At 68.2% G+C, this 57,199-nt stretch carries 54 protein-coding genes, 1 tRNA gene and 1 rRNA gene (1 of these 56 cut by a window edge); 27 read left to right on the forward strand and 29 right to left on the reverse strand.

Annotation, left to right across the window (positions count from 1 at the left end; translation table 11 throughout):
- From AB0F51_RS35500 to rpmG, 3 genes are all read right to left on the reverse strand, one after another.
- Positions 1-79, reverse strand: a 16S ribosomal RNA gene (locus tag AB0F51_RS35500); the annotation flags it as partial.
- A 561-nt stretch (positions 80-640) separates the two neighbouring features.
- Complete coding sequence (rpsN, locus tag AB0F51_RS35505) at positions 641-946, reverse strand: 30S ribosomal protein S14 (protein ID WP_360287422.1); 306 nt, start codon at positions 944-946, stop codon at positions 641-643.
- Positions 947-950: 4 nt separating this feature from the next.
- Positions 951-1,118 (reverse strand): 50S ribosomal protein L33, encoded by a 168-nt coding sequence (gene rpmG / locus AB0F51_RS35510; protein WP_360287424.1) that lies wholly within the window; start codon positions 1,116-1,118, stop codon positions 951-953.
- Between the two features lie 132 nt (positions 1,119-1,250).
- Between rpmG and AB0F51_RS35515 the strand changes: the two genes are divergently transcribed.
- From AB0F51_RS35515 to AB0F51_RS35525, 3 genes are all read left to right on the forward strand, one after another.
- Positions 1,251-2,384, forward strand: coding sequence for a GTP-binding protein (locus AB0F51_RS35515; RefSeq protein ID WP_360287427.1), 1,134 nt, complete (start codon positions 1,251-1,253; stop codon positions 2,382-2,384).
- A complete protein-coding gene (locus tag AB0F51_RS35520; RefSeq protein ID WP_360287430.1) occupies positions 2,381-2,626 on the forward strand; it encodes a type B 50S ribosomal protein L31 in 246 nt (81 codons plus the stop codon). The genes AB0F51_RS35515 and AB0F51_RS35520 overlap by 4 nt, the downstream gene beginning before the upstream one ends.
- A gap of 136 nt (positions 2,627-2,762) precedes the next feature.
- Complete coding sequence (locus AB0F51_RS35525; RefSeq protein WP_360287432.1) at positions 2,763-4,184, forward strand: aromatic amino acid ammonia-lyase; 1,422 nt, start codon at positions 2,763-2,765, stop codon at positions 4,182-4,184.
- Here AB0F51_RS35525 and AB0F51_RS35530 read toward each other — a convergent pair.
- Entirely contained in the window at positions 4,181-5,155 is a 975-nt protein-coding gene (locus tag AB0F51_RS35530; RefSeq protein WP_360287435.1) for an NADP-dependent oxidoreductase, read from the reverse strand. The two genes, AB0F51_RS35525 and AB0F51_RS35530, sit on opposite strands and share 4 nt — an antisense overlap.
- Before the next feature lie 57 nt (positions 5,156-5,212).
- Between AB0F51_RS35530 and AB0F51_RS35535 the strand changes: the two genes are divergently transcribed.
- Positions 5,213-6,193, forward strand: a complete 981-nt coding sequence (locus tag AB0F51_RS35535; protein WP_360287437.1) for a DUF5937 family protein — start codon at positions 5,213-5,215, stop codon at positions 6,191-6,193.
- Here the strand turns inward: AB0F51_RS35535 and AB0F51_RS35540 are convergent.
- On the reverse strand, positions 6,169-7,071 hold the full coding sequence (locus AB0F51_RS35540) for a hypothetical protein (RefSeq protein ID WP_360287440.1): 903 nt from the start codon (positions 7,069-7,071) through the stop codon (positions 6,169-6,171). The genes AB0F51_RS35535 and AB0F51_RS35540 overlap by 25 nt on opposite strands.
- A gap of 20 nt (positions 7,072-7,091) precedes the next feature.
- Here AB0F51_RS35540 and AB0F51_RS35545 point away from each other — a divergent pair, with 20 nt between their 5' ends.
- Together AB0F51_RS35545 and AB0F51_RS35550 are read left to right on the forward strand one after the other, a co-directional pair.
- Positions 7,092-8,009, forward strand: a complete 918-nt coding sequence (locus tag AB0F51_RS35545) for an alpha/beta hydrolase (protein ID WP_360287443.1) — start codon at positions 7,092-7,094, stop codon at positions 8,007-8,009.
- Between the two features lie 129 nt (positions 8,010-8,138).
- The gene (locus tag AB0F51_RS35550; protein ID WP_360287446.1) at positions 8,139-8,774 is read left to right on the forward strand and encodes a hypothetical protein; all 636 of its coding nucleotides are present in this window, start codon (positions 8,139-8,141) and stop codon (positions 8,772-8,774) included.
- Positions 8,775-8,785: 11 nt separating this feature from the next.
- Here AB0F51_RS35550 and AB0F51_RS35555 read toward each other — a convergent pair whose 3' ends face one another.
- From AB0F51_RS35555 to AB0F51_RS35585, 7 genes are all read right to left on the reverse strand, one after another.
- Positions 8,786-9,598, reverse strand: a complete 813-nt coding sequence (locus tag AB0F51_RS35555) for a PhzF family phenazine biosynthesis protein (protein WP_360287449.1) — start codon at positions 9,596-9,598, stop codon at positions 8,786-8,788.
- A gap of 85 nt (positions 9,599-9,683) precedes the next feature.
- Complete coding sequence (locus tag AB0F51_RS35560) at positions 9,684-10,079, reverse strand: RidA family protein (protein ID WP_360287451.1); 396 nt, start codon at positions 10,077-10,079, stop codon at positions 9,684-9,686.
- A gap of 134 nt (positions 10,080-10,213) precedes the next feature.
- Positions 10,214-11,092 (reverse strand): MarR family winged helix-turn-helix transcriptional regulator, encoded by an 879-nt coding sequence (locus AB0F51_RS35565; RefSeq protein ID WP_360287454.1) that lies wholly within the window; start codon positions 11,090-11,092, stop codon positions 10,214-10,216.
- The gene (locus AB0F51_RS35570; protein ID WP_360287457.1) at positions 11,028-11,651 is read right to left on the reverse strand and encodes a hypothetical protein; all 624 of its coding nucleotides are present in this window, start codon (positions 11,649-11,651) and stop codon (positions 11,028-11,030) included. The genes AB0F51_RS35565 and AB0F51_RS35570 overlap by 65 nt, the downstream gene beginning before the upstream one ends.
- Positions 11,644-12,456 carry a class I SAM-dependent methyltransferase gene (locus AB0F51_RS35575; RefSeq protein ID WP_360287460.1) on the reverse strand — a complete coding sequence of 271 codons (813 nt, stop codon included), beginning with the start codon at positions 12,454-12,456 and terminating at the stop codon, positions 11,644-11,646. The genes AB0F51_RS35570 and AB0F51_RS35575 overlap by 8 nt, the downstream gene beginning before the upstream one ends.
- A 100-nt stretch (positions 12,457-12,556) precedes the next feature.
- Positions 12,557-13,120, reverse strand: coding sequence for a cysteine dioxygenase family protein (locus AB0F51_RS35580; protein ID WP_360287462.1), 564 nt, complete (start codon positions 13,118-13,120; stop codon positions 12,557-12,559).
- Complete coding sequence (locus AB0F51_RS35585; RefSeq protein WP_360287465.1) at positions 13,117-14,022, reverse strand: amidohydrolase family protein; 906 nt, start codon at positions 14,020-14,022, stop codon at positions 13,117-13,119. The genes AB0F51_RS35580 and AB0F51_RS35585 overlap by 4 nt, the downstream gene beginning before the upstream one ends.
- Before the next feature lie 149 nt (positions 14,023-14,171).
- Here AB0F51_RS35585 and AB0F51_RS35590 point away from each other — a divergent pair, with 149 nt between their 5' ends.
- Complete coding sequence (locus AB0F51_RS35590) at positions 14,172-15,185, forward strand: LacI family DNA-binding transcriptional regulator (RefSeq protein WP_360287467.1); 1,014 nt, start codon at positions 14,172-14,174, stop codon at positions 15,183-15,185.
- 107 nt (positions 15,186-15,292) lie between these two features.
- On the opposite strand, the gene AB0F51_RS35595 is transcribed toward AB0F51_RS35590, so the two are convergent.
- Positions 15,293-16,174, reverse strand: a complete 882-nt coding sequence (locus tag AB0F51_RS35595) for an NAD(P)H-binding protein (RefSeq protein ID WP_360287469.1) — start codon at positions 16,172-16,174, stop codon at positions 15,293-15,295.
- Between the two features lie 69 nt (positions 16,175-16,243).
- On the opposite strand from AB0F51_RS35595, the gene AB0F51_RS35600 reads away from it, so the two are divergent.
- A complete protein-coding gene (locus tag AB0F51_RS35600; protein WP_360287471.1) occupies positions 16,244-16,639 on the forward strand; it encodes a helix-turn-helix domain-containing protein in 396 nt (131 codons plus the stop codon).
- A 9-nt stretch (positions 16,640-16,648) separates the two neighbouring features.
- Here the strand turns inward: AB0F51_RS35600 and AB0F51_RS35605 are convergent, their stop codons facing one another.
- Positions 16,649-18,094: a GAF domain-containing protein gene (locus AB0F51_RS35605; protein WP_360287473.1), complete on the reverse strand. Its 1,446-nt coding sequence runs from the start codon at positions 18,092-18,094 to the stop codon at positions 16,649-16,651.
- A 110-nt stretch (positions 18,095-18,204) separates the two neighbouring features.
- On the opposite strand from AB0F51_RS35605, the gene adh reads away from it, so the two are divergent.
- The 5 genes from adh to AB0F51_RS35630 all read left to right on the forward strand — a co-directional run bounded on the left by adh (position 18,205) and on the right by AB0F51_RS35630 (position 25,752).
- A complete protein-coding gene (adh, locus tag AB0F51_RS35610; protein WP_360287476.1) occupies positions 18,205-19,728 on the forward strand; it encodes an aldehyde dehydrogenase in 1,524 nt (507 codons plus the stop codon).
- A 3-nt stretch (positions 19,729-19,731) separates the two neighbouring features.
- The gene (locus AB0F51_RS35615) at positions 19,732-20,109 is read left to right on the forward strand and encodes a DUF779 domain-containing protein (protein WP_360287479.1); all 378 of its coding nucleotides are present in this window, start codon (positions 19,732-19,734) and stop codon (positions 20,107-20,109) included.
- Positions 20,110-20,429: 320 nt separating this feature from the next.
- On the forward strand, positions 20,430-21,629 hold the full coding sequence (locus AB0F51_RS35620; RefSeq protein WP_360287481.1) for a S53 family peptidase: 1,200 nt from the start codon (positions 20,430-20,432) through the stop codon (positions 21,627-21,629).
- Positions 21,630-21,757: 128 nt separating this feature from the next.
- A complete protein-coding gene (locus AB0F51_RS35625; RefSeq protein WP_360287484.1) occupies positions 21,758-22,801 on the forward strand; it encodes a hypothetical protein in 1,044 nt (347 codons plus the stop codon).
- A gap of 125 nt (positions 22,802-22,926) precedes the next feature.
- Positions 22,927-25,752 (forward strand): M36 family metallopeptidase, encoded by a 2,826-nt coding sequence (locus AB0F51_RS35630; RefSeq protein WP_360287487.1) that lies wholly within the window; start codon positions 22,927-22,929, stop codon positions 25,750-25,752.
- Positions 25,753-25,984: 232 nt separating this feature from the next.
- Here the strand turns inward: AB0F51_RS35630 and AB0F51_RS35635 are convergent.
- Positions 25,985-26,058 (reverse strand) — tRNA-Gly (locus AB0F51_RS35635).
- Between the two features lie 236 nt (positions 26,059-26,294).
- Between AB0F51_RS35635 and AB0F51_RS35640 the strand changes: the two genes are divergently transcribed.
- A complete protein-coding gene (locus AB0F51_RS35640; RefSeq protein ID WP_360287489.1) occupies positions 26,295-26,735 on the forward strand; it encodes a MarR family transcriptional regulator in 441 nt (146 codons plus the stop codon).
- Positions 26,736-26,895: 160 nt separating this feature from the next.
- Entirely contained in the window at positions 26,896-27,471 is a 576-nt protein-coding gene (dcd, locus tag AB0F51_RS35645) for a dCTP deaminase (protein WP_360287491.1), read from the forward strand.
- A gap of 69 nt (positions 27,472-27,540) precedes the next feature.
- Here dcd and AB0F51_RS35650 read toward each other — a convergent pair whose 3' ends face one another.
- The 4 genes from AB0F51_RS35650 to AB0F51_RS35665 form a co-directional block, all read right to left on the reverse strand.
- Entirely contained in the window at positions 27,541-29,073 is a 1,533-nt protein-coding gene (locus AB0F51_RS35650; RefSeq protein ID WP_360287493.1) for a hypothetical protein, read from the reverse strand.
- A gap of 124 nt (positions 29,074-29,197) precedes the next feature.
- Positions 29,198-29,416 carry a hypothetical protein gene (locus AB0F51_RS35655; RefSeq protein WP_360287495.1) on the reverse strand — a complete coding sequence of 73 codons (219 nt, stop codon included), beginning with the start codon at positions 29,414-29,416 and terminating at the stop codon, positions 29,198-29,200.
- Between the two features lie 64 nt (positions 29,417-29,480).
- Positions 29,481-30,308 carry a DUF4097 family beta strand repeat-containing protein gene (locus AB0F51_RS35660; protein ID WP_360287497.1) on the reverse strand — a complete coding sequence of 276 codons (828 nt, stop codon included), beginning with the start codon at positions 30,306-30,308 and terminating at the stop codon, positions 29,481-29,483.
- A complete protein-coding gene (locus AB0F51_RS35665; protein WP_360287499.1) occupies positions 30,305-31,060 on the reverse strand; it encodes a hypothetical protein in 756 nt (251 codons plus the stop codon). Before AB0F51_RS35665 ends, AB0F51_RS35660 begins: the two co-directional genes overlap by 4 nt.
- A 111-nt stretch (positions 31,061-31,171) precedes the next feature.
- Between AB0F51_RS35665 and AB0F51_RS35670 the strand changes: the two genes are divergently transcribed.
- Complete coding sequence (locus AB0F51_RS35670; RefSeq protein WP_360287501.1) at positions 31,172-31,966, forward strand: SDR family oxidoreductase; 795 nt, start codon at positions 31,172-31,174, stop codon at positions 31,964-31,966.
- A gap of 65 nt (positions 31,967-32,031) precedes the next feature.
- On the opposite strand, the gene AB0F51_RS35675 is transcribed toward AB0F51_RS35670, so the two are convergent.
- Together AB0F51_RS35675 and AB0F51_RS35680 are read right to left on the reverse strand one after the other, a co-directional pair.
- The gene (locus tag AB0F51_RS35675) at positions 32,032-32,841 is read right to left on the reverse strand and encodes a hypothetical protein (RefSeq protein ID WP_360287503.1); all 810 of its coding nucleotides are present in this window, start codon (positions 32,839-32,841) and stop codon (positions 32,032-32,034) included.
- Positions 32,842-32,928: 87 nt separating this feature from the next.
- Positions 32,929-35,082 (reverse strand): (Fe-S)-binding protein, encoded by a 2,154-nt coding sequence (locus tag AB0F51_RS35680; protein WP_360287505.1) that lies wholly within the window; start codon positions 35,080-35,082, stop codon positions 32,929-32,931.
- 162 nt (positions 35,083-35,244) lie between these two features.
- On the opposite strand from AB0F51_RS35680, the gene AB0F51_RS35685 reads away from it, so the two are divergent.
- Complete coding sequence (locus AB0F51_RS35685) at positions 35,245-37,749, forward strand: polysaccharide lyase family 8 super-sandwich domain-containing protein (protein WP_360287507.1); 2,505 nt, start codon at positions 35,245-35,247, stop codon at positions 37,747-37,749.
- Here the strand turns inward: AB0F51_RS35685 and AB0F51_RS35690 are convergent.
- The 4 genes from AB0F51_RS35690 to AB0F51_RS35705 form a co-directional block, all read right to left on the reverse strand.
- Positions 37,746-39,416, reverse strand: a complete 1,671-nt coding sequence (locus AB0F51_RS35690) for a hypothetical protein (RefSeq protein ID WP_360287509.1) — start codon at positions 39,414-39,416, stop codon at positions 37,746-37,748. The two genes, AB0F51_RS35685 and AB0F51_RS35690, sit on opposite strands and share 4 nt — an antisense overlap.
- 149 nt (positions 39,417-39,565) lie before the next feature.
- Complete coding sequence (locus AB0F51_RS35695; protein WP_360287511.1) at positions 39,566-39,862, reverse strand: hypothetical protein; 297 nt, start codon at positions 39,860-39,862, stop codon at positions 39,566-39,568.
- Positions 39,863-39,931: 69 nt separating this feature from the next.
- Positions 39,932-41,119 (reverse strand): MFS transporter, encoded by a 1,188-nt coding sequence (locus tag AB0F51_RS35700; RefSeq protein WP_360287513.1) that lies wholly within the window; start codon positions 41,117-41,119, stop codon positions 39,932-39,934.
- A complete protein-coding gene (locus tag AB0F51_RS35705) occupies positions 41,116-42,162 on the reverse strand; it encodes a MerR family transcriptional regulator (RefSeq protein ID WP_360287515.1) in 1,047 nt (348 codons plus the stop codon). The genes AB0F51_RS35700 and AB0F51_RS35705 overlap by 4 nt, the downstream gene beginning before the upstream one ends.
- 87 nt (positions 42,163-42,249) lie before the next feature.
- Here AB0F51_RS35705 and AB0F51_RS35710 point away from each other — a divergent pair, with 87 nt between their 5' ends.
- Positions 42,250-42,723 (forward strand): AAA family ATPase, encoded by a 474-nt coding sequence (locus tag AB0F51_RS35710; protein ID WP_360287517.1) that lies wholly within the window; start codon positions 42,250-42,252, stop codon positions 42,721-42,723.
- An 18-nt stretch (positions 42,724-42,741) separates the two neighbouring features.
- On the opposite strand, the gene AB0F51_RS35715 is transcribed toward AB0F51_RS35710, so the two are convergent.
- Together AB0F51_RS35715 and AB0F51_RS35720 are read right to left on the reverse strand one after the other, a co-directional pair.
- Positions 42,742-43,908, reverse strand: a complete 1,167-nt coding sequence (locus AB0F51_RS35715; protein WP_360287519.1) for an anhydro-N-acetylmuramic acid kinase — start codon at positions 43,906-43,908, stop codon at positions 42,742-42,744.
- 1 nt (position 43,909) lies between these two features.
- Positions 43,910-45,208 (reverse strand): MFS transporter, encoded by a 1,299-nt coding sequence (locus AB0F51_RS35720; RefSeq protein WP_360287521.1) that lies wholly within the window; start codon positions 45,206-45,208, stop codon positions 43,910-43,912.
- Positions 45,209-45,359: 151 nt separating this feature from the next.
- Between AB0F51_RS35720 and AB0F51_RS35725 the strand changes: the two genes are divergently transcribed.
- The 9 genes from AB0F51_RS35725 to AB0F51_RS35765 all read left to right on the forward strand — a co-directional run bounded on the left by AB0F51_RS35725 (position 45,360) and on the right by AB0F51_RS35765 (position 55,031).
- Positions 45,360-45,860, forward strand: a complete 501-nt coding sequence (locus AB0F51_RS35725) for a SigE family RNA polymerase sigma factor (RefSeq protein ID WP_360287523.1) — start codon at positions 45,360-45,362, stop codon at positions 45,858-45,860.
- Positions 45,857-47,206 carry a hypothetical protein gene (locus AB0F51_RS35730; protein WP_360287525.1) on the forward strand — a complete coding sequence of 450 codons (1,350 nt, stop codon included), beginning with the start codon at positions 45,857-45,859 and terminating at the stop codon, positions 47,204-47,206. The genes AB0F51_RS35725 and AB0F51_RS35730 overlap by 4 nt, the downstream gene beginning before the upstream one ends.
- A gap of 173 nt (positions 47,207-47,379) precedes the next feature.
- The gene (locus AB0F51_RS35735; protein ID WP_360287526.1) at positions 47,380-48,297 is read left to right on the forward strand and encodes an endo-beta-N-acetylglucosaminidase H; all 918 of its coding nucleotides are present in this window, start codon (positions 47,380-47,382) and stop codon (positions 48,295-48,297) included.
- 114 nt (positions 48,298-48,411) lie between these two features.
- Positions 48,412-50,271 carry an acyl-CoA dehydrogenase gene (locus AB0F51_RS35740; RefSeq protein ID WP_360287528.1) on the forward strand — a complete coding sequence of 620 codons (1,860 nt, stop codon included), beginning with the start codon at positions 48,412-48,414 and terminating at the stop codon, positions 50,269-50,271.
- 255 nt (positions 50,272-50,526) lie between these two features.
- Entirely contained in the window at positions 50,527-51,840 is a 1,314-nt protein-coding gene (locus tag AB0F51_RS35745; RefSeq protein WP_360287530.1) for a hypothetical protein, read from the forward strand.
- Positions 51,837-52,502 (forward strand): hypothetical protein, encoded by a 666-nt coding sequence (locus AB0F51_RS35750; RefSeq protein ID WP_360287532.1) that lies wholly within the window; start codon positions 51,837-51,839, stop codon positions 52,500-52,502. The genes AB0F51_RS35745 and AB0F51_RS35750 overlap by 4 nt, the downstream gene beginning before the upstream one ends.
- Positions 52,499-53,719, forward strand: a complete 1,221-nt coding sequence (locus AB0F51_RS35755; RefSeq protein ID WP_360287534.1) for a hypothetical protein — start codon at positions 52,499-52,501, stop codon at positions 53,717-53,719. The genes AB0F51_RS35750 and AB0F51_RS35755 overlap by 4 nt, the downstream gene beginning before the upstream one ends.
- 142 nt (positions 53,720-53,861) lie before the next feature.
- Entirely contained in the window at positions 53,862-54,632 is a 771-nt protein-coding gene (locus AB0F51_RS35760; protein ID WP_360287536.1) for a DUF4097 family beta strand repeat-containing protein, read from the forward strand.
- A gap of 150 nt (positions 54,633-54,782) precedes the next feature.
- Positions 54,783-55,031, forward strand: coding sequence for a DUF6458 family protein (locus AB0F51_RS35765; protein WP_360287538.1), 249 nt, complete (start codon positions 54,783-54,785; stop codon positions 55,029-55,031).
- Positions 55,032-55,034: 3 nt separating this feature from the next.
- On the opposite strand, the gene AB0F51_RS35770 is transcribed toward AB0F51_RS35765, so the two are convergent.
- Both AB0F51_RS35770 and AB0F51_RS35775 read right to left on the reverse strand, forming a co-directional pair.
- A complete protein-coding gene (locus AB0F51_RS35770; protein WP_360287540.1) occupies positions 55,035-56,855 on the reverse strand; it encodes an NHL domain-containing thioredoxin family protein in 1,821 nt (606 codons plus the stop codon).
- A gap of 33 nt (positions 56,856-56,888) precedes the next feature.
- Positions 56,889-57,199 carry the end of a recombinase family protein gene (locus tag AB0F51_RS35775; protein WP_360287542.1) on the reverse strand. It continues 1,228 nt past the right edge of the window, so the window shows 311 of its 1,539 coding nt (coding positions 1,229-1,539); its start codon lies beyond the right edge, outside the window; the stop codon is at positions 56,889-56,891.

The following is a 57,199-nucleotide window of genomic DNA, read 5'->3' on the forward strand; positions in this document are numbered from 1 at the left end:
AGGGGCCTTACCGCTCGACTTGCATGTGTTAAGCACGCCGCCAGCGTTCGTCCTGAGCCAGGATCAAACTCTCCGTTGAATTCAATATGTCAACCGTCCAAAAACGGATAACAAACTACTTCGAGTGATCCTTTGATATCTCAGAAACAATCAAACTGACTTGAATCATTATTTCTCAAAGGAATCCGAACACGAACAACAGACAACCCAGCACCCAAAATCCAGGAAGGACCAGGGGTGGACAAGATCATCCAATGCCGTGAAACGGGTTAATGCTAAATTTCGGCATTGACTTTCGGCACGCTGTTGAGTTCTCAAGAATCGGACGCACACCGCGTCCGTAACCTTTCGGCCAGGACTCCGGGGCAACCCGCCAAACATTACTGTTCCGGCCGAAGCCAGTCAAATCGGCTTCTTTCATCCCAGTTTCCCGGCAAGACTCAGTGACCGAAGTCCGCACTAGGCGTGCTTCAGCTCCTGGATCCTTCAGGGAGTTCGCAGCGACCGGCCGCTTTCGCGTCCCGCACTCGCTCCGACAAAGAGAACAATACACGCTCCGGAGAGTGCTTCTGACCAGGGGTACCCAACGACGGCCCGGCCGGGACCACCTGCCCCCGGCCGGGCCGTCGTACGGGGTGGATCACCAAGACGATTTGGTGATTCCGGGGAGTTCCCCACGGTGGGCCATCGTGCGGAACCGGACTCGGGAGATGCCGGCCTTGCGGAGGAAGCCGCGAGGGCGGCCGTCGGCCACATCGCGGTTGCGCACCCGGATCGGGCTGGCGTCTCGGGGCATCTTCTGGAGCTTGAGCTGCGCGGTCTCCCGCTCCTCGTCACTCGAGGCCGGCGAAGCGATGATCCGCTTCAACTCCGTACGGCGCTCGGCGTACAGGGCGACGGTGCGCTTGCGCCACTCGTTCTTCGCGATCTTGCTGGTCTTCGCCATCGGTCTACCGCTCTTCGCGGAAGTCGACGTGCCGGCGGATCGTCGGGTCGTACTTGCGCATGACCAGCCGATCGGGGTCGTTGCGGCGGTTCTTCCGGGTCACGTAGGTGAACCCGGTCCCCGCGGTACTGCGCAGCTTCACGATCGGGCGGACGTCGTTGCGCTTGGCCATCGGACCTTCCCTCCGGGCGCCCTGCGGCGCCGTTGAACTGTGACGGGTGAACATCGGCCACCCGGGCTGACATTCCCGTGGCCCAGAGTGTAGGTTGTACTGGTAATCATTTTCAATAAGGCGGGAGACCTGATGCTACCGGTGACCTTGCTGACGGGTGTCGACGAGCAGTCCCGGGCCGCGGTGGCCGGCGACCTGCTGGCTGTCGCCGGCTCCACCGTCCTGGTCGAGTACGACCTCACTGGGCTGGTCGGCGGCTCCGTACTACGCATCGCCCGGACCGCGGGCGGAGTGATCGATCGCGAAGTGATCCGGATGGGTCATCCCTGCGTGTCCTGCGCGATGCGCGGCTCACTCGTCCCCTTGCTGGTCAGCATCGCGGCCACGGAGAAGTACGGCGCGGTGATCGTGTCGGTCCCCGGTGCCGGCGACACCCAGGCGCTCGCCGAGGAGATCGCCCGCGATGCCGGTGAGGAGCTCCGCGTCGACGCAGTACTGACCGTGCTCGACACCGCCCCCTTCGCCGACGACGTGAGTGGCGACGACCTGATCCACGACCGTGGCATCCCCACCGCGGCGGAAGACGGCCGGGCGATCGCCGAGGTGCTGATCCGGCAGGTCGAGTACGCGAACGCCGTCATCCTGAGCAACCCCGCGACCGCCCACCCCGACGACGAGCCCACCACTCGCGCGCTGGCGCAAGCACTGAACCCCCACGCGCTGGTCAAGACGACCGCGGCGGCGCGGGAGCTGTTCGGCGTACGGCTGCATGATCCGGATACGGCCGAGACGTGGGTGGAGCCGGGGTCGATCAGTGCTCCGCTGCAAACCGACGGGCCGGTGCGGACTCTCGTCTGGCAGTCGGACCGGCCGTTCCATCCCGAGCGCCTGTACGACGCCCTGGAGGAGCTGGTCGTGAAATCCGCGCGCGGCAAGGGAACGGTCTGGCTCGCCTCGCAGCCGCACGCGCGACTGGGCTGGGACAGCTTCGGCACCAACATCTCCATCGGCGTGCTCGGTCCGTGGCTCGCCGACCTGCCGGTCGAGCGCTGGTCGGAGGTCGGCCAGACCCATCAGGCCAGGTCGGCACTCGAGTGGCACCCCGAGCACGGCGACCGCGCCTCGTACCTGTCCATCACCGGAGTCGATCTGGACATCTGGGAATTAGAGCGGCTCCTGGATGGTTGTGTCCTTCGTACGGGTGAGTCGGCCACCCAGCTGACCGACCCGTTCGCCCCTTACCTGGAAGGAAGTACCGCTGCATGAAGCAAGACATCCACCCCGACTACCGCCGGGTCGTCTTCCGGGACAAGTCCGGCAACTTCAGCTTCCTGACCGGCTCGACGCGCACCAGCACCGAGACCATCGAGTGGCACGACGGGAACACCTACCCGGTCGTCGACGTCGAGATCTCGTCCGCCAGCCACCCGTTCTACACGGGTCAGCAGCGCGTGATGGACACCCAGGGCCGCGTCGAGAAGTTCAAGAAGCGCTACGGCAAGTCCTGACCCGAACCAGTCTTCCCAGCCCGCCGATCTCCGGATCGGCGGGCTGTTTGTTGCCCGGACCCCATTGTCTCGGATTTCAGACGGCTACCAGCCGACGGTACTTCGTGGGCCGGGCCGCAGGACTCACACTGGGCGAGTGGAGCCCGTGGAGTTGGTCGGGGCGGGATTGTCGCCTCTGGATGCGGTCGCGCTGGGGCAACGGCGGACGGCCGTGCGACTGGGGAACGCCGCGCGTGAACGGATGGCGCGATCCGCAGCGGCAGTCGCCGAGATCGCCTTGCATCGGCCGGTCTACGGCCGAACCACAGGCGTCGGCGCCAACCGTGATGTGCTCACCTCCGACCCGGAGCACGGTGCCCGGTTGCTCGCCTCGCACTCGACCACCGGTACGTCGTCGTACCCGAAGGACGTGGTTCGGCTCGGACTGCTGATCCGGGTCAACCAACTCGCGGCCGGAGGCTCCGGGCTGGCCCCCGAGGTGGCCGACGCGATCGTTGCCCTGCTCAACGATGACGAGTTGCCCGAACTGCATCGCGGCGGCGCGATCGGTACCGGTGACCTCGGCGCGCTGGCCGAGCTCGGTCTGGCCCTCGGTGACGTCATCGACGGGACCAGCGCGCTTCCACTGCTGTCGAGCAACGCGATCACGCTGGCCGAATGCTGCCTGGCCTACGTCGAGGCCGCCACCCTGATCAACGTCGTCCCGCTGGTCGGCGCGCTGTCTCATGTCGCGCTGCGCGGCAACGCCGAGGTGTACGACGAACGCGTCCAGGCGGCCCGCCCGCAACCCGGCCAGGTCCGGGTGGCCCGGCGCATGCGCGGCCTGCTCGACGAGCTGCCGATCCCGCCGGCCCGGATCCAGGATCCGTTCGGCCTGCGCGCCTTCGCCCAGGTGCTCGGTCCGGCCGTCGACCATGTCGATGCCCTGGGCAACGCACTGGCGATCGACATCAACGCCTCGGCGGAGAACCCGTTGGTGGCCGGCGACACCGTGCTGCACAACGGCAACTGGCACGCGATGCCGATCGCGCTCGGGCTCGACTCACTCCGGCTCAGCCTGCACTCGGTCGCGACCCTGTCCACCTCCCGGGTGGCGAACCTCGTCGATCCCGACTTCACCGGCCTGAGTCGCTTCCTGGCCAGCGGTTCGGAGGCGAGCTCCGGCGTGATGATGATCGAGTACGTCGCCCATGACGCACTCGCCTCGGTTCGCTCGTCGGCCCAACCGGCAACCCTGGGCACAGCGACCCTGTCTCGGGGCGCCGAGCACCACGCGAGTTTCGCGCCGCAGGCCGCAGTACAGACCGGGCAGTTGCTGGATGCGTTGCGGGACGTGCTGGCCTGCGAATTGGTGACCGCCGTGCGGGCCGTCCGCCTGGCCGGCCTGGAACCAGAGAAACTTGCGCCTGCCGCGGTCGGCGCGTGGCTGGCCGACGCGCTGGCCGCGCTGCCCGACGTACTGACGGACCGTTCCCTGCGCGACGACCTGGAGATCGCTCGCGGCCTGCTCACCCAATGGGGCGACCGCCAGGTCGAGCATCCGGCAGAGTCCGCCTAGAGCTCCACCAGCATCTTGCCGACGTTCTCACCGCGGAGCATGGCGAGGAACGCGTCGACCATCGAGCCGAATCCGGGCACGATCGTCTGGTCCGAAACGATCTCGCCGGACCGCAGATAGGGCGTCAGGAAGTCGTAGAGCTCAGGTCGAGCGTCCTGGTGTTCGCGGACGAGAAAGCCTTCCAGCCTGAGTTGCTTGCCGACGACCTCGTACAGGTTGCTCGGCGCGGCCGGAGCCTGATGGTCGTACGACGAAACGGCTCCGCACCACGCGATGCGACCGCGCGGGCGCAGTACGTCGATGGCGGCGGCCAAGTGCTCGCCACCCACGTTGTCCAGGCAGACGTCGACACCATCGGGAGCCGCGTCGGCCAGCAACTCGCCGATCGGCCCCGATCGGTAGGAGAAGGCCGCATCGAACCCGACTTCTTCGGTCAGGTACTTCGCTTTCGCGGTTGAGCCGGTGCTCCCGATGACTCGGCCCGCGCCGAGCAGCTTGGCGATCCGGCCGGCCGCAGTACCGACTCCACCGGCGGCGGCCGTGACGAAGAGCGTCTCGCCGGGCTGGAGCTTCGCGATTCTGGTCAGGCCGACGTACGCGCTGAGCCCGGTGCCGCCGAGGATGCCGAGATGCGCCGACAGCGGTACGCCCGGGAGGTCGTCGAGCTTGCGGACTTCCGCGGGAGTCACCAACGCGTGCGTGCGCCAGCCTTGGCGGTGGAAGACAAGGTCGCCGGGCCCGAGTTCCGGCGTACCGGACTCGATCACTCGGCCGATCGCGCGTCCCTCCAGGCTCGCGTTGAGTTCCCATTCGGCGTCCATGCACTCGCGCATGTAGGGGTCGACGGACAGCAGCAGGTTCTGCACCAGGGCCGTTCCCGGGCGAACCGTTGGGGGCTCGGTCTCGACGTAGGCGAACAGGTCGGCCGTCGGTGCGCCGGACGGACGTCTCACGAGTTGGATCTCGGTCATGCCCATGATGAGAACCTGAGGCGTCCCGGCCGAGCCAGAGAGTTAGCCTGGAGCTAAATGATCAGCTACCGGCTCGGCGTCGACGATCTGGCGGACATGCGCTTCGCGTGTTCGCCGTTGCTGGAGACGATGACGAGTCTGTGGGCTCTGCACGAGCCGTCGGCGCACGTGCTGCACCTTCCCTGGATCCGGCAGACCAAGGCATTGATCGAGGACTGGCCGGATCGTGAGCTGTTGCTGTCGCTGGTTGCTCCCGAGGTGCAGTGGCTGCCCGACTTCCTCACACCACGACCCAGCTCGCCGCTCCCGGATGTCAACGACGAACTCCGCCGCGTCCGGTCGACGCCACCTGGCCGAGCCGTTGTCGACGTCCGGAGCGCGTACGCCGGACGGCCTATTCCCGTTGAGCTCGAGCGACTGTGCGACCGGCCGCGGGTTTTGCGGGATCGACTCGCGGAGCTGGTGGCGATGTACTGGGTGGAGGCGGTGGAGCCGCATTGGCCGCGGATGCGCGCGGTGCTCGAGGCGGACATGGTTCACCGGGCTCGACTGCTCGCGCGAGACGGCGCTGCCGCAGTACTGACCGGGCTCGATCCGAGTGCGCGGTGGTCGGACGGAGTACTGCGGCTCCGCGTCTCGTCGTACGAGCTGGATTACGACGTGGAGGTCAAAGGGCGTGGGTTCTGGCTGGTGCCGACTCTGTTCGCCAAGCACGCGATCAGCCCGGTGGGCGCGGATGAGCCGCCGACTGTCGCCTATCCCGCGCGTGGGATCGGGACGCTGTGGGAGCAGAGCAAGCCGACGCCGGGCGCGCTCGACAGTCTGATCGGGCCGGCGCGTGCGGCGCTGCTGATCGCGCTGGAGTCGCCGGCGTCCACGCTCGAACTGGCTCGCCGGCGGCAGGTGACACCGGGCGCGATCTCGCAGCAGCTGGCGACCTTGCTGACCAATGGGCTGGTCAGCAAGGCGCGAGCCGGCCGGGTGGTGCTCTATGCCCGCACCGAACTAGCAGATCAGCTGATCGGCAGGCGGCCGTAGGCCTTGAGGGTGCGCAGAGCCTGAACTGTCACGATGCCGCGGTACTCAAGGGTCGCGGCGGTGCTCGGCGGCTCCCACGTGATTGCCCAGCCACCGTCGGCTTGCTGGTCGGCGACCAGGCGGTCGAGGTGTCCTTGGAGCTGCTCCTCGGTGAACAGTTCCCGCCACGGGTTGTCCGGGGTTGGCGCGAACTGCAGCGGCGTCACGCCGTACGACGGATCGCTCGCGTCGGCGCGGTAGTGCGACAGCTTCGGCAACCACTCGCGCACTTTGGCCAGGTCCCGCTCTCCGCTGTGCTCGAGGAAGATCATCGACTCGTGCATCGCGTGCGCGTCCTCCGGGAAGCCCTTGGCCAAGGCGTCCAGGCACGACGCCTCGGCCTGGTCGCGCCACGGGTGCTCGACACCGAACTCGTAGAGGCGACCGACCAGCCCGGCGGTCGGGTTGAGATCGGGCACGTAGGTCCACTCGGCGATGTGCTCGGCACGCGGATAGCCCTCGACGACCGGTGAAGCGAGCGAAACGGCACCCTCGGGCGTGGCGACCGACTGCAGCCAGTCGCAGGCCCGGCGTACCAGCTCGTCGTCGCGGGCACCGGCGGCCAGCAGGATGTCGAACGCGGTCTCCACATCCAGCGCCGTACTGTCCGGGCACCGCTTGTCGGGCTCCAGCCCGTGCCCGAACCCACCGTCCGCGTTCTGGTAGCCGCGCAACGCGTCCACCACCCCGGCCGGATCGGCCCCTTCGAACACCGTCGCGAACAGCCGGCGCTCCACCAGCCGCGCCTCGGTCCGGACGAACTCCCGTGCAGCCTCGAAAATTTCCATGCAGCCACCCTGCCCGATCCCGGCCACGCTCGTCTTGAAGGAATCGGACATCCCGGACCCCACCTGCGGGCATGATCGGCACCGTGGACGACAACCTGTACGCCGACGTCGCAGACGAGCACCTGGTCCGTCCGGACGGCCGCACGGTCGCCTGGACCAGAGCTGGCGGGACCGGAACCGGTACGCCGTTGCTGCGGTTGCCCGGGACTCCCGGATCGCGGTGGAGCATCCGGGCCGACCGGTCGCCGTGGGTGGACCGTGGGCTGCAGGTGATCACCACCGAGCGACCCGGGTTCGGCCGGTCGACCAGACTGCCCGGCCGCAAGCTTCGCGAGCACTCGGACGACCTGGCCGCGATCCTCGACCAGCTCGGGCTCGATCGCGTCTACCTCCTCGGCGGTAGCGGCGGCGGTCCGCACGTGCTCGCCTTCGCCGCCCATCACCCCGACAGAGTGATCGCGGCGACCGTCACGGTCGGGTTCCCACCGCTGAACGACGACGAGTACGAGCAGATGATCCCGCTCAACGCGGCCGCCTTCCGGGCTGCCCGCGACGGCGACGAACGAACCATACGGGAGTTGCTGGCAGCGCCGTACGAGGCGACCAAGACGTCACCGCTGGCCGGTCTGGAGCAGGCGATGAAGACCGCGCCCGCGTCCGACCTGGAGGTGATGAACGACCCGATGTGGCGGGCAGCCCAGGCCAAGGCCCAGCAGGAGGCCTTCGCCGCCGGGATCGACGGCTGGGTGGACGAGACGCTCGCCCTGGGGGGCGAGTGGACCGACGTCGACCTCACCGCGATCCGGACCAGCATCACCTGGTGGCACGGACGAGCGGACCGCAACTGCCCCTTCACCGCCGCCGAGCGCCTGATCGAAAAGTTGCCCACGGCAACCCTCCGGGAGCTGACCGCCGGCCACTTCGAGCCGTACCAGCGCGAAGGCGAGATCCTCGACGAACTGCTGAGCCGTCACGGTTCGCAGCGGTAAACCGTTCCTGGATCGCCTCTGACAGCCAGCGGCGGCGAGACGGTGTGGGACTCGACTTCGCGCTGTCGGTCGGAGTGCGCATACTTACGGCTGGCAAGAGCAGCCCCCACCAGAGTTAGGGACGACGCAGTGACTGAAGTGGACAACCAGGAGTTCTCCGCCACCGGGGAGCAGTTCTTCTCCGAGGAGAGCCGCAAGGCGCTGGCCGAGGCGAGCCGCCTGCTGGCGGAGCGCCTGCAGGCGCACACCGAGGCCCTGCTGGCGATGACCGGCGACGAGGAGCAGAGCACGCTCTACGAGCAGAACGCCGCGCTGGAGGAGCTCGTCGAGGGCTGGAACGACGCCGTCTTCGAGCACACCGGGACCGCGCCGCTGCTGCTGGACGACGAGGTCGAGGACGACGACGAGGAGGAAGAGGAGGAGCGCGACCAGGTGATCAGCGTGGTGTCGCGGTTCGACCTGCGCGTGGTCGACCTCGAGTCGCTGCTGGAGGCCGGCCGGTCCGCCCAGGAGCGGCACCCGGCCGAGCTGGACGAGACCGGCGAGCGGGTGCCGGTCGAGTCGGCCGAGCAGGCCATCTACGAGATCAGCCGCGAGGTCGGCGAGGCGTGGTTCGAGCTACCTGGGGTCGACCTGGTCGCGGGCGCTCGCGCGTACGTCGTACCGGAGTGGCCGTTCGAGCCGCTCGAAGCGGACGCCGAGGACGTGCTGTCCGAGCTGAGCGCCCCGAACGGCGCGATCACGCACGCGGAGACCTGGGCGTAGTCGCTGTGGTTTCAGACCAGTAGTTCGCCGTCGAGGACGGTGACGGCGTGGCCGGTGAGGTGGACGCGATCACCGGCCAGCCGCACCTGGACGACACCGCCTCGGGCAGACGCCTGGAACCCCACCAGCCGCTCCCGCCCGAGGCGCTCCGCCCAGTACGGCGTCAGCCCGGTGTGCGCGCTGCCCGTCACCGGATCCTCGTCAATCCCATGAGCCGGCGCAAAGAACCGGGAAACAAAGTCGTAGTCGGCATCGGCTGGGGCGGTGAGGATTGCGCCTCGGAAGGCATGCTGCTCGGTCAGCGCTGCGAGTGCTTTGGAATCGGGTGTCGCCGTTCGGACTGCTGCTTCGTCCTGCAGGATCACCAGCAGGTCGCCGAGTGGTTCGGTGCGATAGGTGGCTTCCGGCTTCACCCCCAGCACTTCAGCCAGACCGGCCGGTACTGCGATCTCCGTCGGCGTGGACGCCGGGAAGTCGAGCGTGATGGTCTCGCCATCCACCGACGCGAGCAGCACTCCACTCAGGCTGTCGAACCGCACCGGCCCGTCCAGCAACCCGTCGGCGGCCAGCACGTGAGTCGTCGCGAGCGTGGCGTGCCCGCACATCTTCGCCTCCACCGTCGGAGTGAACCAGCGCAGATCCCAGTCCGCGTCCGGATCGCCGGAGGACGGCCGCGCGAACGCGGTCTCCGCGAGATTCACCTCCGCGGCGATCTGCTGCATCCGGCTCTCGTCCGGCCAGGGGCCGGCGGGCAGCAGGCACACTCCGGCCGGGTTCCCGGCGAACGGCTGGTCGGTGAACGCGTCGACGATTCGGATCCGCATGCCCCCGACCGTAGTTGCGCGGATGCGGGCCGATCCATAACCAATCCGGGGTGAGTGGCCCGCTCGCGGTCCGCAGTACGGGGAATCAGGCGGCGGCGATCGCCTCGATCTCGAGCAGCCATTCCTCGGCGTAGATGTCGCAGATGATGATCGTCAGCGCCGGGGCATGATCGCCGAGGATCTCCTCGCGGATCTTCGAGTTGAGCGCCCGGTGCTGCCGGTCCGACAGATAAGTCGTCACCTTGACCAGGTTCTGTACGCCGAGGCCGGACTCGGCCAGCACGGCGAGCACGTTGCGCCACACCATCCGGCACTGCTCCTCGAACGAGTCGGGGACCTTGCCCTGGTCATCGCCCCACGGCACCTGGCCGCTGACGAACACCAGCCGCTCGGCGCCGTCCACCTGGACGCCGTGCGTGTAGTTGCCCGTTGCCGGCGGCAGCAACGGCGGGTTCAGCGGCTGGATCGAGAGCTCTGCCATCGGGTTCTCCCCCTCGGTCGGCATGGTTTGGCCATGTCTATCGCGCCGGCCGTGAACCGGCCAGTCCATTTGCCCGTATGAGGGATGTATTCGACCAGGGCTGAGGATCCAAGGGGGCTCCTCAGTCCTGGTCGTCAGCTGGTGAGGTGCTTTTCGAACCAGTGATGGGCGTACGGCTCGGTGTTGAAGGCCGGTACTTCGGTGTAGCCCGTGGCGCGGTAGAGCGCGATGGCCTCGGTGAGACTGCGGTTCGTTTCCAGCCGCAGTACTGCGGAGCCGTGCGCGACGGCCTGCTTCTCGAGTTCGGCGAGGAGCCGGCGGCCGAGCCCGAGGCCGCGGACCTCCGGTGAGACCCACATCCGTTTGACCTCGGCCGGACTGTTCGCGGGGAACTTGAGGGCGCCGCATCCCACCGGAGCCGAGTGCAGAGTCGCGACGAGCAGCAGGCCGGAGGGCGGAGTGAGCTCGTCCACCCCGGCCGAGATGCTGCGCGCATGGTCGAACCCGCCGTCGAAGCGGTCAGCCAGCTCCTCGAAGTACGACTGCAGGCAGTACTGCGCGTCCTGGTGCCGCGGATCGACGATGCCGACGGTGACCGTCGAGGCTGTCAAGAGACGTTCGACTTCACCCATCGCGGTGATCAACCGGGTCCGCTGCGACTCGCTGAGTGGTTCGAGGATCGACGCCGCGAGCTCGTCGGAGCGGCGATCCAGGACGGTCCGCTCCGCCAGCCCGCGAGCGGTGAGACGAGCCGTGCGCACCCGGCCGTCGTCACCGCTCTGCTCCACCTCCACCAGCCCGTCGCTCTCGAGCGTGCGGAGGAGGCGGCTCAGGTACCCGGAGTCGAGGTCGAGCCGGGACCGCAACGACCGCACGTCGCAGCCGTCCGGGCCGATCTCCCACAACACCCGGGCCTGCCCGAGCGGCCGGTCGCGCGCCATGTAGGTGTCACTGAGCGCCCCGATCCGCTGGGTCACTGTCCGGTTGAATCTCCTGACGTCGGCGATCCCCATTCCTCTGACTATAGTCAGGCAAAATCTGGCTGATCGGGTCCAGCGGCCGGTAGGGCTGCCACTCGGTCAGGTACGGATGCACGAGCCAGCGGATCCTCCCGGTGTCCTCCAACCAGGTGCCCGGCGCCGGAACCCAGTCAGCCACGCCAGAGCGCAGTACGCCGCCCGCCGCCTCCACCTGCTCACGCGGAACCGAACCCTGGCTGACGAAGAACCACCACTGCCGTTTGGCGGGAGCCATCGCCGTCGGACAACTGGCTTTCAACCGATGGTTCACCAGCGCCCCGTACTCCGGCGGCAACTCCAGTACGTCGAACCACTCAGCCACCAACGCAACCCCCAACCCGCCAACCGCCGAGCCGGTGGCCGGTGGGCTCCAGACTTCGGCTGCTTGGTAGCCGTCGCGGATCACGTCGCCGACGAGATGCGGTTCCACGCATCCCTTGCCACACAGGCAAATCCCGTGATGCGGTACTGCGAGCGGCGCGACCGGCCAGCCGTTGGCGGCGTACCGGACAGCGTCCTCGAAGACCTTGCGCCGGCGATGCCGGTCAAACACACTGCCCCACCGCGAACAGCAACGAACTCGCCGGGACCAGCTCCGGATGCCGGTCGGCCAACCGCGAACACTCCAGCGCGGTCAGCATCGGATCATGCCGGGTGAGCGTGTCCGGCAGCTCGATCTCGGGGAAGTGCCGGTCGATGGCGACCGTCAGCCAGCCACCGGGCCCGGTCAGCCCGTGCAGCGTGACGGAGCGCAGGCCGACGTTGGTCAACTCGGTCCGCAACTGACTGGTGGTGTGGTAGACCGTCTGCGCCATCCGCTCGTTGTCCGGACTGAACCCGGTCTCGAGAATCTCCGTCACCACCCGCTGCCGATCCAGCAACGTGTTGGCCAACGTCGACCCGATCAGGTTCGCCGCCCGATTGATCGCCACCACCGCGAGAAACCCACCGGGCCGCACTACCCGAATAGCCTCCCGCAACGCCAGCCGCCGATCGGCCGCCTCGGGCAGGTGATAGATCGGCCCGGCCAGCAGAGCCGCATCAAAATGATCGTTCTCCCACGGCAACCGCCGCGCATCCCCTTGTACTGCGGTGATCCCAGCCGCCGTCGCCTGCTGAATGTGCCGCTCCACGGGATCCAGCAACTCGACCGAATACCCGCGATCCCGCAGCCAGCGCGCATGCACCCCGGGCCCACCACCGATATCCGCGACATCCGCCGGCGGCTCCGGCAGATACCTACCCAGCAGATCCTGCATCCGAGCCAACTCGAACCGCCCACGCAAGGTCGAACTGAGCCGAGCCTTTTCGTCATGAAGAGAGGTGTAGTGAACATCAACATCAACCTGAGCCGTCATACCCACGAAGTCTGCTCACGCCACCCACCCCACAGCAGGCCATCCCCCGGGCAACTCCAGGCCACCCCGGGGCAGCTCCTTGCTTGAAAACAAGGGTTTGTCAGTCGAGGGGGCGGAGTTCGTCGGCGTAGGAGACTGAGACTCGGCGGAGGACTCCTTCTTTGACGGAGTACTGGCCCATGCGCCACAGCGGGGGGCTGTAGGCGTGGATGGTGACGCTGCCTTTGTCGAGGCCTACTACGCGGTGGATGTGTTCGGGGCCGAAGCCGTAGACGTCGCCGGCTTCGATTTCGGTTTCGATGGACTCGGTGCCGATGGCCAGGTTGTGTTCGACGAGTTTGCCGCGGGCAACCGCTACCGCTCCGGAGGAGACGTCGTGGTCGTGCCAGCCGGTGTCGTTGACCGGCGTCCAGCAGATCAGCCAGACGTCGACGTTGGCGTCACGGTGCAGGGAGGCAAAGACGCGTTCCTCGTCGTTGTAGGCGACCTTGTCTTCCCACAGGTGTGGCTGGGCGGCCAGGCCGCCGGCCAGCTCGGCGAGTTCGGCCGGGGTGAGATCACGTCCCGGGAGGTTGTCGAGCGACAGACAGTCGTTGAGCTCCACGAGCCGGCTGGCCTGGCGCGCGGGTACGACGGGTGCGTCGGAAACGGGCTGAGCAGTCACTGCACTCCCCTCTCAGGAGGTGGCACCGGTCCGTACAGGAGCCGGTGCGGGTTGTCGTGGCGAATCACCGCGGTCGCGGCGTCGCCCTGCCGGAGGTCGACGGTCCCGGCGTACGGCCGGTCGGTGCCGTGCACGACCTGGTCGATGCCGAGGACCCGGGCGACCGCGTCGATCCCCTGCGGGCCGTAGCTCGAGGTGTCGACGTACAGGTTGGGGTCGATGGTGCCGAGCCGGCCGCCGCGGGCGGTCAGCCGTTCGTGGTGCACGGGCGCGAGACCGGCCGCCGCGACGAAGCACAGCCGCAGCTTCGGGTACGCCGTACGCCCACCAAACGCGTGCCAGGCCCACCACGCGGCCTGCAGTTGAAGCGTGTAGTCAACCACCGGCGGCCACCATCCGGGCAGCTCTTCACCAGGCGGCACAACCGTCCCCGGGTGAACCAGGATTGGCTTGTTCAACCGCTCTGCCAGAGCGAGCAACGAGCCGACGGCAGCCCAGCCAGCCGGAGTACCGATCACCTGGGCCGGCAGCTGCAGTCCCAGGAACCCCTGCGACAGCAGGCCTTCCAGCCCATCGAGATCCGGCTCCACCAGGTTGACGGCTGCCCAGGCCTTGAAGGGTGCGGGCAGAGACGCAGTACCGGTGTGCCAGGCATCCAGCAGCGCCGCGTCGCCGAGGTGCTCGATTCCGAGCGGGCTCGACAGCGAGAGCCCGACCAGCGAGGTCCCGGCGTCCAGTTCCTGCGCGAGGCGTTTGTCGATCGCATGCGCCGCCGGATCGACGTCGTACGGCGGCTCGCCGCTCGTGTGCAGCGTCCAACCATCCAGGTACGGCGGTTCGGTGCGAGCCCGGAGCCGGTCCACGAACTCAGTCGGCCACAGGTGCTGATGAACGTCGATCACGCGGACACCTCCTTCGCCGGCCCGAACTCTTTGAAGCGCTTCAAGACACTCGTAGTGAAGCGCTTCAAAGACCGGTTTGTCAAGCCACGTCCGCTCGAAGCCGACCGGCCCGCAGGGTTTTGTCCCCGCCGTGCCCTAGGGTCGTTCACATGTCCGGAACAGGCCGAAGGCCGACTCTCAAGGACATCGCAGCGGAGACCGGCCTGTCGATGGCGGCGGTCTCCTACGCTCTGCGAGGTCTGCAAGGCACCCCGGAGACGCAGCAGCGGGTGCAGGAAGCCGCCGAGCGTCTCGGGTACCAGGCGGACCCCGTGGCGCGCGCTCTCGCCTCCGGCCGGAGCGGCTCGGTCGGCGTACTGTGCGCTTCGCTCGAAGATCTCTGGCAGCAACGCCTCGCCGCCGCGCTCGGTCGTGAGCTGCTCGCTCCGGATCGCAACGCGTGGATCATCGACTCGGCCGGCGACGCCGACCGGCAGCTCCAGCTCGCGCAGCATCTGGTCGACCACCGCGCGGACGCGATCGTGGTGATCCCGATCGATCCGGGCGCCAAAGGCTGGGCGGCGATCGCCCAGCAGGCGCCGGTGATCGCGATCGGCGACGCGCTGCCGGCCGCCAAGGCGAAGTCCGAGGTGCTGTTCGACAACGAGACGGGAGTCAGTACTGCGCTGCGCCGGCTGGCCGACGCCGGTCACCGCAGCGTCGCCGTACTGAGCCCGTCGCGCCGGTTCGAGGTGGAGCGACCGGCCGAGGAGATCGCTCAGCGGGTCGCGGTCGGGCTGAAGCTGAAGGTGCGGATCGTGCCGTGTCCGCACGACCTGGCCGGCGCCACCGAGGTCGCCCGCGAACTGCTGACGGCAAGCCACCGGCCGACCGGCATCCTCGCGCTCGCCGACTCGATGGCCTTCGGTGTCTACGCCGCCTGCAGGGAGCTCGGCATCCGCGTCCCGGAGGACCTGTCCTTGCTCGGGTACGACGACCAGCCGATGTCCCAGCTGCTCAGTCCGCCACTGTCCACGTTCCACTGGCCGCTCGACGACCTGGTCGCCGATGTGGTCAGCCGGGTCACCTCGGCCGTCGACACCAACCGGCGAGTTCGCCGGACCACGGTCGAGCCGACCCTGATCGAACGCGGCTCGGTCGCCGCCCCGCCCGCGAAGGCGTGACGACGACGCTGAGTCACCCACGACGGCCACACCGGCGAAACTAGACTAATCCACTGCACTTACAGTCCATTGTCCACGATGTGAAATCGCTGACCACAGTGAGCAGGTCAGCGGAATGCTTCCACGTTGCGCAGCGCCCACTCGGCGAAGGAGTGGGGTGCGCGCCCGAGCACCCGCTCGACGTCCGGGCTGAGCCGCAGCTCGGCGGCGTTGGGTTCGCCGAGCACGTTCAGCGTGGTCTCCACGACCGGCTCCGGCATGAACGTGACCATCCGCGCGTGCGCCTCGGCCCGGGTCAGCTCCACGAAGCGAATCGGTTCGCCGAGGGCCGCGCCGATCGCCTCGGCCTGTTGCCGTGGGGTGACCACGGCCGGCCCGGTCAACTCGTAGACCTGTCCCGCGTGCTCGTCCTTGCGCAGGGCCATGGCCGCGACCTCCGCGATATCCATCGGATCCACGACCGGCAACCCGACGTCACCGAAGGGCGCGGCGACGGTCCTCTCCCCGCGAACCGATTCCACCCAGGCGTAGGCATTGGACGCGAAGCCGCCAGGCCGCAGGATCGTCCAGGCCAGGCCCGACTCACGGACCGCTTCATCGATCGCCAGCCCGACACTTCCGTGCGAGGCCGACTCAGGCCTGGTCGCCACGCCCTGCGAAGAGAGCAGCACCACACGCTGGACCCCGGCCGCCCTGGCCAGCTCCGGAATGGCTCGCGGATCCAGCCCTTGGCCGCCCGCCCCGCCGTCATGGAGGAACAGAGCCTCCGCACCGTCCAGCGCTGCCCGCAGCGACTCCGGCGCAGCCAGATCCGCCCTCACGTGCCCAACTCCACCCGGCAGGTCCACCGGGGCCAGGCCCCGCGAAACCGCCCTCACCTCAAGGCCCGCTGTCGCCAAAGCCTGGACCAGCGGCCGCCCGACATTCCCGGTCGCACCCGTCACCACAATCACGAAAACCCCTTTATTTACTGTGCTTTCCGCTGACATCAAGAACGCTAGCAGCGCCGGTATAGTAGGTACCTACAGGAAAGTAACCAGCTCAAAGGGGTGTAACTGGTGGCAGCACAAGAGACGAGCTGGTCGGCTAGCACGAACGATCCGGAGCTGGCCTGTCCCATCGCGCCGGTCGTCGACATCGTGTTCAGCCGGTGGACCACGCCGATCCTCTGGTCACTGCACACCTTCGGCCGGCTGCGGTTCGTCGAGCTCGAGCGGCGCATCCAAGGCATCACCCCGAAGGTGCTGACCCAGCGCCTTCGCCAACTCGAGCGCGACGGCATGATCGTGCGCACCTACTACCCCGAGGTGCCGCCGCGGGTCGAGTACGAGATCAGCGAGCTCGGCGGCAGCCTCGCCCCGCTCTTCGCCCACCTCACCGAGTGGGCCGGCACCAACCTCGACCACGTCGAGCAAGCCCGCCGCAGCTTTGACGACGCAGGTAAGTACCTCTGATCCGTGCAGCTAGGTCAGGCGCTCCAAGCGAGCACTGACTGCGGGGCGACGGTGATCAGCGGCAGGCAACCTGCGGTCGAGGACTTCGAAGACCTCGAGATCCTCAGCACCGGTAGGAGTCTGCGCGAACCGCCACAACAGTTCGGCATCAGCAGAGTCCAGTACTGCGCGCCGAAGCGTCGCGTCGAGCTCGTCGCGTTCGACTCGCAACGCCGGCGCGTCCGATCGCCCGAGCAGCGGACCGTTGTACAGGTCCAGCGCTTTGGCCAGGTCACCGGTTCGCAGGGCGCTCTGGACGTCGGTGACGTCGCCGGACACGTCGGCGATGATCCGGTACGGCTTGGTGTCGAGCACTCCTTGGCCGAGCAGGTTGCGCAGCCGGTGCATCTCCGCGCGAACCGTCGTCGGGTTCCCCTCGTCGCCGTACAGCTGCAGCATGAGCTGCTCGGCGGTGAGCCCGGCAGGATGCAGTAGTAACAGTGCAAGGACTTCAGCCCGGCGCAAGGTCAATGCGATCTCGCGGCCGCCGACAACAGCGGCCGGTTGTCCGGAGCCCAGGAGTTTCAGTCGCAGCAAGGGCCGGCGTCGGGCTACCGGGCCTGGGATGCGCAACAGGTAGCCCTCGTCCAACTGCTCGACAACGGCTTCGCGGCCGTCCCCGAGCTCGATCCGGTCGGCGCCGGACGGAACGTGGAGACGGTCGGGCAGCCAGGCCAACGGCTGGACCGCCAGGACCCGGCCGCTCGGGGTGAGCAGAGCGCCCGGCGCGTCGCCGAGCGCGATGAGGTGGCGCATGTTGCGCGCGCGGAGCTGTTCGTCGGCCGCGGCCATCCGGACCCGGAGTTGCCCCTCGGCCAGCTGAGCCGCGGCGGTCACCAGCGCCATCATCGCCGGATGGACCGTGCGGAGCGGACCACTCACGTCGACGGCGCCGATCAGCTTGCCGGTGTCCGGGTCGTGCACCGGCGCGGCGGCACAGGTCCAGGCGTGGATCCGTCGTACGAGGTGTTCTGCCGAGTGGATCTGGACGGGCTGGTCGGCCGCCAGCGCGGTACCCATGCCGTTGGTGCCGATCGCGTCCTCGGACCAGACAGCTCCTTCGGTCAACGCGATCCGGTCGGCCTGCCGGCGGACGTCGGCCGCACCCTCGCGCCACAGGATCAGCCCTTGCGCGTCGGTGACGATCATGATGTGCGACGCCTCGTCCGCGATCGTCGTCAGCGTCTCCCGCAGGATCGGCAGTACTGCGCGCAGCGGGTGGTCCTCGCGCAACGACTCGAGGACGTCGGCCCCGACGACGAGCGGCGGCGCATCGAGCTCGGGATCGACCTGCGCGGCCAGCGAACGTTCCCAGGACGCTGCCACCAACGGACGCGGTACGCCGGGCACCCGGCCTCCACCGAGCACCTCGTCGTACAGCTCACTGAGCCGGCGCGCCTCCTGCCGTGCGTCCACGCCTCAGCCTCGCCCGGAACGCAGCCGCAGACAAGGCCGTGACGCGATGCAACGTCGATGCAACGTGGCGCGACCTAGCTTCGGAGCACGCTCTTCAAGCAGGAGGACCCATGACGATCTATGCGGCGCCCGGACAGCCTGGCAGTCCGGTCGAGTTCAAGACGCGCTACGACCACTTCATCGGCGGTGAATGGGTGCCCCCGGCCAAGGGCGGCTACTTCGAGAACCCGACGCCGGTGACCGGTCAGAACTTCACCGAGATCGCCCGCGGGACCGCCGACGACGTCGAGGCGGCACTCGACGCGGCGCATGGAGCCGCGCCGGGCTGGGGCCGGACGTCGCCGGCCGAGCGGGCGAACATCCTGAACAAGATCGCCGACCGGATCGAGGACAACCTCGAACTGCTCGCCGTCGCCGAGACCTGGGACAACGGCAAGGCGGTCCGCGAGACGCTGGCCGCGGACATGCCGCTGGCGGTCGACCACTTCCGGTACTTCGCCGGCGCGCTGCGCGCCCAGGAGGGCTCGATCTCGCAGGTCGACGACGACACCGTGGCGTACCACTTCCACGAGCCGCTCGGCGTCGTCGCCCAGATCATCCCGTGGAACTTCCCGATCCTGATGGCGACCTGGAAGCTGGCGCCGGCGCTCGCCGCGGGCAACGCCGTCGTACTGAAGCCGGCCGAGCAGACGCCCGCCTCGATCCATGTGCTGATGGAGCTGATCGCGGATCTGCTCCCGCCGGGCGTGCTGAACATCGTCAACGGGTTCGGCGTCGAGGCCGGCAAACCGCTTGCCTCGAGCAACAGAGTGGCCAAGGTCGCGTTCACTGGTGAGACCACGACCGGCCGCCTCATCATGCAGTACGCCTCGGAGAACATCATCCCGGTCACGCTGGAGCTCGGCGGCAAGAGCCCGAACCTGTTCTTCGACGACGTGGCCAGCGCTCGCGACGACTTCTACGACAAGGCCCTCGAGGGCTTCACCATGTTCGCGCTGAACCAGGGTGAGGTCTGCACCTGTCCGTCCCGCGCGCTGATCCAGTCCGGCATCTACGACACGTTCCTGGGTGACGCGCTGCAGCGCACCGAGGCGGTCAAGCAGGGCAACCCGCTGGACACCGACACGATGATGGGCGCGCAGGCCAGCAACGACCAGTACGAGAAGATCCTGTCCTACATCGACATCGGCAAGGCCGAGGGCGCGAAGGTGCTGACCGGCGGCGAGCGGGCCGACCTCGGCGGCGACCTGAGCGGCGGCTACTACATCCGGCCGACCGTCTTCGAGGGCGACAACAAGATGCGGATCTTCCAGGAGGAGATCTTCGGGCCGGTGGTCTCGGTGACCAGGTTCGACGACTACGCCGACGCGATCAAGATCGCCAACGACACCCTGTACGGGCTGGGCGCGGGTGTCTGGTCGCGCGACATCAACACGGCGTACCGGGCCGGCCGCGAGATCCAGGCCGGGCGGGTCTGGACCAACTGCTACCACGCCTACCCCGCGCACGCGGCGTTCGGCGGGTACAAGAACTCCGGCATCGGGCGCGAGAACCACAAGATGATGCTCGACCACTACCAGCAGACCAAGAACCTGCTGATCAGCTACTCGCCGAACAAGCTCGGTTTCTTCTAACCCATGACGGACAGGGTTTCGTACACGGAGGAGGCGGCGGAGTTGCTCCGCCGGCTCACCGAGCTGCACGGCCCGCTGATGTTCCACCAGTCCGGCGGGTGCTGCGACGGCAGTTCCCCGATGTGCTACCCGGACGGCGAGTTCCGCACTGGCGCTTCCGACATCCAGCTGGGCGATCTCGTGGTCGACGGCCTGGACCGGCCGGTGCCGTTCTGGATGTCGAGGAACCAGTACGAGTACTGGAAGCACACCCACCTGACCGTCGACGTCGTCAAAGGCCGGGGCAGCGGCTTCTCGGTGGAAGCCCCAGAGGGCGTCCGCTTCCTGATCCGCTCCCGCCTTTTCACCGACCAGGAGTCTGCCGACCTCGGACTCCTCTGAAGCGAGTGCCGGCCGCCCGGTGGCGTTGCCGGACGGCCGGCACTCTTCAACCGTCGAGCAGGTGACGAGCCACCCAACGGGGGCGATCCGAAAAGTCGGGGGGAATCCTTCACCCCCGGCCCGATGCGCGAAACCTGGCGTCCTGACGGGGAAAACCACCCCGCCGTACCGGCCTCCCGGTCCTTCACCCATGACATTTGTCAGGGACCGGATCGCTGGCTTACGGCTGCCGCGCGGGCGGACGATTCCGGCACCACTCACGCCGGTTCCGCCCCCGACCGAGATGATCAGGGCGGGCCTGCCCAGCTCGAGGAGTTCTGTTGAGGCAACGGATTCTCGTGTCCGCCCTGGGCGTCGGTGCACTAGCCGTCGCAGGACTGACCGTCCAGCTACCGGGGGCCGTAGCGGCCCCGTCCACCACCACCGGAAAGCACGTCGCGAAGGTCTGCTCGGCCGCGGCGATGCCGCACACCGCCGTCTGCCACGCGGTCAAACTGGTCAACGACCAGGGCGTCACACCGGCCGCCACCGCCCCGCCGTCGACCGGGCTCACCCCGGCCGGCCTGCGGGACGCCTACAAGCTGAACGGGCTGAGCGCGAGCGGCCGCACGGTCGCCATCGTCGACGCCTACGGCTACCCGTCACTGGAGCGGGACCTCGGGGTCTACCGCTCCCAGTTCGGCTTGTCCGCCTGCACGGTGGCCAACGGCTGCCTGCGCATCATCAACCAGAGCGGCGGCACCTCGCTGCCGCGGTTCAACGCCGGCTGGGCCGGTGAGCAGGCGCTCGACGTGGACGCGGTATCCGCCGCCGCGCCGGATGCCAAGATCCTCGTCGTCCAGGCCAACTCCGCCAGCTTCGCCGATCTCGGCGCCGCCGTCGTCACGGCCTCCCAGCAGCCCGGGGTGGTCGCCATCTCGAACAGCTACGGCGGTGGTGACGCCTCCGACGCGACGTACGGCACCTACTACAACCACCCCGGCATCGCGATCACCGCCTCGACCGGCGACGACGGCTACCAGGGCGGCAGCTACCCGGCCTCCTCGTCGTACGTCACGGCGGTCGGCGGTACGTCGCTTGTTGCCGCCGGCAACACTCGGGGCTGGAGCGAGACGGTGTGGAGCGGCGCCGGGTCGGGTTGCTCGACGTACAACACAGCCCTCGCCGCGGCGGCATCCGCCGGTACCGGCTGCGCCAAACGAGCGATGGCCGACGTCTCCGCGGCCGCTGATCCGGGCAAGGGCGGGATGGCGATCTACTACCCGACCACCAAGACCAGCTCGACCTGGGCTCAGTTCGGCGGTACGAGTGAGGCTGCTCCGATCATCGCCGCCGTGTACGCGCTGTCGGGCCGGACGGCCGGATATCCCAACGCGCTGCCGTACGCCAACACCGGCGCCCTGTTCGACGTGACCAGCGGCAGCAACGGCACCTGCCCGACGACCCAGTGGTGCAACGCCCAGCCCGGCTGGGACGGCCCCACCGGCCTCGGCACTCCCAACGGAGCCGCCGCCTTCTGATCCATCCGCCTGCGGGCACCAGGTACGTCAAGCCACCTGGTGCCCGCCAAGCGGCGTAGGGGTAGATCCACCCCCGCACGGGACCTGACGCTCCTGTAACCAGGGCAGCGAATCCCGACGATCGATGCATGACCATGACGAGCGGGATTCGACCCGTAGTACCGGCTCTGCCTGATAGGCCTCGGCGGCTGCATCGGCCGTTGATGATCGTCACGATCGCGTTGAGTGCGCTGATCGTGGTGGCCATCGCGGGGGCGTTGTTCGACGATCGCCAGTTGCTCGGGCATGCGATCTGGATGAAGCCGCTCAAGTTCCTGATGAGCTTCAGCGTCTACTGCGCGACGCTCGCCTGGTTGCTCTCGTTGCAGACCAAGGCCCGCCGGCTCGGCTGGTGGATGGGGACCGTGGTGGCTGTCGGGATCGCGGCCGAGATGGTGCTGATCATCGGCCAGGTCGTCGTCCGCGGGCGGCAGCTCCACTTCAACCAGTCCACGCCGGCGGACGAGATGGTCCACAACATCATGGCGTTGACCATCTATATCGTCTGGGCCGCGGTGCTGGTGATCGCGATCCAGTTGCTGTTCGACAAGCCCGGTGACCGGGCGCTGCGCTGGAGCATCCGGCTCGCCCTCGGTACGACGCTCGGCGGCATGCTGCTCGGCAACCTGATGTTCCGTCCCACCCCCGCCCAGGAGGCGGCGATCGCGGCGACCGGCCGGCACGACTTCTTCGGCTCGCACACGGTCGGCGGCGAGGACGGCGGACCGGGCATGCCGATCACGGGCTGGAGCACCCAGGGAGGAGACCTGCGGATCGGGCACTTCCTCGGCATCCACGCCCTGCAGCTGATCCCGTTGGTTGCCCTCGGCCTCGTTCTGCTCGCCCGCCGGTTCCCGGTACTGCGCCCCGAGGGCCCGCGGACCGCGCTGGTGGCGATCGCCGCCGCGTCGTACGGCGGACTGATCTGGCTGCTCACCTGGCAGGCCGGCCGTGGGGAGTCGCTGGTCCACCCGGGAAACCGGACGCTGGTCGCAGCCGGATCGCTGCTCACCGCGACGATCGTGATGTCGCTCGCAGTACTGCTCCGAGCACGAAGGACAACCCTCGCATCGGTCAATACTTCTTCCCCGGGCTCGCCGTCACCCTTAGGGTCGGCTCGGACGGGTCGTTGAGGGCGGCCCGCGCGACTTTTTTCTGGAGCGTTGCTGTGAGAATTTCTGGCAAAGGACGGGGGCTCCTGGCAATCACTGCCGTCGGCGTCACCACCGTCATGGCTGTGACGGCCGGAGGTGGGGCGGTGGCCGCCACCAGCGCCGACCCCGGACCGACGACGGCGCCCGAGGCGACCAAGCCGATCTCGGCGAAGGAGCGCAAGGGCAACTTCGACGCCCGGACGCCGAACAACCGGGCCACCTACGCCCGGGCCGCCAAGGTGGTCGGCAAGGAGACCGCGGCGTCGGAGAAGTTCCGTACGTCGCTGGGCAGCCAGGGCGTGGTGGCGGTCGACCCGAACACCGGTACCCCGGAGCAGGTGACCAAGCTCAACGGCTTCCTCACCGGCAAGAGCTCGAAGAAGGCCACCGAGATCGCGCTGGCCTACGTCAAGGCGCACCCCGAGGTCTTCAAGCTGTCCGAGTCCGACCTCGGCACCCTCAAGCTGCGCAAGGACTACGTCGACGACCTCGGCACCCACCACATCTCCTGGGTCCAGGTGGTCGACGGCATCGAGGTGTTCAGCAACGGCCTGAAGGGCAACGTCACCAAGGCCGGCCAGCTGATCTCGCTGCAGGGCGCGCCGATCGCCGGCCTGGTCTCGCAGGCTCAGCGCACCCGCGGCGCGGCGCTCACCGCCGACGAGGCCCGGGCCGCGGCCGCCAAGGACATCGACGCCGAGCTCGGCGCCGCCAAGGCGACCAAGTCCGGCGGGGTCACCAAGTGGAGCGACGGCGGCACCGCCAAGCAGGTCTGGTTCCACACCGCCGACGGGCTGCGCAAGGGCTGGCTGACCTACGTCACCGCCGGCAACATGAAGAGCTACAGCCACGTCATCGACGCCCAGACCGGCGGCCTGCTGTACCGCCGCGACCTGGTCGCCCACGGCAACGGCGACGCGCTGGTGCAGGACAACTACCCGGGTGCTCCCAAGGGTGGTACGCAGCGCATCGAGAACCTGATCTACAACAAGTGGCTGCCGAAGAACGCGAAGACGCTGCTCGAGGGCACCTCGGTGGCGGCGTTCGCGGACGTCAACGACGACAACGAGCCGAACGCGGGTGAGACGGTCAAGGTGCCCGGCACCAGGACCACCGCGGAGTACAAGCTGGTGCCGTTCCAGTCCAGCTCGTCGTACTGCGCGGCCACCTTCGTCTGCACCTGGGACCCGGCCAAGCCGGACTCCTGGAAGACGAACATGAACCAGGACGTCACCAACGGCTTCTACCTGGCCAGCAACTTCCACGACTGGCTGGCCAAGCCGCCGATCAGCTTCACCCCGGCGGCCGGCAGCTTCGACGCGGCCGGTGGCGACCCCGTCCTGCTGAACGCGCTGGACGGCGCGGCCACCGGCGAGGGCGGCGGCCCGGACGGCAACCACGTCAACAACGCGAACATGAACACCCCGCCGGACGGCACCCCGCCGGTCATGCAGATGTACCTGTTCCACGCACCAGGCGCGAGCGACGAGCAGGACGGCTTCGTGCCGAGCAGTTCGAGCAACGACGCGAGCATCCTGTACCACGAGTACACCCACGGTCTGTCGAACCGGCTGGTCGTCGACGCGACCGGCAACTCGACGCTGAACAGCATCCAGGCCGGCTCGATGGGTGAGGCGTGGAGCGACTTCTACGCGATGGACTACCTGGTTTCGCACGGCCTGGAGAAGGACACCAAGGCTCCCGGCGAGGTGCTGGAGGGCAAGTACGTCAGCCACGGCCAGCTGTTCCGCACCCAGGCGATGGACTGCCGGGTGAAGGCGGTCAGCGACAACTGCATCGGCCTCGACGGGTCGAAGGGTGGCTACACCTACGGCGACTTCCCGACCATCGGCGGCAGCCCCGAGGTGCACTCCTCCGGTGAGGTCTGGGCCCAGACGCTGTGGGACCTGCGGGAGCGGTTCGGCCGCAGCTACGCACTGAGCATCATCACCCGCGCGATGGAACTGTCCGCCGCCGACCCGACGATGCTCGACATGCGCAACGCGATCGTGCAGGCCGACCTGGTCGCCAGCGGCGGCAAGAACGCCGGCATCATCTGGCAGGTCTTCGCCAACCGCGGCATGGGCTGGTACGCCGGTGTGCTCGACGGCGGCGACTCGCGGCCGGTCGAGGACTTCCACATCCCGCCGACCGGTGCTCCCACGAGCATCTACGGCACGGTGACCGACAAGGACACCGGCGCCCCGGTAGCGGGCGCGCTGGTCTTCATCGGCGGTCACGCCTCCGGGTACGCGGGTGACTACTCCGCAGTGACCGGCGCCGACGGCAAGTACACGATCACCGGCGTGCTGCCGGGCACCTACGGCAAGTTCGTCGTCTCCGGCGCCGGCTACGAGGTGCTGGGCAACGCCCTGACCGTCAAGGCCGGTGGCACCACCGCGAACTTCGCCACCCGGCGCAACTGGGCGGCGGCATCCGGTGGCGGCACGATCAAGGCCTTCACCGGTCCGGACTTCACGCCGCAGTGCGGTCCCGGTTACGCGATCGATTCCAGCCAGGGCACCGGCTGGGGCAGCACCACCGGTGACAACAACGGCACCCCGACCAACGTGATGATCCCGAAGAACCTGGACATCGCGCTGCCGGCCGCGGTGAACCTGACCAGCTTCTCGATCGATCCGTCCAACACCTGTGGCGACCCGGGCAGCGCCTCGACCGGCAAGTACCGGATCGAGACGTCGGCCGACGGCACCACCTGGGCGACCGCGGCAGAGGGTGAGTTCACCGCCGCGAACCGCAACCAGTACAACGAGGTGACGCCGACGGCCAACACCACCGGCGTGAAGTTCGTCCGGTTCGTGATGCTCAGCCCGCAGGTCCCGGACTTCGCCACGAACTGCCCCGACGGCGGCTACGGCGGATGCCAGTTCACCGACCTGACCGAGATCCAGGTCTTCGGTACCAAGTAACCCCGAGCTCCATCCCGCGAGGGCCGGCCGAGTATCCACTCGGCCGGCCCTTCGGCTTTCCGGCGCCGGTGTGGAATGGTTGTCACCCCTGGTTTGCAAGGACAAAACCGGCAGGCTATTCGAAATGGAAATGCCGCCACTGACCGGGCAACCAATCGCGCCGGACTACCCGTACGCGGGCGTTCGCAAACCCCCGGGACGGCAAAACCCCAGGCCATCGGCCTGGGGTTACTGGAGCGGGTGACGAGAATCGAACTCGCACTGTCAGCTTGGGAAGCTGATGTTCTGCCATTGAACTACACCCGCGTGGCCACCGGTTCACCGGCGGACAGTGAGGATCATACCTGGTCCCCGGGGCGGTTTGCACGGGGGGTTATGGGGGAGTTTTCCACAAAGGGCACGCCCAGGACTGGGCAGGCCGGTCATCTTCTGGCAGATTAGAACGCGTTGCCGGGGGCAACATTCGACGCAACGTGAGGATGCGGTCCTGACTGGGGCCGGACAAGATGGTTGCGGGGCAACTGAAAAAGAAGGGGTGAACGGTGGCAACTGACACTAACGACGCGCTGGAGAACCTGGAGAAGGAACTCGTCACGCTCGCTCGCCGGCTGCGCGGTCTGCAGCGGACGCTGTCGGACGAGGCGCATCCGGACCTGGAGCCGGCGCAGTACGCGTTGCTGAACCACGTCGAGGAGCTCGCGCCGGTGCGGATGGCCGACCTGGTCGCGGCGCTCGAGGTGGACAAGGGTCCGGTCAGCCGGGCCTGCGCGCGACTCGAAGAAGAGGGACTGCTGAAGCGGGCCGCCGACAAGTCGGATGCACGGGCCACCCTGCTGACGCTGACCGCGAGTGGCAAGCGCAAGCTCGCCGCGGCCCGCAAGAAGCGGCACAAGGTGATCGAGGATCTGCTCAAGGACTGGTCGCCGGCGCAGGTGAAGACGTTCGCCGGCCAGGTCTCGAAGTTCAACAAGCTCGCCAACTGAGCTGTTGCCGAGGGCCCGTAGCCGCGCTGTCGGTCCGGGGAGCTGAGGGCTCCGGAACAGGTGCGTGGCCAGGTCCTTGACCGACCCCCGGGATACGGGGCCCGGGGAGTATCGGCGCCAGGTGAGGCGGAGGTGCGGCACGCTGCGGTAAGTTGCGTCCGTGCTGCTCTCCGACCGTGACATCTTGGCCGAGCTCGACGCGAGGCGCGTCCAGCTGGATCCGTTCGATGCTGCGATGGTGCAGCCGTCGAGCGTCGACGTACGGCTGGACCGGTTCTTCCGGGTGTTCGAGAACCACCGCTACCCGCACATCGATCCGGCCGAGGAACAGCCCGACCTGACCCGTCAGGTCGAGCCCGAGGGCGACGAGCCGTTCATCCTGCACCCGGGCGAGTTCGTGCTCGGGTCGACGTACGAACTGGTGACGCTGCCCGACGACGTGGCGGCGCGGCTGGAGGGCAAGTCCTCGCTGGGCCGGCTCGGTCTGCTCACCCACTCCACCGCCGGGTTCATCGATCCTGGCTTCTCCGGCCACGTGACGCTGGAGCTGTCGAACGTGGCGACCCTGCCGATCAAGCTGTGGCCGGGCATGAAGATCGGCCAGCTGTGCTTCTTCCGGCTGTCCTCCCCGGCCGAGCACCCGTACGGCGCCGCGAAGTACGGCTCGCGCTACCAGGGCCAGCGCGGCCCGACCCCGTCGCGCTCCTACCTGAACTTCCACCGCGGCGGCATCTGAAACTTCCGGTACGACGAAGGCCCCCGGCAGCAGGTCTGCCGAGGGCCTTCGTCATTGGTACTGCCGTGGTCAGGCGATCGCTTTCTGGACGACCAGGATCTTCTCGCTCTGCGGCGACTTGCCCCCCGCACCCAGCGTGTACACACTGCCGTACTTCGAGACGGCCTCCGGCGAGACCGGATCGCCGTAGAGCAGCGACAGGTCGCCCCACTTGCCGCTCCCCGGGGCCGGGGTGCTGCCATCGGTCGGCGAGGTCCCATCGGTCGGCGAGGTGCCATCCGTCGGCGAGGTGCCATCGGTCGGCGACTGGCCGGTGCTCGGCGTCGGGGTCGGCACGGGGACGTCCTGACCGGTCTTCGCGTCCAGTACCGCGGGCAACTTCTCGGCCTTGCCGTAGATGTAGCCGTTGTAGACGGCGGTGACGGACGGGACCACTCTGCTGCCGCTCACCGAGTTGTAGCCCCAGCTCTTCTTCCCGGTCGCGTCGTCGAAGGCCAGGATCTCGGTGATCTCTTTGCCGTCCGCCGTGCGGTCACCGCTGCCGTTGCAGACCAGGCTGGTGACATGGTCGGAGAAGCAGGTGAAGCCGAGGTACCCGTCCTCCGTCCTCTGCAACTTGGTCTCGACCAGTGCGCCGGAGGCGAGGTCGACGGCGTACATCGAGTGCAGGTGATCGGTGTCGTACTTGCCGTCCTTCACCGAGCCGCTGCCGGACAGGTAGGCATGTTTGCCGCCGGTGCCCTCCACGTGGAGGTAGTTCATCGTCGGTAGCGGCAGGTTCTTCTTGATCGTCCCGGTGGCGCCGTCGGCCACCACGATCGACATCGCCGTGGAGCCTTCGCCGGACTGTCCCTTCGCGCCGACCACGGTGCCGTTGAGCACGCCCGCGGCCTCGACGCCCGGGATCGCCACCCCCTTCTTGGTGGTGGGATCCGCGAAGACGGTGACGACGTCGTGCTTCGCGGCGTTGCCGTTCCCCGAGATACCGACACCGACCGCGAGTTGACCGGTCGTGGCGTCATAGGTGGTACTGGCGAGCCCCGCGGCGGTGTTGCCCGGGCTGGTCACCGGGCCGAGGTCGACCGAGACGCTGGACAGTACCTTGCCCTCGACCGGTTCGATCCACTGCAGAACGACCTGCCCGTGGGCCTTCTGAGTTCCGCCCGCCTCGACGTTCTGGGCGTACGCCATCGCGATCACTTCTTTGCCGTCCAACTGGACCGACATCGGGCGGCTGTAGGCCTCGACCTTGGTCGACGCAATGTCCTTGGCCGGTACCTGCCAGCTCGGGCCACCCTCGATCCCGATCCCGGCGAGTCCGTTGCGGTTCGCGTAGAGCGTGGTCTTGCCGACCATGCCGGCCTTGCCGCCGTCCAGCTCGGTGGGGCCGTCCGGCCTGGCCTCGGCCACCGCCGCGATGACACTGAAGGCCTTCGGCGGATCGAAGCTGGGCACCTCCGGGGCGGTCGGGGTCGGGCTCGAGGACGAGGACGCGTTGGTGCCGTCGCCTCCCGGCGGGGAGTCGGACTTCTTGTCGTCTCCCCCGCTGCACCCGGCCAGCAGCACGGCGGCAGCGGTCACGGCGACCAACGGACGCAACATCGTTTCGTTCTCCCCAAGTTCGGCCTCGACTGACGGCGAGAACGCTAGCAGCGTCAGCGGTTCCTGGCGGTGACCAGACCCAGGCGTTGCAACAAGCTGCAAATTGCCTGACAGGACAGCGATCTCACCGCACAACAGACAGGCCGGTACGGCGATGGCGCGGCTGCGGCTCGAGCCGGTCGGCCCACCGCCGCAGTACGCCGGCAAGCTCGTGCCTGGCTCGGCCGTTGCGGGCCTCATCCGGCAGCGACTCACAAAGTTCCTTGCGCTGGGCCCGTAATTCGGCGGCCCGGATCTGCTCGGCCACCCGGTAGCGGGCGACCTCCTGCTGTTCGCTGATCATCTGCTTACTCCTTCACTGGTGGCTGCTCCCCGTTGACGACTGACTGTGCGGTGGTTCAGGGCGATCAGACCCGGACGACGGTGATGTCTCCGGAAACGGTGCGGGCCCGCAGCATCAGCGAGCGCTCCCCCTCGGCCGGCTTCTCACCGGGCTCGAGAGCACACCGGATCTGCCCGGTGACGGTCTTGAGGTCGAGATAGGTCGGCACACCGTCCGGTACGCCGATCTGCACGTCACCGCGGGAAGTCTCCGCGCGGACACTCGGCCCCTCGGCGGACTGGACCCGGACATCGCCCGAACCGGAGGTCGCGACGGAGTGGTCCCGGAGCCGCTCGATGGTGATGTCACCCGAGCCGACCTTGACCGTGGTGGGTCCGCCGGCGTCACCGATCCGTACGTCGCCGGAGCCGGTGGACAGCCCGACCAGGCCGGCCGCTTCTCCGATGTCGATCGAGCCGGAGCCGGTCCTGGCGCGGACCGCGTTCGCGGCGTACCCGATGCGGACGTCGCCGCTGCCGGTGCTGGCCGCGAGCTCGCCCTCGATCCGCTCGGCGCGGATGTCGCCCGAGCCGGTCGACAGCCGGGCCTCACCCAACGGCATCCGGGCTTTGATGTCACCGGAACCGGTCTGGATCCGGGCGTCCAGGACGGCCGGGGTGTCGATCCGGACCCGGATCTCCGGGCCGCGGCGCAGCTTCTTCGGGCCCTCGACGATCAGCTCGCCGTTGACCAGCTCGAACACCACGTCACCCTCGTCGCCACTGTCGACGTCCAGTGTCACCACCGTCTTCTCGCCGTCGGCGGGGCGGATCTCCACCCAGCCGGAGCCGATCTCGATCCGTACCCGGTCGAGCTCGCCGGCCTCGCCGATCAGTTGGCTGCTGTAGCTCACTGCGCCCACCCCGTCATCCGCTGGCCCGGGCCACGTCCACCCTTGCGCTGTCCGGGACCGCGGTCGCGGCCCCGCTCGCCCTTGCCCCACTCACGGTCGCCCCGGTCACCGCGGCGTCCGTCGCCGAACACCCCGTCCGGTCCGAAGGGTCCGTCCGGCCCGAAGACCCCGTCCTTGCCGAAGACGCCGTCGGGACCGAGCGGTCCGTCCGGGCCCAGCGGTCCGTCGGGACCGAAGAGGCCGCCCCGGGGCGCGCGCGGCGGCCGCGGCGGACGACCCGGCCCGTAGCCGCGGCCGCCGGTGAGGGCCGTCATCACGGTGCGCATCAGCCACGCGTTCGAGGAGATGCCCTCCGCGGTGGCCGCCTCGTCCACCTTGTTCTTCACCGACATCGGCAGCCGCAGCGTGATCCGTGCGGTCGGCTCATCGGCGTCCGGCGCGAGCTCCTCGGCGGCCGGTACGTCGTCCACCTGGTCGTCGAGGTCGTCGTCCGGGCCGGTCAGCTGGCTCGGGGCCGGCGTGACGACGAACTCGGGACGGCCACCGGCCATCCGCAGTTCGACCGAGCCCGGCGACAGCTCGCGGCTGATCTCCCCGGCGGCGTCGGACAGGGCTGAGATGAGGGCCAGCCGGCCCGCGTCATCCAGCGTTGCTCCGAGGCGCTGGGCCACCGAGCGAGTTTGGTCGTCGGCCAGCGCGGTGGCGTTCTCCACGCTACGGCGGACCGACTCGAGGTAGTGATCAAGTTCCATGACGCAATCATGACGTCATAGTGACGTCACTGTCAACACCTTCTGATGTCACCCCGCCGCCATGATGCTGTCAGGGGCAGAATGGCGGGCATTCGAGCAGAGGGAGAAGGCATGTCCAGAGGGGTACTTGTCACCGGCGCATCGCGCGGCGTCGGAGCCGAGGTCGCGAAGGTGTTCGCGGCGAGTGGCGACCGGGTTGTCCTGCACTGCCGCGGCGCGGTTGGCAAGGCCGAGGAAGTGCTGGCCGAGCTACCCGGCGAGGGGCACGCGGTGGTCTCCGGCGATCTGGGCGATCCGGCCGGAATCCCTGCCCTGGTTGAAGAATCGGCAGCAAAGCTCGGCCGGATCGACGTCCTGGTGAACAATGCCGCGCTCTTCGTCGACGACCCGGCGGCGGGCTCACGCCGAATCGCGCATCCGCTGGCGGAGACGTCGTACGACGCGTGGGTGTCGGCCTGGCGCCGGACGCTTGCGGTGAACCTCGAGGGGGCAGCCCACCTGACCTGGTGCGTGGCCCGGCAGATGCTCGACGTGGCGCCGGCCGAGGGGTCCCGGCGAGGCGCGATCGTCAACGTCGGGTCGCGTGGCGCCTATCGCGGCGAGCCGGACGTACCGGCGTACGGGGCGAGCAAGGCGGGGCTGCACGCCTTCGGGCAGTCGATGGCGATCGCGTTGGCGCCACATGACATCACGGTGACGTCAATCGCGCCCGGCTTCATTGCGACGGAGATGACCGCCGAAGGGCTGAGCGGCCCTGGCGGCGACGCGATCCGCGCCCAGAGCCCGTTCAACCGGGTGGCAAGCGCCGCCGAGGTCGCCGCGGCCGTCCACTGGCTGGCCTCCACCGAGGCCAGCTGGTCCACCGGCGCCGTCCTGGACTTCAACGGCGCCTCCTACCTCCGCTGACCCGCTAGGCCAGCAGCGGCAGGGTGGCGGCTAGTGCTGCCACCCTGAACCGCAGGTCATCGTCTTCAGCGCTTCTTGACGATCTTGCTGGCTGGGGGTGCGGTGATCGGGCGCACGGTGTTGTAGCCGGTGATGTCCATCTGGACGTCCATCCCCAGCAGGTTGAAGGACAGCTTGTACGGCAGGTTGTCGGTGCCCATCCAAACCGTGTAGGTGACCGTCTTCGGCAGTTTGGCCTCGGCCGGGATGCCCTTCGCCTTGGCGCCGAGCGCGGTCTTGGTGTCCATCGTCACCAGGTAGCGGTCGAGCTTGCGGGCGCCGACGGTCTCGCTCTTGACGAACTTGACCTTGAGCCCGGCCTTGTTCCAGCCCTCGAACGTCTTCGCCGGGTCCGCGCTCTCGGCCATCTCGGCCAGCGCCGCCAACTCCGCGTCCTTACCGGTGCTGAGCTTCAGGTACTTGCCGGCCGGGAGATCCGGGGTCGACATGTACATCCCGGTCTTGACCACGATCATCTTGATCAGGCCGTCCGGCGTGGACATGTCCATCTTCAGGCCGAACGGCTTGGTCGTGGTGGCGACCTTCATCGACATCGCCTGACCCTGGACGACCATCCGGGTGGTCGCCTCCATCGAGGTGACCTTCTGGTTCGCCTTGTTCATCGCGGGCATGAAGCTCGCGTTGGTCAGCCGCAGCGGCGGCGCGGCCTTCAGCGGCGCGGTGCTGGCGGTGGTCGTGGCGGGTGCAGTCGCCGGGGCGGGCGTCGGGGTGGTGCCGGCCGGAGCGCCGGACCTGTCATCGGTGCCGCAGGCGGCGACGCCGAGAATCATCGGTAGGGCGACGGCAACAGCCGCCACCCGGGAACGTAGCCTCACGAGATTTCCCTCCCAGTGGAACAACCAGCCAAGTTTATGGTCTCGTCCACTATGAGGGCAGAAAACTGCAGGAAGTTGCAGCGGTTTTTACTCGCCGCGCTTGACCGAGGCGAGCAGCAGCTGGGCGACGTCGGCGACCTCGACCTCTTCGCGGGCCGAGCCGTCGGCCTGCTTGGCGGTGAGCCCGTCGGACAGCATCACCCGGCAGAACGGGCAGCCGGTGGCGATCTTGTCCGCGCCGGTCTCGACCGCCTCGGTGGTCCGGTTGACGTTGATCCGGCTGCCGGTCTTCTCCTCCATCCACATCCGCGCGCCACCCGCGCCGCAGCAGAACGACTTGGTCTTGTTCCGCGGCATCTCGGCGAACTCCGCGCCCGGGATGATCTCGAGCAGCTCGCGGGGCGCGTCGTACACCTGGTTGTGCCGGCCCAGGTAGCACGGGTCGTGGTAGGTGATCTTCTGCCCGTTGAGCGCGCTGTCGGTCGGTGCGACCGGGGTCAGCTTGCCCTCGCGGACCAGCCGGTTCAGCAGCTGGGTGTGGTGGATGACGTCCAGCTCGACGCCGAGCTGGGAGTACTCGTTCTTCAGCGTGTTGAAGCAGTGCGCGCAGGTGGAGACGACCTTCTTCACGCCGGTCTCCTTGAACACCTCGGCGTTCTGCATCGCCAGCTGCTGGAACACGAACTCGTTCCCGGCCCGCCGCGCCGGGTCACCGGTACAGGTCTCACCATCACCCAGTACTGCGAAGCTCACCCCCGCGATGTCGAGCAACTCGGCGACGGCCTGGGTCGTCTTCTTGGCGCGATCCTCGAAGGCACCGGCGCAGCCGACCCAGAACAGGTACTCGACCTCGGCCAGCGTCTCCACGTCGGTGCCGACCTGCTTGACCTCGAACGGCAGGTCCTTGGCCCAGTCCATCCGTCCGGACGGGTTCATGTTCCACGGGTTGCCCTTGTTCTCCAGGCCCTTGAACAGCCCGTTGAGCTCGGACGGGAACGACGACTCGATCAGCACCTGGTAGCGCCGCATGTCCATGATCGCGTCGACGTGCTCGATGTCGACCGGGCACTGCTGCACGCACGCGCCACACGACGTACAGGCCCACAGGGCTTCTTCGTCGATGACGGCGACGTCGGGTGAGCCGACCAGCGGCCGCTCCTGCTCGGCCAGCACCAGCTCGGGCAGCGACTTGCGGTCGTCGTCGGAGGATGCCAGCAGGTACGGCGCTTTCGCGTAGGCGTGCTCGCGCAGGTTCATCACCACGAGCTTCGGCGAGAGCGGCTTCTCGGTGTTCCAGGCCGGGCACTGCGACTGGCAGCGGCCGCACTCGGTACAGGTGGTGAAGTCGAGCAGGCCCTTCCAGGTGAAGTCCTCGACCTTGCCGACGCCGAGGGCCGCGTCCTCGTCGAGTTCCTCGATGTTCTCGAAGTCGATCGGCTCGCCCTTGACCATGATCGGCTGCAGCGCGCCGAGCGCCGTACCGCCGTCGGCCTTGCGCTTGAACCAGATGTTCGGCCAGGCGGTGAACCGGTGCCAGGCGACGCCCATGGTGGCGTTCAGCGAGATGGTGATCATCCAGGCGAACGAGATCAGGATCTTGATCATCGCGACCAGGTAGACGGCGTTCTCCAGGCCGTGCTCGCTCAGCCCGCCGAACAGCGCGTCGCCGACGAAGAACGTCGTCGGGTAGTGGAACTTGTCGCCGCCGGACAGCTCGGACTCCAGGCCGCGCAGCAGCAGGATGCAGATCATCACGCCGAGGATCGTGTACTCGACGTAGTACGCCTGCCAGGCGCGGGAGCCGAAGAACCGGCTGTACCGGGCCAGGTGACCCTTCGGCAGGTTGAGCAGCCGGATCGCCGTCAGCCCGACGATCGAGACCAGACCGGTCCAGGTGAGGAACTCGGTGGCCCACTCGAAGACGAACCAGTGCCCGATCAGCGGCAGCGCGTAGTCAGCGTGGAACAACTGCCCGAACGCGGTCACCAGGGTCAGGAACAACCCGAGGAAGCCGAACGCCACGAACCAGTGCAGGATGCCGATGTGGCTCCACTGCAGCATCCGGGTGTGGCCGAGCGTCTCCTTGGCCAGCGTGACGGTGCGCTGCCCGGGATTGTCGGTCCGGCCCGCGGCCGGCTGACCGAGCTTGATGACGGACACGATGTGCCCGATCGTCTTGCCGAACAACGCGATACCCACGGCGGCGATCGCGAGCGAGACGACGATGGCGAGGATCTGCATACCAGCGATGTTATTGGTTGGTTACCGGTGAGTCATGTCGGTGTAGGCCTCATCACGCCCCGCGTGTTGCGTCTCACTCGCTGGGGTAAGCGGTTGCCGTAACATAGTTTCGACTGGTTGGCTCCCTTGGGTGAGGTTTTTCCCTTTCGCCCGGGAGTACCAGTGGACATCACCCGTCGTCGCCTGCTGTCTTTTGTGCCCGCCGCCGCTCTGTTGAGCGCGGTCTATCCTGCGCCGGCCCACGCTGGGCCCAGCACCGAGGCCACCTCCGATGAAGCGGGGATGCTGCTGGCCAATGCGGTCGCCGTTTTCGCCGGTACGGCGGAGTCGAATGCGCGGCCGGAGGTCAAGGCGAAGCTCGCCACGATGGATCAGACCGCTCGGACCTGGCTGGCCGCGATGGATCGGGCTCAGCCCGGGGAGCTCTTCGCCGGGCTTCCTCTCGGTACGAGCGACCCCAACCTCAGTGCGTCGTACCAGCATCTCTACGAGATCGCGCTGGCGTTCAGGCGTCCCGGCCCGGCGTCCGACCTGCAGGGCAACGCCGCGGTGCGGGCGAAGGTGCTCGACAAGTTGGCGTGGTTGCACGCGAACTACTACGGCGACCAGTCGAAGGGGTACTACGGCAACTGGTTCACCTGGGAGATCGGCATTTCGCAGTACGCCGGACGCACGCTCGCCCTGCTCGACGCGCCGGCCGAGCTGGTCGCGACGTATGTCGCCTCGATGGACGCCTACCTGCGCAACGGCCAGAACGGCGACGTCGATCTCGACTCGCGTTTCCACACCGGCGCGAACCTGGCCGACATCACCGCCAACCGCGTCATCCAGGGCGCGCTGCTCGCCGACGACGCGCGGATCCGCAAGGCGCTGCAGGACCAGTTCACCGTGTTCGCCACGATCGATCCGTACCACCTCCAGCACGGCGTGACGGACGGGTACTACGCGGACGGCTCGTTCATCCAGCACAGCTCGGTCGCCTACACGGGCTCGTACGGCAAGGCGATGCTCACCCGGGTCGTGCAGACGGTGAAGATCCTCGACGGCACCGGTTACGCGCGCAGCGACGACCTGGTGAAGGTCGTGCAGGGATGGGTCGAGCACGGCTTCGCGCCGCTCATCTTCGAGGGCTGGATGATGGAGGCCGTCAAGGGCCGGGCGATCTCCCGGCCCGCCACCGGGTACGACGATGTCGCGGTGGTGGTCGAGGCGATCGTCGACCTCGCCGATTACGCGGCTGCCGCCGACGCGGCCAAGCTGCGCGGCTACGTGAAGTTCACCGCCCGGCCGACGCTGAACCCGAACAACTTCGTCTCGCCGGTCAGTATCGCCCGGTTCGCCGATATCGTTGCTGACAGCAACATCAAGCCCGCCGATCTCAACCCGGCGTCGAGCTCGGTCGCCTTCAACGCGATGGACCGGACGGTGCACCGCCGGCCCGGCTACGCGTTCGCGCTGGCCCGGAGCTCGAACCGGATCAGCAAGTACGAGTACATGAGCGGCGAGAACCTGATGCCGTGGTTCCAGGGGGACGGCGCCTACTACCTCTACCTCAGCGGCCAGGACCAGACCCAGGCGTACGGCGTCGACTACCTGACCACCGTGTCGCCGTACCGGCTCGCTGGAGTCACTACACCTTTGGAGCAGCGCAAGTCGATCCCGGAGCTCTATGGCACGGCGTACTACAACAGACCGCCAGAGTTCACGGCCTCGTCGGAGCTGCAGAACAAGTACGTGTACTTCCCGACCGGCACGAACCAGTACTCCGGTGGCGCCACGCTCGGCACCTATGGAGCCGCGGGCTGGATCCAGTCGAGCGATCAGGCCTACGCCGACCGCGACCAGTTGCCGGACGACTTCGTGGTCTACCGCAACGCCGAGTCGACCAAGTCGTGGTTCCTGCTGGACGACGAGATCGTCGTACTGGCCGCCGGGGTCGGCGATCAGGAGGAGCGCCCGGTCACCACCTCGATCGACGCGCGAATCGCGGCCCCCACCGATGCGATCCAGCTCACCGGCGTACTGCGGAACGGCGGCGCGTGGTCCGGTACCGGTTCGGCCGACCTCAGCTGGCTTCGCTATGCCAACACGACGGCGGGCACCTCGGTCGGCTACTACTTCTTGCAGCCGAGTCCAGTGACCGTCGGACTGGAGCAGGTCACCCGCAGCCGCCGCGTGGTCCGCGCATCCAACCCGGACACGGCGGTCACGAAGCAGGTCTTTAGCCTCACCCACGAGACGCGCCGGCGCAGCACGCTCGCCTACGCCCTCGTCCCCAACGCCACGGAAACCAGCCTCCGCTCGTACCGCTACGGCCGGCTGCTACTCCTCTCGAACACCCCACGCCTGCAGGCGATCCAGCACCCCGCCCTCAAGCTGACAGCGGCCAACACGTTCACTCCCGGCCACCACCACCTGCTCAACTACACGATCGGCGGGCCCGCGTCGTTCCTGACGCAACACCACCCCGACCGCACCACCACCATCGCGGTCAGCGACCCCACCACGACCCGAACCACCGTCACCGTGACAGTCCAGGCCCGCTGGCTCACCAAACTCACCGGCGACCCCGGCATCACGGTGAACCACACCCTCACCGGCACCCGCCTGACCTTTCCAACCCACCAGACCCACGGCCGGACGGTCAGCGCGACCTTCCGCGGTTAGCTACCGCCGGCGCCGACCAACTGGCCGTCGATGGAGAGGATCCGGGGCTTGCCGGTGCGCGGGATCGCCAGGGCTACTTGGTGGAGGTAGTCCTGGTGCAGGCTCTGGGTGTACTTGACCATGCTGCTGAAGGCGGTCACCGCGCCGTTGGTCCAGTACGCGTTGGAGCCGGGCTCGATGTTCTGCCGGTACTGCTCGGTGAGGGTGAGGAAGACCAGCGCCTCGCCGTTCGCCGCGATGAAGGTGAGCGGCTGGCCGGACAGCTGGAAGGTGTCCACGACGGTGGAGATGTAGGTCTCCTTGGCGTCCTCGACCTTCGCCTTCGCCCGCTTGGTGAGCAGGTTGACGGCGCCGGGCGACGGCACGAAAAGCGCCGCCTGCTTGGCCTTCGCACCACCTGACAGGTACGCCGCCAGGTTGGTGCCGGCCGTCTGCGGCAGCACCGGCAGCTTGGCCATGTCCGCCTTGACCGGCATCCGGAGGCCCGCCATCGGCGGCAGTTTCATCGCGAGCGGGGGGTAGACGGAGTGGGTCAGCAACCACGGCGACCCGGCGTCCTGCCGTTCCCAGACGCCGAGCTGACGGCTCTGCGGGTCGGTGGAGATGCCGGAGGCAACGACGAACCGCATCGGGTACGCCGAGAACTGGGGCGCGCCGATCTCCGGGTCGGTGTAGGTGAACGGCTTGACCTTGTCCTTGCCGGCGGCATCGAGTTTGCGGTCGATCTGGTAGCCCGCCCGGGTCTGGGCCAGGGTCGGGTCGCCCTCGATCGTCTCGGACAGCTTCGCGTCGCGGGTCAGGTTCGCCTGGTTGTTGATCTCGTTGTACTTCTTGACCACCGCCTGACCGTCGGCCAGCGTGACGGCGGGTTTCGTGGTCACCTGGTGGCTCACGTTCTTGGTCGGCACCGCCACGCATCCGGTTGTCACGAGCAACAAGGCGGTGGCGAGCCCGGCGGACCGGCGTACCTGGGTGGATTGTTTGGAGGCCGGCGGGGTGTAGGGCATCACCGGGGTGGTCGCCTGGACCGGCGACATCACCGGGACGGGCGGGAGCGGACGGTTGCGGCGGCGGGCGAACATCAGCAGCAAGCCGGCGAAGAGCAGCACGAGCCCGCCGCCGAGGACCAGCAGGGAGGTCCCGAAGGCGCCCTCGAGTTCGATTCCGAAGGTCACCTTGGCGTCGACGCCGGGTGACCCGTCGGCGTTCATCACCACGACGTCGTACCGGCCGTCGACGATCGGCCAGGCGATCGACTGCTTCCCGGCCCCGGCCGCCTTGACCGTCCACCAGTCCAGCCGGCCCGGCGCGGTCAGCGGCACGGCCCGGCCGGTCATCTCCTGGGTGTCGAACCGCGCGGGCAGGTCGAACCGGACCACCCGCGTGTACTGCGCGGCGCCGAGGTAGCTGGACACGTCGATGTCCTGACCGATCCCGACGAAGACCGGCTTGCCGGCCGAGGCGGTGACGTGCAGCTTCGGGCCGTGGCGGTTGATCAGGTCGGGTGCGGTCATCACCGCCAGGCCTTTGCTCGCCAGTGACTGCTCACCGGTGTCGAGCGTGTTGTCGGGACCGACCAGCCAGAACGCGGCGACGGCTCCCGCGACGGTGACCAACAGTCCGATCAGAGCCAGCAGCAGGCCGAAGACGATGCGGGCGAAACGCATGAAAAGCACTCCCCGTTGGAATGACAAGTTCGGCCCAGGGCGGAGGACCGACCGGCACAGACCCTAGCGGGGCATGCCGCGACCCCGCCGTCCACCCGTCACCAGGGAATAACTGAGCCCGCAGCAATCTGTTACGGAGTAGGGCTTGGTCAGCCGCGGCGGGGGGTGTACAGGCTGCGGCGGAGGCGGAGTTCGTCGCGGATGGGTGGGGGGATCGGCAGGTTGCGCTCGGTCAGGGCGGCGGCGCAGGCCTCCAGGCTCTGCAGCAGCCGGTCGGCGCGTGGTCCGCCGACCGCACCGATGCGCGGCGCGCCACGCTCGACCTGGTTCGCCGACCGGGCGGCGTTCAGCTCGGCGAAGATGACGCCCAGCGTGATGTCGGAAGGTCTCAGCCGCAATGGTTCGGTCGGCGCCTGGACTGACGGCAGAAAGAGCGGGAACGACATCGCGATCGCCTCGTCACACCGGAGACTCCAAGGCGCTCGACTTTGAGGCGCCACCGACCCCGGTGCCTCTCAAGATACTCCTACGTTTGCTTTCCGGACGCTTCGCGTACTCAGCAGGGTCGCTCCGGCGAGCGTAGTACCGGCTGCGCAAGTCAGTACTGCGACCGGCGCGCCCGCCTCGGCGACGCCTCCCAGCAGGTTCATGGACGCCACCAACGGGAGCGTCTGAGCCAGGGCCAGCAAGGACTGCAGCCTGGTCAGGTGGGATCGCGGCGTACTGGCAACGAACAGCGGTGCGAGGTGGGAGGTGAACAGGCCGACTCCTACGCCTTGGACGAGCCCGCAGAGCAGCGCTGCGTAGGCGTTCGACGACATTGCGAGAGCAGCCATCCCTGCGGCGGCCAGCAGGCAGCCCGCAGCCGCTGTCGTTCCGGGAAGCGCGAAGGTACCCAGCCGAGCGACGCCGACGGTGACGAGCAGGCTGCCGACCACAGTGGCGCCGACGACCAGCCCGGCCTGCGATGCATTCCAGCCGTTGGAGCGTGCGAGCAGCGGGACGCACAGAGAGGTGACCGGCAGCACGAACGCAGCTGTCAGGCCGACGGTCAGCAGCAGCGCCCGCAGCACCGGCTCGGACCAGGCGAGGCGAATGCCGTCCAGCGCCTCCTTCAACGCCGACTGCCCGGAAGGGACTGCCGTAGTAGCCAGTGGCGGCTTGATGGCAAGCAGGATGACGAACGACACCAGGAAGGTGAGGCCGTCCACCAGTAGCGCTCCGACCAGCCCTGCGACTGCAACCAGGAGCCCGCCGAGTGGGCCGGCTGCCAGGGTCACCACCTGCTGGGTGGACGTGCGTAGTGCCATTGCCTTGGGCAGGGTGTTGTCGTCGGCAAAGAGGCGAGGAAAGGCTCCCGCTGCGGGCAGTACGAAAGCGTCGACGGTACCGATGGCTGCTGCGGTCAGGAGGAGTAGCGCGGCCGTAGTACCGACGAGGTGGAAGGCGCCTGCGAGTAGGAGGGTCAGGAAGGCCAGTAGGAAGTCGCAGGTGAGCAGTACGCGGCGTGGGCCCCAGCGGTCGCCGAGGACGCCGCCTGCGAGGAGGAGAACTGCTCTGGGCAGGGTGTAGCCGGTCAGGACCAGGCCGGCGACCTGCGGACCGAGATCCGCCGCCGCCCAGCCGAGCGCGAAGAACAGGGTGGCATCCCCGAACGTGGAGAGTGTCGCGCCTGCCAACCAGCCGTAGTAGGCGCGGTTCACCCGTCGAGGCGGGTCGGCATCACCAGCGTGGTGAAGGTCCCCTGGTCGGCCGACCTGACCACCACCGGCCGGTCGACGGCACAGAGCTCCAGCAGGACGTCCGGGCCGACACTCACGCTCAACGCGGCCGCCAGCAGCGACGCCGAGAAGCCAAGCTGCACAGCGCCCGAGCCGATCCCCTCCAGCACCCCGAGCGACTCCCCCGAGTCCACCGCCGTGACCGTCAGCTTCCCCGAGTCGATGTCGAGGGCAACGGTCTCGCCGGTGAGCAGCGCGAGCAACTGCTGCCGGTCGGCCACCACCCGGCAGGTCGGCGGAGTCAACCCGTCCAGGATCGACTGGTACGCCGGGAACTCGTCGTCCACCACTCCCAGTGGCCGAGACTCACCGTCGACGACCAGCGCAGTACCGGCTGGTCCCGTCTCCAGGCGGACCTCCGCCGCGGCACCAACCCAGCGGGCCAGGGCAGTCAGCTCGGACGCACGGACCAACAGGTTGCGCGGGTACCCGGCGAACCCGAGCGGCTGGAGCTTTCGCACCGACAGCCGGTAGCGATCGGTGGCCACCAGCGTCACCTCGTCCTCGCCGAGCTCCAGCAGGACGCAGGCGAGCGCAGGGATCTCATCGGTCGCGGCCGCCGCAGCGGCGACCTGCCGGACCGCGCTGGCGAGCTCCGCGCCGCCCAGGGTGACAGCGCACTCGTAGGGCACGGCCTGGAGCGACGCGAGGATCCTCGCCGTAGCCCGCCGCGCCGCTTCCGCCTTGCCCTCGACAGTCTTCAGGTGCGACTGGATGACGGCCACCCCGTGCGAGGCGTCCTCGTCCAGGACCACCCGTACCTCGGCCAGCGGCAGGTCGATCTCGCGCAGGTCGCGGAGCAACGCAGCGCGCGCCTCCTGCGACGGGGAGTAGTACCGGTAGCCGTTCTGCTCGTCGACCGAGGCCGGGCGGAGCAGACCGCAGTCGTCGTAGAAGCGCAGCGCGCTCGGGGTCAGCCCGACCTGGCGGGCGAAGGCGCTGATCGTCAGCAGCTCGTCTGTCATGCCGCCGATCCTGGGTCTTCGACCAACTCGAAGGTCAACCTGCCGCACTGAGTGTCGCCTACCGCCCGGTTCGGTGAAAATGGGGGCGTGACGAGGTTGTTCGTGGTGACCGGTGCGCCGGGCTCGGGCAAGTCCACGGTGGTTCCCGAGTTGCTGCGGCTGCGGCACGGCGCACTCGTGGTGATGGACATGGACGAGCTGCTCGACGACCAGGGCCGGGTGCTCGGGATCGAGATCGCCGACCCGTCCGCGGCCGCGAACTGGCCCGCGTACAACGCGTTGTGGCTGCGCATCACCGAGCTCATCCGCCGCTCCGGTGCGCCGGTCCTGCTGCTCACGCCAGGCGTCCCGGCCCAGCTGCCCGAGGGCCGCTGGCTGCACCTCGACTGCCCGGACACCGTCCGCCGCCGACGGCTGCGCGAGCGAGGCTGGCCGGAGGCGAAGATCGCGGAGGCACTCGAGGACGCCGCCGAGTTGCGCAAAATCGTCCCCCGTTCAGTAGCTGCCAACGGGACGCCCGAGGAGGCGGCCCAACAGATCCTTGCGTGGGTCAACGAGTAAACCAGTACCGCGCCGTAGTCAGCTGATCCGCAGTGCGACCGGCGCGCGGTGCGGGCCCGTTGAGACCGGCAAGGGGCCGGCGCCGGGGGTGATCGAGCCGAGGACGCTGTTGTGTCGGGCTCCTGTGCAGCTCGGCACAGTTCCAGCAAGTCCGTTCACGGTCAAGTAGCCCAGTACTGCGAACGCGTACGCCTCCTTGGCCGCCGACGGCAGTCCCAGTTCATCAGTACTCCGCAACGGCACCCCGCGAAGCTCCTCGGCCAGCATGCGCATCAACACCGGGTTGCGGATTCCACCACCGGCCGCAATCACCTCCGTCCCGCCGTGAGCAAGTACTGCGTCCGCCACGGTCCGTGCCGTCAGTGCAGTCACCGTGGCGACGAGGTCGTCCGACCCGATCAGCGGGAGCCCGGACATCGCCTCCGCAAGGTAGCCGAGGTGGAACAACTCCTTGCCAGTGCTCTTGGGCGCCGGCCGCGCGTAGTACGGCTCAGCCAGCAACCGCGCGAACAGCTCCTGGTGGACCTGTCCCCGACCCGCCATCACGCCCTCGGCGTCGAAGGTGGATTGCCCGGCGGTGAGGTCGCGAACCACAGCATCCGCCAACGCGTTGGCCGGGCCGGTGTCAAAGGCAATGGGATCAGCCGCGGCCGGTACGACGGTGATGTTCGCGATCCCGCCGAGGTTGAGCGCGACCGGGGTGCCGGGGCGGCCGCGGAGCCAGAGGACGTCCACGATGCTGACCAGCGGCGCGCCCTGACCACCGGCGGCGACATCGCGGGATCGCAGGTCCGACACCACCGCAGTACCGGTTGCCTCGGCGATCCACGCAGGTTGCCCGAGTTGCAACGTCCCGTGCACCCGGCCCTCGTCGACCCAATGGAAGACCGTCTGCCCGTGCGACACGATCAGGTCGGCGTGGCCGCCGCAGAGTTGCTCGACCGCCTGCTCCGCGACTGAAGCGAAGGCCTGCCCGATCCCGGTGTCGAGCCGGCAGACCTGTTCCAGCGTTGTAGTTGCCGGAGGCAAGGAACGCGCCAGCTCCGCCCGCAACCCGTCGGGATAGGTGTCGCTCAGCATGCCGAGCGGAGTCAGCACGAGCTGGTCGTCCTCGATCCGGAGATCGGCCGCCGCCGCGTCGATCGCGTCGTACGAGGTGCCCGACATCAAGCCGATGACGCGCACGTCAGTCCCGCAACTCGCGTCTGTGGTCGTCGCCTCTCAGGGTCAGCAGGGCGACGACCGAGACCGCGCAGGTGACGACCACGTAGTACGCCGGGATGTCGATGTTCTTGGTCCGCTTGATCAGTTCGGTGATGATCAGGCCGGCCGAGCCGGAGAAGACCGCGTTCGAGAGCGAGTAGGCCAGGCCGAGACCGGTGTAGCGCGCTCTGGTGGGGAACATCTCCGCGAGCATGGCCGGTCCTGGCCCGGCCATCAGCCCAACGACGAGTCCGGCCGCGAAGACCGCCAGCCCCTTGCCGGCGTTCGAACTCTCCTTGTCCTGCAGGAGATTCATCAACGGAAAGGCCAGTACGACGACCAGCGCCGCGCCGGTCACCATCACCGGGCGCCGCCCGATCCGGTCGCTCAGCCAGCCGGCCGGCAGGATCGACACGGCGAAGCCCAGGTTGGCCAGGACGGTCGCCACCAACGCCTGCTGGAAGGTCGCGTTCAACGTCGCCTGCAGGTACGACGGCATCACGACCAGGAACGTGTACCCGGCGGCCGACCAGCCCATCAACCGGCCGATGCCGAGGGCAATCGCCTTGGCCACCTCGGCCTTGTCCGCCGGCGGCGCCGCCTCCTGCTGGACCTTGGCGAAGTTCGGCGTCTCGTCCAGTCTCAGCCGCAACCACAACGCGACCAGGCCGAGCGGCAGCGCGAGCAAAAACGGGATCCGCCAGCCCCAGTCGGTCAGCGCCTCCTTGCTCAGCACGGTCGCCAGGGTCGCCGCGAGTCCCGCGCCGGTGAGCAGGCCGAGCGCGACGGTGAAGGACTGCCAGGCGCCGTACAGGCCGCGCTTCGTCCTGGGCGCGAACTCGGTCATGATCGACACCGCGCCACCGAACTCACCGCCGGCCGACAACCCCTGCAGTGCTCGGACCAGGGTCAGCAGCCAGGGCGCCGCCGCACCGACGGTCGCGTACGTCGGCAGGATGCCGATCAGCGTGGTGGACACGGTCATCAGCAGCAGGACCAGGATCAGCGTCGGACGCCGGCCGATCCGGTCACCCAGCCGGCCGAACACGGCCGCACCGATCGGGCGGAAGAAGAACGCCAGCGCGAACGAGGCGTAGGTCTTAATCAGGCTCTCGGCATCACTGGTGGAGGTGCTGCTGAAGAAGTTCGCCGCGATCACGGTCGCGAAGAAGCCGTAGGCGCCGAACTCGTACCATTCGACGAAGTTGCCGACCGTGCCGGCCACCAGCGACCTGCGGGTCCGCCGGACGTCGGCCGGCGCCGTACCGGGTGCAGTGCTCATCGTTCCTCTTCTCCGCCGTGCCCCCGTAACTTTCCTCCCGCGAACGGCTCCATCTTGGTCTATGAGTTCCCTCCGACGCGAGCACCGTCTCAAAGCAACCTTCCCGGCCAGGCCGGTGTCATAGCCGGTAACTAGCCGCAAAGGGGGTCGAATGGTCACCCGGGGTGATGATTTCGACGATTTCGTGCGGGGAGCCTCGACGAGGCTGTTACGCACCGCAGTACTGCTCACCGGTGATCGGCAGGCGGCCGAGGACCTGGTCCAGGAGGTGTTCGAGCGGGTCTACGTCCGCTGGCGGTGGATCCGCGGCGGTCCCGAGCCCTATGCCCGCAAGACCCTGACCAACCTGGTCGCCAACCGCTGGCGACGCCGGAGCCGCAAACCCGAGGTCGCCCTCACCGGTCACCACGAGGAGGCACAGCCCGACGGCACCGAGGGCCTCGCCACCCGCGACCAGCTGCTGACCGCGCTCCAGGAGCTGCCGCCCCGCCAGCGGGCCGTGATCGTGCTCCGGTACTACGAGGACCTCACCGAGGCGCAGACCGCCGAAGCCCTCGGCTGCTCGCTGGGCACGGTGAAGAGCCAGACCTCGCGGGCCCTCGGCAAGCTCCGCCTGATCACCGAACCCGCGATCCTGGAGGGACTGCGATGACCGACACCGAACTGAAGGAGCGCCTCGGCGCCACCGTCGACGGGATCGAGGCCCCTGCCGACCTGGTCCACCGGGTCCGCACCGGAGGGGCCCGAAGACTGCGCCGCCGCCGCTTCGCGTCACTGACCGCGACCGCACTCAGCCTGGTCGTCCTGGGCGGGGCCGGCCTCGTGGGTCCCGACCTGCTCGACCGTTCCGACCAGGTCCAACCGGCCAAGTCCGTCGTCACCGACCCCTACGGCTTCCTGTTGAAGGGGTCCACCCGCGGCGATCTGGCCAAGGACTCCGCCTATCTGCGCCAGGTGGTCGAGATCTGGAACAAGAGCCACGCGACCTCTGCCAACGCCGACCGCGGAATCTTCAACGACCTGCGCGGCGAGGCCAGGGTCGCCTGGGCCGGCCAGACCCCTGGCGGCAAGGCGGCGATCGTCGTCCAGCGGGCCTACCTGCACCCACACGACAACATCCAGCTCGAGGGCGAAGGGATCCAGACCCTCGTGGGCTACGTGGCCGAGGATGCGGCCGGGAAGCAGACCCTGATCGCCGACAGCTACCCGGCCCCCGGCAGCGGGCTCGACCTGGCGTTCGTGACCGGCGGGCGGACGAAGGCGCTGGTCGTGATGGACCCGACCGGTGGCGACTTCGGCTTCTCCCCCGAGCGCATCTACACCCCGGGCGGCTCGACCAGGAAGTACGAGCCACTCAAGTTCAAGGACGGCGTCAGCGTCCTCGGGCTGCCCGCTGACGTGAACCTCGACGGCCTGCGAGTGAGCGCGCTCCCGGCCACGACACCACAGGCACGAGCCTTCGAAATTCGCGACAACCGGCCGCCGCTGACCGCGATCCCGGACAACCGGTTGTGGAAGAACCCGGAACCCGTCTACGCAACCTGGCCGATGACCGACGGGGCCGACGACCAGGCGAAGACGGCCAACGACGACTTCCTGAAGGCACTGGACTCCGTCAGTGATCCGCACGCGTACGGCACGGCGATGTCTTTGTGGGTCGGCTACGGCGTCACCGCGAACGGCTCACGGGTCCTGCTCGGCGAGCAGGCCCTCGACGAGGACCCCACCCACATCTACGCCGTACTGCGTTCGCCGGACGGCAAGCAGACCGTCGTACAGGGTGGTGTCCCTGATCCGAAGGCTGCGCTGCCGGTCTCGATCAAGCTGCCCGACGGACAGGGCTGGGCCGTCGCGCAGATGAAGGCCGAGCTGTCCTACCGGTACGGCGACGGCGCCTGGAGCGCGCCGCGGAAGGACACCACCCTGGTACCGGCCGGGCAGGACGCCGAGGTCCGGATCACGCTGAACGGCAAGACGAAGACCGTCTCACTGGACTGACGTCCCACGGGGCTCGTCACGGTCCGCTCCGACGTCTTGACACAACGTCCCGCCCGGTCGAAGATCGGTCGCTATACCGGTTTATCTAGTTCAGCTCGCAACTGCCTCGCCAGGCGGAAAGAGCGGCTTAACCGGTATAGCGATCGTCCGCCCACCCGACCAGGAGTTGATCGATGAGCCCAGCATCCGTCAGTAGAAGAACGTTGCTGTCCGGCCTTGCGGCGACCACCGCCGCCGTCGCCACCGGCGCGGCGCTCCCCGCCGAAGCGGCCCTCGGCCGGCGTCGCCCGGCGGCGAAGTCCGGCCCGCTCTCGGTGGTCTACATCGAGGTAAACGACCACAGCATGCTCAGCGCCGGCAAGTACACCCTCAGCAAGGGCGGCGCGCAGGTGTTCGACATCGCGGTGATCTTCGCCGCGAACATCAACTACGACGGCACCAAGGCTTACCTGCACTTCAACGAGAACGTGCAGAGCGTGCTGGACAACGCGGCGACGCAGATCCGGCCGCTCCAGCAGAAGGGCATCAAGGTGGTGCTGTCGATTCTCGGCAACCACCAGGGCGCGGGGTTCGCCAACTTCCCGTCGCAGGCCGCGGCCGAGGAGTTCGCCCAGGAGCTGGCCGACGCCGTCACGCAGTACGGGCTGGACGGCATCGACTTCGACGACGAGTACGCGGAGTACGGCGTCAACGGCACCGGGCAGCCGAACGAGAGCTCGTTCGTCTACCTGGTCTCGGCGCTGCGCCGCAAGCTGCCGGACAAACTCATCACGCTGTACGACATCGGCCCCTCGGCGGAGCGCCTGAGCTACAACGGCCAGAGCATCGCCAACACCTTCAACTACGCCTGGAACCCGTACTACGGAACGTGGAGCGTGCCGAACGGCCCGACCGACAAGTCGCGCCTGTCACCGGCCGCGGTGTCCTACACGGCCACCAGCTCGTCCACGGCCGCAAGCTTCGCGCAGCGCACCGTCAACGAGGGCTACGGCGTCTTCCTCACCTACAACCTCGGCGAGACGAACACCGCGAGCTACATCTCCGCCTTCACCAGCAAGCTCTACGGCAGCACCGCGATCTACAAACCGTAGGCGGGCCTGGCTCACAGGGGAATCCGCTTTGCGGAGATTACTGACGGGTATATACTTAAGTTACTCGTCAGTACAGCGGCGCTCAGAGGCCGCACCAAGAGGTAGGGGAACCCTGTGAGCCACTACAAGTCGAATCTGCGCGACATCGAGTTCAATCTGCTCGAGGTGCTCGGCCGCGGCGAGGTGCTGGGCCAGGGCCCGTACGCCGAGATGGATGTCGACACCGCCCGCGAGGTGCTCGCGGAGATCGACCGGCTGGCCAAGAACGAGCTGGCCGAGTCGTTCGAGGACTCCGACCGCAACCCGCCGGTGTTCGACCCGGCCACGCACGAGGTGCGGATGCCGGAGTCGTTCAAGAAGAGCTACCACGCCTACATGGACGCCGAGTGGTACAAGCTCGAGCTGCCGCCGGAGCTGGGTGGCCAGCCGGCCCCGCCCTCGCTGCGCTGGGCCGCCGCCGAGATGGTGCTCGGCTCCAACCCCGCCGTCCACATCTACGCCGCCGGGCCGAACTTCGCGCACGTGCTGTGGCGCAACGGCACCGACCGGGACAAGTTGATCGCCCAGCACATGATCGAGCGCGGCTGGGGCGCCACGATGGTGCTGACCGAGCCGGACGCCGGCTCCGACGTCGGCGCCGGGCGGACCAAGGCGACGCTGCAGGACGACGGCAGCTGGCACATCGAGGGCGTCAAGCGCTTCATCACCTCGGGCGAGCACGACATGACCGAGAACATCGTGCACCTGGTGCTGGCCCGCCCGCAGGGCATCGAGGGCGTCGGCGGCCCGGGCACCAAGGGGCTCAGCCTGTTCATCGTGCCGAAGTACGACTTCGACCTGGAGACCGGCGAGCTGACCGGTGAGCGCAACGGCGCCTTCGTCACCGGCGTCGAGAAGAAGATGGGTATCAAGGTCTCCACCACCTGCGAGATCACCTTCGGCGAGAACACCCCGGCGAAGGGCTACCTGCTCGGCGAGGTGCACGACGGCATCGCGCAGATGTTCCAGGTGATCGAGTACGCCCGGATGATGGTCGGCACCAAGGCCATCGCGACCCTGTCGAGCGGCTACCTGAACGCGCTGGAGTACGCCAAGGAGCGGGTCCAGGGCCCCGACCTGACCAACCCGGCCAAGGACGCCCCCCGCGTCACGATCACCCACCACCCCGACGTACGCCGCTCGCTGCTCACCCAGAAGGCGTACTCCGAGGCGCTGCGCGCGCTGGTGCTGTTCACCGCGACGTACCAGGACCGCGCCGAGCAGGCCCGGTACGCCGGCACCGAGGACGCCGAGGCCGAGCGGGTCAACGACCTGCTGCTGCCGCTGGTGAAGGGCTACGGCTCGGAGAAGTCCTGGACGCTGCTCGGCACCGAGTCGCTGCAGACCTTCGGTGGTTCCGGCTTCCTGCAGGACTACCCGATCGAGCAGTACGTCCGCGACGCCAAGATCGACACCCTGTACGAAGGCACCACCGCGATCCAGGGCCAGGACCTGTTCTTCCGCAAGATCATCAAGGACCAGGGTCTGGCGCTCGGTCACCTGTCCGAGCAGATCCAGGCCTTTGTCGCCTCCGAGGCCGGCAACGGCCGGCTGAAGGAGGAGCGCGGACTGCTCGCCAAGGGGCTGGAGGACACCCAGAAGATCCTCGGCGTCATGGGTCAGGCGCTGATGGCGAGCAACCCGCAGGCCGAGAACGGTGACCCGCGCAACATCTACAAGGTCGGCCTGAACACGTCGCGGCTGCTGTTCGTGCTCGGCGACGTGGTCTGCTCCTGGCTGATGCTGCGGCAGGCCGAGGTCGCGCTGGAGAAGCTGGGCGGCGAGCTGTCGCCGGCCGACCAGGACTTCTACACCGGCAAGCTGGCCGCCGCGCAGTGGTTCGTCCGCTCGACGATGCCGACCGTCCGCGCCGAGCGGATCAAGGCCGAGCTGACCGACCTCGACGTGATGGACCTTCCCGAGTCGGCCTTCTGACCGGGGCCTTCTGATCGGGGCCTTCTGATCGGGGCCCTCTGATCAGGGCCCTCTGATCGGGGCGATCTGCCCCGATCTGCCCGTCGATCTGCCCTGCCGGGGCGGATCGGTGCACGGAAGAGTTTCGCCCGAGCGGTCCGCGCCCCTGGCTTGGTCTCCCCTGTCCGAGCCAGGGCCGCGGCGCCGCGGAACCGACGGGTCCACGCTCGCGTCAGTGCTGACGTGGAATCGCCCGTTGGACCTAAGCTAAGCGCGATGTCCGCCCTGTCCCTCGTCAAACGCCCCCGCAGCCGCCGCCTGGCCTTGCTGCTCGCCGTCCTGGCGTTCCTGCCGTTGACCCCTGCCCAGGCCGCGCCGCCGGAGCTGCCCGACCAGATCGCCGCCGCCTGGCGTACCGATCACCTGTACGTCGATGCCGCGATGCGGCAGGGCTTCCCCCAGGCGGAGCTGGCCCGGATCCGGGCGGCAGCTAGCTCGGCGGGCTTCCCGGTGTACGTCGCGCTGATCCCGCGGACGCCGTACACGCGGCAGGACCAGCTGGACCTGCCCACCCTGCTCCAGGCACGCGTCGGAGAGCCGGGTCTTTATCTGGTCTGGACCGCCTCGGACGGCTACTGGTCCGGTACGGAGAAGTTGGTCCGGCCCGGTGGACTGAGAGGCCGCAGCCTGATCCGCGTGCAGCTCGACGACAAGCTGGACAACAAGATCGTCACCGATCGGCCCGCCCCCAAGATCGTCCGAACGATCCAGCAGGCCGGTACCGCGTACGACGGCCGGCCACTGCCCGAGATCCCGGTCAGCGACCTGACACCGGAGCTGATCCGCGGACGCTCGACCTCGGAGAAGGAGGAGCTGTCCGGGTACGTCGGGATGGGGATCGGCGGCCTGATCGGCTTCGTCTTCGTCCTCACCCGGGTACTCCGTCGCCGCCGGCGGCCCGCTCGCCCGGCCGCTGGCCCGAAATCGCCGGCCACCGTCGACCACCGGCTCGCATCGGTCCGGACCCAAGCGGACCGCTGGATCCCCAAAGCCGGGCGGGCCCTGCGGTCGTTCGAGAAGCGGCGGAACCTGACCGCGGAACAGCTCGACCTGCGCGACGACGCCACGGCCCGACTGGCCGCCGCCCGGACCTTGCGCGCCGGTGCCAGTGCCGACGACCGGGCCGACGACCAGGCCAGTGGCAGCACCGGCGACCGGAAGGCTGGTACGCCGGACATCTTGGCGCTCACCGGAGCGTTCGTGCTGGCCCGGCAGGCCTTCCAGCTGGTCAGCGGCAACGACTTGCAGCCGCCCTGCTTCTTCGACCCGACGCATCCCTCCGGCACGCACCGCGCCGCCTGGTCGGACGACATCGAAGTACCGGCCTGCAAGACCTGTGCGCAGACCGTGGAGCGTGGCAAGACGCCGCACGGGCTGCAGGTCAAGGCGAAGACCGGTCTGTTCGGCAGTGGCTTCGTGCCGTACTGGAACCTTGATCCCGACGAGAGCCCGATGGTGGCCACCGGCTTCGGCGCGCTCTCGGACGACCTGGCCGAGCGAGTCACCCGGGTCTACGGGGGTGTTCGGTGAGACGCCTCACGATGCTCTTGCTGGCCGCCGTCGCGCTGCTGGTCTCCGTGCCTTCGACCGCGGCTGGTGCTGCCTTCCCGACCGATCCCCGGATCACCGCGGCGGTGGCCGCCTGGAAGTACCGGCCGGTGTACGTCGACCCGCAGTACACCTCGGTGGCCGGCGCCGACCAGGTGGATGCGATGGCGGATCGGATCCGCTCGACCGAGCTGCCCGTGTTCGTCGCGGTGGTTTCCTCCGGTGACTGGTTCCAGGAGAAGGGCGACACCCAGCTGCTGGCCGGCTGGCTCGCGCATGCCAACGGCAAGCCCGGGATCTACCTGGTGATGGACGGCGACACCACCTACGGCGCCACCCATCTGGTCCGCGCGGACGTCCCCACCTACACGTACGCCCGCAGGGAGGAATCGATGGACAAGCAACTGTCGAGCTACCTCAACACGGTCCGGGTGGCCGACCGCTACGAACCGACAGCGGCCCGGACCACACCGCACCCGCCCCTGCCCGAACGGACCTCCACGCGAAAGCCGTTCACCGTCGGCAAGGCGATCGCCCACGGGTTCGGCGGCCTCCTGCTCGGATTGTTCGGCGGCGCCCTGGTCGCCGGTTGCGTGCTTGGACTGGCGGCCCTGGTCGCCCGACGTGGTGGAGGACGGCTGTGAAGGTCAGATATGCGCTGACTCTCGTGCTGGCGCTGGTGCTGTCGCTTGCGGCCGTTCCCGCGAGTGCCGCCCAGACGCCGGCCGAGCGGGCCCGCGAAATCGCGACCGCGCTGGCGAAGGACCCGCTGTACGTCGACCGGGCGTACGCGAGCGGCGTGCCGGAGAACCTGCGGGAGCAGGTCCGGACGAAGGGCAAGGCCCTCGGCTACCCCGTCTACACGATCATCCTGCCGCTGACCCCGAGTGACGTGTTTGAAGGCAAAGAGCGCAACGTACTCACGCTGGTGATGGACGCACTGCGCAAACCCGGCCTGTACGTCGTGGTCGACGGCGGCCAGCGGTTCCCCTGGACCGAGACGAAGGATGTACCCCAGCTGTCCGACGAGCAGCTGCGCAACGCCCGCGCCCACGCGCTCGAAGACACCGGGTACGACGCCGGGCCGACCGAAGTGGTCGCCCGGCTGTACGAACTGCTGGCCGGTCCGCCGCTGCCTCCTGTCAAGCGAGAGGAAAGCCCTACCCGCCCGATTCGCGATGTGATCGAGCGCGAGGGGTTCCCGGTCTTCACTCTCGTGGTCGCAGCGCTGGCGATCCTGGTCCTGCTCGGACTCGTCATCGGCCTGCGACGACGGGGCAACGGGGCCGGCAACCGGAAGGCCTTCACCATCCCGCCGCACGTCGCGGCGACCGTGGCGGCCGAGCGCAGGCGGCGCCTGACCAAGGAGACGACCGCTGAGCTGACCCAGCTCGGCTCCGACCTTGCCGCGCTTCCTACGGTCGCCGGTGAGGGCCTGCGTCATCAGCAGCTTGCACTCGACGCGCACGACGCGGCTGGGCGGGTCCTGGACGCTTCCCGGGATCTGGTGGACGTGGTCGGTGCGATGGTGCTGCTGGACAAGGGCCGGCGGGAGTACGACATCGCGCGGGCTCTCGCGGCCGGCCGCAAGCCTGAAGTGGTACAGCCGCTGTGTGCCTTCAACCCCTTGCACGGAAGGGCTTCCGGGCAGCCGACACGGGTCGATTCCGATGGCAACACAGTGACCCTGCCGCTGTGTGCGCAGTGCAGGAAGGCGCTGAAGCACAAGAGCGCGCCCGCCTCGCTGCCTGGCGACGACGGCCCGTACTGGCACGGTGACGACCTCTGGGCCCGCACGTTCTTCGGGGCTCTGGGCGATGACCTGCCCGCTGCCGTCAGCCGGGGTGAGTACCGGTCCTGACCGGCCTTTCCCTGAGCTCGGGGTGAGCTGTCCCTGAGGTCCGCGTCAGGGCGGTTTCGGGGGTTCTGCCTGATCCGGCGTACCGGCGTACCGGCCTAGTGTCGAGCGACGAGCAGGCGGGGACGAGCAGAGGTGGATGGCGATGGCGACGATTGGGCAGGCAGGGGCGCTGCTGCTGGTGGCGGGGGCCGGAATGGCCTTCTGGACCTTCGGCGAGAAGGACGCCAGCGACAAGCACGAGGTGAGCGACAAGATCTCGACCGTCCGGCTGGACTCGCCGAACGCCGACGTGACCATCAAGGTGGCCGACGTCGACAAGACCACCGTCGAGGAGAAGCGGTCGTACTGGCTGGTCAAGCGCGGTGACGCGTTCGACGTCGACGGGGAGACGCTGACCCTCGACGGCGACTGCGGCTGGCAGTGCCGGGCCGACTTCGTCGTCACCGTGCCGCGCGGGACCAAGGTGACCGGACAGAACGGCAGCGGCGACCTGGCCATCACCGGCGCGAGCGGCGTCGACGCACGCTCGCGTTCCGGCGAGGTGACGCTGACCGACATCACCGGCGACGTGAAGCTCGAGCTGACGTCCGGCGACGTGGAGATCGACCGGCTGACCGGCAAGCTGGAGATCGAGGCGACCTCCGGTGACATCGAGGCCAAGGGGCTCAAGGGCGGGCCGGTGCAGGTGGACATCACCTCGGGGGATCTCCAGCTCGAGCTCGACGAGGCGGTCGACGTCCGGGCGAAGGGGACCAGCAGCGATATCAAGGTGACCGCGCCGTCGGGTGACTACAAGGTCCACACCGACACCCGCAGCGGCGAGGTGGAGAACCGGCTGGGCAACGATGCCGACGGTGGTCACAGCATCGATGCCAGCACGGTCAGCGGCGACGTGACGCTGGCAACCCGCTGACGGGGTCTGAAACGTTTACCAACGGGTACCACGGGGGTTGTACGCCGGCCGTCCGGCTATCGGGTTCTGTTCGACATGCGTCGTTCATTGTTCCGCCGGGCGGGCGGGCGTAGCGTCGAAGGTGTCCGTTGACTGCAAGGAGGGCTCGGCATGAGCATCGGTGTGGGGATCTTCCTGATGGTGGTGGGCGCGATCCTCGCGTTCGCCGTCCGCGACTCCTGGGACGCCGTCGACCTGACGGCGGTCGGGTACATCTTCATGCTCGCCGGACTCGCCGGGATCGTGCTCTCCTTCTACATCACGAACCGGCGCCGTCGCGTCCCGACCGACGCGATCGACCCGGCGGTCGAAGAGGAGTACCGGGTCGTGGAGGAGCACCACCGCGACATCAAGGAGTAAGTATCAGCTGGTAAGGGCCCCCGACAGCACCAGTTGCAGGCGGTCGGTTCCAGCGGTGCCGACCTGGACGGGTACGCCCCAGTCCTGCCGATGCATGTGACAGGCCGGGAACTCCACCTCCGCCGAGTCGTCACAAGAAGCCGCCTGTACTGCGACGTGCAGCACCCCGTCGCCCACGCGCTCGTCGATCACCAGTCGCCTGGTCAGCTCGGTGGAGTCACCCGCACCCTCCTTGAGCAACCCGTCGGGCGTCGATGAGACCAGCAGCCGGGTGGAGGGGCCGTACCGGTCGTCCAGCTTCTGCCCCGGCGGCGGCGTGAACACCACCTCCAGAGTCACCTCGCCGGCCGCGATCTCCGTCGGCGGTCGCTGAGTACGGGTGCTGAACTCGTCTGCCTTGGCCGATGCGCCGAGCGGTACCCGGGTCAGCCGGTGCGCCGCCGACTCGACCACCAGCAATTCGTTGCCCACGACAACAGCGCCGCTGGGCTCGGCGAGACCGGTCGCCATCGTCTCGACCAGACCGCTCGCCGGGTCGTACCGGCGTACGGCGCCGTTGTAGGTGTCGGAGATCGCGATGGAACCGTCGGGCAGGACCGTCACGCCGAGCGGGTGCTGCAGCAGCGCTTCCTCTGCCTTGCCGTCGCGCAGCCCGAAGTCGAACAGGCCCGTCCCGATCGCAGTGTGCACCTCAGTGTCGAGCCAGCGCAGTGCGGAGATCTCCGAGTCCGCCAGCCAAAGCCGGTCCCCGTCGACCGCGAGCCCGGACGTTTGGGCGAACCATGCCTGCTCAGGCGCGCCGTCACGCAGCCCTTCGTTCGTAGTACCGGCGGCGACCTCGGTGACCTGGGTGAACGGGTCGTAGGTCCACAACTGGTGAACGCCGGCCATCGCAATCCACACCTTGTCCTGCCACCACGCGACATCCCACGGCGAGCTCAGTACGCCGGTCCCATCGCCATCCATCCACTGCTTGCCCGTGCCGACCAGTGTGCTGACTTCACCGGTGGCGAGGTCGATACCGCGGAGCGCATGGTTGACGGTGTCGGCGACCACCACGTCGTATCCGACCTTCTCCGCCACGTCGCGCGGCAGCACGGTCAGCCCATTGGGTTCGGAGAACGAGGCCTCTTGGGCAGGTCCATCACTGAACCCCCGCTTTTGTGTGCCGAACCGCCTGACCACGGTGGTCGCATCCGCCGCGAGCTCAACGATGCTGTGATTCCCCGCGTCGGCCACCAGAAACCCGTCGCCCAAGGCAACAACCTTGGCCGGGAACCGCAACTCGGTCGGCTCGGCCACCGGCGCGACGTACGGCGACTTCCCCCGCGTCAACGTCCCGGCCTTCTCGTGCTCAGCGATCAACTCCGCCAACCGAGCATCTAACGCATGCTCATGCCCTTCCCCGGAGTACTGCGCCACGATGTACCCATTGGGATCCACCAGCACCAACGTCGGCCAGGCCCGAGCCGTGTAGTTCTCCCAAGTCACCAACTCAGGATCATCCAACACCGGATGCCCCACCTCATACCGCTCCACAGCAGCCTTCACAGCCGCCTCTTCCCCCTCATGCGCAAACTTCGGCGAATGCACCCCCACAATCACCAACGCATCCCCATACTTCTCCTCCAACGGCCGCAACTCGTCCAACACATGCAGACAGTTGATGCAGCAGAAGGTCCAGAAGTCGAGCAAAACGGCCCGGCCGCGGAAGTCCGAGATCGAGTAGGACCTACCACCGGTGTTGAGCCAGCCGCGGCCGCGGAGCTCAGGCGCGCGGACTAGAGGACGACGAGAACCAGATGCAGAGCTTGCAGGAGTCACCCGACCATTGTCCTCACCGCGGCAAAGAAACGATCAGGTGTCCAGTGTCCGGTCGGTCGCCCAGAGGATGACCAGCCGACTGCTGGGGTCGAATCTCTGCCCCCGAACGCCCTGGCAGACCTGGACCTCCCGGATGGCCAGATCCAGCAACTCCCGCTGCTCGTGGATGTTCGCGGACGACCACCGCTCCTGGAGCAACGCGGGATCCAGGAATGATCTCAGGTCGATTTCCGTTCCAGGGATCCTCTCGAGACTCCGGCGCAAACCATCCAGCCGGCGAGCCAATGCCTGACTCAGGGGCAGAAAGCGGTCACGGTCAATGATCCGCCGAATGTAATGATCCG

It is taken from the genome of Kribbella sp. NPDC023855, from assembly GCF_040639475.1.
Lineage (GTDB): Bacteria > Actinomycetota > Actinomycetes > Propionibacteriales > Kribbellaceae > Kribbella.

Bases quoted from the DNA above. Each gene is read 5' to 3' on its own strand.
- rpsN (WP_360287422.1), bottom strand. From the start codon at position 946: ATGGCGAAGACCAGCAAGATCGCGAAGAACGAGTGGCGCAAGCGCACC.
- rpmG (WP_360287424.1), bottom strand. From the start codon at position 1,118: ATGGCCAAGCGCAACGACGTCCGCCCGATCGTGAAGCTGCGCAGTACC.
- AB0F51_RS35515 (WP_360287427.1), top strand. From the start codon at position 1,251: ATGCTACCGGTGACCTTGCTGACGGGTGTCGACGAGCAGTCCCGGGCC.
- AB0F51_RS35520 (WP_360287430.1), top strand. From the start codon at position 2,381: ATGAAGCAAGACATCCACCCCGACTACCGCCGGGTCGTCTTCCGGGAC.
- AB0F51_RS35530 (WP_360287435.1), bottom strand. From the start codon at position 5,155: ATGACCGAGATCCAACTCGTGAGACGTCCGTCCGGCGCACCGACGGCC.
- AB0F51_RS35535 (WP_360287437.1), top strand. From the start codon at position 5,213: ATGATCAGCTACCGGCTCGGCGTCGACGATCTGGCGGACATGCGCTTC.
- AB0F51_RS35540 (WP_360287440.1), bottom strand. From the start codon at position 7,071: ATGTCCGATTCCTTCAAGACGAGCGTGGCCGGGATCGGGCAGGGTGGC.
- AB0F51_RS35545 (WP_360287443.1), top strand. From the start codon at position 7,092: ATGATCGGCACCGTGGACGACAACCTGTACGCCGACGTCGCAGACGAG.
- AB0F51_RS35555 (WP_360287449.1), bottom strand. From the start codon at position 9,598: ATGCGGATCCGAATCGTCGACGCGTTCACCGACCAGCCGTTCGCCGGG.
- AB0F51_RS35560 (WP_360287451.1), bottom strand. From the start codon at position 10,079: ATGGCAGAGCTCTCGATCCAGCCGCTGAACCCGCCGTTGCTGCCGCCG.
- AB0F51_RS35565 (WP_360287454.1), bottom strand. From the start codon at position 11,092: ATGGGGATCGCCGACGTCAGGAGATTCAACCGGACAGTGACCCAGCGG.
- AB0F51_RS35575 (WP_360287460.1), bottom strand. From the start codon at position 12,456: ATGACGGCTCAGGTTGATGTTGATGTTCACTACACCTCTCTTCATGAC.
- AB0F51_RS35590 (WP_360287467.1), top strand. From the start codon at position 14,172: ATGTCCGGAACAGGCCGAAGGCCGACTCTCAAGGACATCGCAGCGGAG.
- AB0F51_RS35595 (WP_360287469.1), bottom strand. From the start codon at position 16,174: ATGTCAGCGGAAAGCACAGTAAATAAAGGGGTTTTCGTGATTGTGGTG.
- adh (WP_360287476.1), top strand. From the start codon at position 18,205: ATGACGATCTATGCGGCGCCCGGACAGCCTGGCAGTCCGGTCGAGTTC.
- AB0F51_RS35615 (WP_360287479.1), top strand. From the start codon at position 19,732: ATGACGGACAGGGTTTCGTACACGGAGGAGGCGGCGGAGTTGCTCCGC.
- AB0F51_RS35625 (WP_360287484.1), top strand. From the start codon at position 21,758: ATGACCATGACGAGCGGGATTCGACCCGTAGTACCGGCTCTGCCTGAT.
- AB0F51_RS35650 (WP_360287493.1), bottom strand. From the start codon at position 29,073: ATGTTGCGTCCGTTGGTCGCCGTGACCGCTGCCGCCGTGCTGCTGGCC.
- AB0F51_RS35655 (WP_360287495.1), bottom strand. From the start codon at position 29,416: ATGATCAGCGAACAGCAGGAGGTCGCCCGCTACCGGGTGGCCGAGCAG.
- AB0F51_RS35665 (WP_360287499.1), bottom strand. From the start codon at position 31,060: ATGGAACTTGATCACTACCTCGAGTCGGTCCGCCGTAGCGTGGAGAAC.
- AB0F51_RS35670 (WP_360287501.1), top strand. From the start codon at position 31,172: ATGTCCAGAGGGGTACTTGTCACCGGCGCATCGCGCGGCGTCGGAGCC.
- AB0F51_RS35680 (WP_360287505.1), bottom strand. From the start codon at position 35,082: ATGCAGATCCTCGCCATCGTCGTCTCGCTCGCGATCGCCGCCGTGGGT.
- AB0F51_RS35690 (WP_360287509.1), bottom strand. From the start codon at position 39,416: ATGCGTTTCGCCCGCATCGTCTTCGGCCTGCTGCTGGCTCTGATCGGA.
- AB0F51_RS35695 (WP_360287511.1), bottom strand. From the start codon at position 39,862: ATGTCGTTCCCGCTCTTTCTGCCGTCAGTCCAGGCGCCGACCGAACCA.
- AB0F51_RS35705 (WP_360287515.1), bottom strand. From the start codon at position 42,162: ATGACAGACGAGCTGCTGACGATCAGCGCCTTCGCCCGCCAGGTCGGG.
- AB0F51_RS35720 (WP_360287521.1), bottom strand. From the start codon at position 45,208: ATGAGCACTGCACCCGGTACGGCGCCGGCCGACGTCCGGCGGACCCGC.
- AB0F51_RS35725 (WP_360287523.1), top strand. From the start codon at position 45,360: ATGGTCACCCGGGGTGATGATTTCGACGATTTCGTGCGGGGAGCCTCG.
- AB0F51_RS35730 (WP_360287525.1), top strand. From the start codon at position 45,857: ATGACCGACACCGAACTGAAGGAGCGCCTCGGCGCCACCGTCGACGGG.
- AB0F51_RS35735 (WP_360287526.1), top strand. From the start codon at position 47,380: ATGAGCCCAGCATCCGTCAGTAGAAGAACGTTGCTGTCCGGCCTTGCG.
- AB0F51_RS35745 (WP_360287530.1), top strand. From the start codon at position 50,527: ATGTCCGCCCTGTCCCTCGTCAAACGCCCCCGCAGCCGCCGCCTGGCC.
- AB0F51_RS35760 (WP_360287536.1), top strand. From the start codon at position 53,862: ATGGCGACGATTGGGCAGGCAGGGGCGCTGCTGCTGGTGGCGGGGGCC.
- AB0F51_RS35765 (WP_360287538.1), top strand. From the start codon at position 54,783: ATGAGCATCGGTGTGGGGATCTTCCTGATGGTGGTGGGCGCGATCCTC.